The organism is Micromonospora sp. CPM1, from assembly GCF_023896895.1.
GTDB classification, from domain to species: domain Bacteria; phylum Actinomycetota; class Actinomycetes; order Mycobacteriales; family Micromonosporaceae; genus Micromonospora; species Micromonospora tulbaghiae.
Map to the genome: position 1 here is coordinate 55,363 of NZ_JAMHIU010000019.1, position 57,671 is coordinate 113,033.

Annotated in this window: 47 protein-coding genes and 1 pseudogene (2 of these 48 only partly in view); 20 read left to right on the top strand and 28 right to left on the bottom strand. The window is 74.2% G+C overall.

All coding sequences use genetic code 11. The features are described 5' to 3' along the window. The 13 genes from M8C11_RS22370 to M8C11_RS22430 form a co-directional block, all read right to left on the bottom strand. On the bottom strand, positions 1-467 hold the 5' end (the start) of the coding sequence (locus M8C11_RS22370) for an ABC transporter ATP-binding protein (RefSeq protein WP_252452763.1). The gene continues 541 nt to the left of window position 1, outside the view; 467 of the gene's 1,008 nt are visible here — the first part of the coding sequence; it begins with the start codon at positions 465-467; its stop codon lies off the left edge, out of view. Beyond that, a complete protein-coding gene (locus tag M8C11_RS22375; protein ID WP_199733127.1) occupies positions 464-1,510 on the bottom strand; it encodes an ABC transporter permease in 1,047 nt (348 codons plus the stop codon). Before M8C11_RS22375 ends, M8C11_RS22370 begins: the two co-directional genes overlap by 4 nt. Before the next feature lie 3 nt (positions 1,511-1,513). Next, positions 1,514-2,491, bottom strand: coding sequence for an ABC transporter permease (locus M8C11_RS22380; RefSeq protein ID WP_013476848.1), 978 nt, complete (start codon positions 2,489-2,491; stop codon positions 1,514-1,516). Then, the gene (locus tag M8C11_RS22385; protein ID WP_252452765.1) at positions 2,488-3,621 is read right to left on the bottom strand and encodes an ABC transporter ATP-binding protein; all 1,134 of its coding nucleotides are present in this window, start codon (positions 3,619-3,621) and stop codon (positions 2,488-2,490) included. The genes M8C11_RS22380 and M8C11_RS22385 overlap by 4 nt, the downstream gene beginning before the upstream one ends. Before the next feature lie 87 nt (positions 3,622-3,708). Next, positions 3,709-5,385 (bottom strand): ABC transporter substrate-binding protein, encoded by a 1,677-nt coding sequence (locus M8C11_RS22390; protein WP_120569959.1) that lies wholly within the window; start codon positions 5,383-5,385, stop codon positions 3,709-3,711. A gap of 117 nt (positions 5,386-5,502) precedes the next feature. Beyond that, positions 5,503-6,579, bottom strand: a complete 1,077-nt coding sequence (locus M8C11_RS22395) for a LacI family DNA-binding transcriptional regulator (protein ID WP_252452768.1) — start codon at positions 6,577-6,579, stop codon at positions 5,503-5,505. Positions 6,580-6,807: 228 nt separating this feature from the next. Beyond that, the gene (locus tag M8C11_RS22400; RefSeq protein ID WP_252452874.1) at positions 6,808-7,530 is read right to left on the bottom strand and encodes an FkbM family methyltransferase; all 723 of its coding nucleotides are present in this window, start codon (positions 7,528-7,530) and stop codon (positions 6,808-6,810) included. Positions 7,531-8,107: 577 nt separating this feature from the next. After that, the gene (locus M8C11_RS22405; RefSeq protein WP_175438877.1) at positions 8,108-8,488 is read right to left on the bottom strand and encodes a YccF domain-containing protein; all 381 of its coding nucleotides are present in this window, start codon (positions 8,486-8,488) and stop codon (positions 8,108-8,110) included. Positions 8,489-8,684: 196 nt separating this feature from the next. After that, positions 8,685-11,489: a DUF5682 family protein gene (locus tag M8C11_RS22410; protein ID WP_252452771.1), complete on the bottom strand. Its 2,805-nt coding sequence runs from the start codon at positions 11,487-11,489 to the stop codon at positions 8,685-8,687. Next, complete coding sequence (locus M8C11_RS22415; protein ID WP_120569954.1) at positions 11,486-12,598, bottom strand: AAA family ATPase; 1,113 nt, start codon at positions 12,596-12,598, stop codon at positions 11,486-11,488. Before M8C11_RS22415 ends, M8C11_RS22410 begins: the two co-directional genes overlap by 4 nt. Positions 12,599-12,611: 13 nt before the next feature. Further along, entirely contained in the window at positions 12,612-13,934 is a 1,323-nt protein-coding gene (locus M8C11_RS22420) for a VWA domain-containing protein (protein ID WP_121684169.1), read from the bottom strand. Next, positions 13,931-15,328, bottom strand: coding sequence for a hypothetical protein (locus M8C11_RS22425; protein WP_252452774.1), 1,398 nt, complete (start codon positions 15,326-15,328; stop codon positions 13,931-13,933). Before M8C11_RS22425 ends, M8C11_RS22420 begins: the two co-directional genes overlap by 4 nt. After that, the gene (locus M8C11_RS22430; protein WP_252452877.1) at positions 15,328-15,798 is read right to left on the bottom strand and encodes a hypothetical protein; all 471 of its coding nucleotides are present in this window, start codon (positions 15,796-15,798) and stop codon (positions 15,328-15,330) included. Before M8C11_RS22430 ends, M8C11_RS22425 begins: the two co-directional genes overlap by 1 nt. A 258-nt stretch (positions 15,799-16,056) precedes the next feature. Here M8C11_RS22430 and M8C11_RS22435 point away from each other — a divergent pair, with 258 nt between their 5' ends. The 5 genes from M8C11_RS22435 to M8C11_RS22455 are packed head-to-tail and all read left to right on the top strand — an operon-like array spanning position 16,057 to position 20,230. Next, complete coding sequence (locus M8C11_RS22435; RefSeq protein WP_252452777.1) at positions 16,057-17,184, top strand: aromatic acid exporter family protein; 1,128 nt, start codon at positions 16,057-16,059, stop codon at positions 17,182-17,184. A 9-nt stretch (positions 17,185-17,193) separates the two neighbouring features. Next, positions 17,194-18,303: a Xaa-Pro peptidase family protein gene (locus tag M8C11_RS22440; protein WP_252452779.1), complete on the top strand. Its 1,110-nt coding sequence runs from the start codon at positions 17,194-17,196 to the stop codon at positions 18,301-18,303. Next, positions 18,300-19,442: an acyl-CoA dehydrogenase family protein gene (locus M8C11_RS22445; RefSeq protein WP_252452781.1), complete on the top strand. Its 1,143-nt coding sequence runs from the start codon at positions 18,300-18,302 to the stop codon at positions 19,440-19,442. Before M8C11_RS22440 ends, M8C11_RS22445 begins: the two co-directional genes overlap by 4 nt. Positions 19,443-19,451: 9 nt before the next feature. Further along, positions 19,452-19,667 (top strand): DUF433 domain-containing protein, encoded by a 216-nt coding sequence (locus M8C11_RS22450; protein WP_091426971.1) that lies wholly within the window; start codon positions 19,452-19,454, stop codon positions 19,665-19,667. A 59-nt stretch (positions 19,668-19,726) separates the two neighbouring features. Further along, entirely contained in the window at positions 19,727-20,230 is a 504-nt protein-coding gene (locus tag M8C11_RS22455; protein ID WP_120569948.1) for an Lrp/AsnC family transcriptional regulator, read from the top strand. Here the strand turns inward: M8C11_RS22455 and M8C11_RS22460 are convergent. Further along, entirely contained in the window at positions 20,163-20,774 is a 612-nt protein-coding gene (locus tag M8C11_RS22460) for a histidine phosphatase family protein (RefSeq protein ID WP_252452783.1), read from the bottom strand. The genes M8C11_RS22455 and M8C11_RS22460 overlap by 68 nt on opposite strands. A gap of 160 nt (positions 20,775-20,934) precedes the next feature. On the opposite strand from M8C11_RS22460, the gene M8C11_RS22465 reads away from it, so the two are divergent. Next, a complete protein-coding gene (locus M8C11_RS22465) occupies positions 20,935-21,129 on the top strand; it encodes a CsbD family protein (RefSeq protein ID WP_043324133.1) in 195 nt (64 codons plus the stop codon). Positions 21,130-21,186: 57 nt separating this feature from the next. On the opposite strand, the gene M8C11_RS22470 is transcribed toward M8C11_RS22465, so the two are convergent. Continuing rightward, on the bottom strand, positions 21,187-22,593 hold the full coding sequence (locus M8C11_RS22470; RefSeq protein ID WP_252452785.1) for a KamA family radical SAM protein: 1,407 nt from the start codon (positions 22,591-22,593) through the stop codon (positions 21,187-21,189). Positions 22,594-22,736: 143 nt separating this feature from the next. Between M8C11_RS22470 and M8C11_RS22475 the strand changes: the two genes are divergently transcribed. From M8C11_RS22475 to M8C11_RS22500, 6 genes are read left to right on the top strand one after another with little or no spacing between them, the layout of a single operon-like run. After that, the gene (locus M8C11_RS22475) at positions 22,737-23,798 is read left to right on the top strand and encodes a zinc-binding alcohol dehydrogenase (protein ID WP_252452787.1); all 1,062 of its coding nucleotides are present in this window, start codon (positions 22,737-22,739) and stop codon (positions 23,796-23,798) included. 4 nt (positions 23,799-23,802) lie between these two features. Further along, positions 23,803-25,374 (top strand): amidohydrolase, encoded by a 1,572-nt coding sequence (locus tag M8C11_RS22480; protein ID WP_252452789.1) that lies wholly within the window; start codon positions 23,803-23,805, stop codon positions 25,372-25,374. Beyond that, positions 25,371-26,930 carry a lysine 5,6-aminomutase subunit alpha gene (locus M8C11_RS22485; RefSeq protein WP_252452791.1) on the top strand — a complete coding sequence of 520 codons (1,560 nt, stop codon included), beginning with the start codon at positions 25,371-25,373 and terminating at the stop codon, positions 26,928-26,930. Before M8C11_RS22480 ends, M8C11_RS22485 begins: the two co-directional genes overlap by 4 nt. Beyond that, the gene (locus tag M8C11_RS22490; RefSeq protein ID WP_252452793.1) at positions 26,927-27,682 is read left to right on the top strand and encodes an OAM dimerization domain-containing protein; all 756 of its coding nucleotides are present in this window, start codon (positions 26,927-26,929) and stop codon (positions 27,680-27,682) included. Before M8C11_RS22485 ends, M8C11_RS22490 begins: the two co-directional genes overlap by 4 nt. Continuing rightward, positions 27,679-28,071 carry a hotdog domain-containing protein gene (locus M8C11_RS22495; protein ID WP_120569941.1) on the top strand — a complete coding sequence of 131 codons (393 nt, stop codon included), beginning with the start codon at positions 27,679-27,681 and terminating at the stop codon, positions 28,069-28,071. The genes M8C11_RS22490 and M8C11_RS22495 overlap by 4 nt, the downstream gene beginning before the upstream one ends. Positions 28,072-28,082: 11 nt before the next feature. Continuing rightward, complete coding sequence (locus M8C11_RS22500; RefSeq protein ID WP_252452880.1) at positions 28,083-29,417, top strand: glutamate mutase L; 1,335 nt, start codon at positions 28,083-28,085, stop codon at positions 29,415-29,417. A gap of 435 nt (positions 29,418-29,852) precedes the next feature. On the opposite strand, the gene M8C11_RS22505 is transcribed toward M8C11_RS22500, so the two are convergent. From M8C11_RS22505 to M8C11_RS22520, 4 genes and pseudogenes are all read right to left on the bottom strand, one after another. Then, on the bottom strand, positions 29,853-30,635 hold the full coding sequence (locus M8C11_RS22505; protein ID WP_252452796.1) for an ABC transporter permease: 783 nt from the start codon (positions 30,633-30,635) through the stop codon (positions 29,853-29,855). Then, entirely contained in the window at positions 30,632-31,606 is a 975-nt protein-coding gene (locus M8C11_RS22510; RefSeq protein ID WP_252452799.1) for an ATP-binding cassette domain-containing protein, read from the bottom strand. Before M8C11_RS22510 ends, M8C11_RS22505 begins: the two co-directional genes overlap by 4 nt. A 68-nt stretch (positions 31,607-31,674) precedes the next feature. After that, positions 31,675-34,785: a BTAD domain-containing putative transcriptional regulator gene (locus M8C11_RS22515; RefSeq protein ID WP_252452802.1), complete on the bottom strand. Its 3,111-nt coding sequence runs from the start codon at positions 34,783-34,785 to the stop codon at positions 31,675-31,677. 51 nt (positions 34,786-34,836) lie between these two features. Then, positions 34,837-36,153: pseudogene (locus tag M8C11_RS22520) on the bottom strand (low temperature requirement protein A). A 121-nt stretch (positions 36,154-36,274) separates the two neighbouring features. Between M8C11_RS22520 and lnt the strand changes: the two are divergent. The 3 genes from lnt to M8C11_RS22535 are packed head-to-tail and all read left to right on the top strand — an operon-like array spanning position 36,275 to position 39,281. After that, complete coding sequence (lnt, locus tag M8C11_RS22525; RefSeq protein ID WP_256487326.1) at positions 36,275-37,870, top strand: apolipoprotein N-acyltransferase; 1,596 nt, start codon at positions 36,275-36,277, stop codon at positions 37,868-37,870. A gap of 26 nt (positions 37,871-37,896) precedes the next feature. Further along, positions 37,897-38,688 carry a polyprenol monophosphomannose synthase gene (locus M8C11_RS22530; protein WP_252452808.1) on the top strand — a complete coding sequence of 264 codons (792 nt, stop codon included), beginning with the start codon at positions 37,897-37,899 and terminating at the stop codon, positions 38,686-38,688. Between the two features lie 53 nt (positions 38,689-38,741). Then, positions 38,742-39,281 carry an FxsA family protein gene (locus M8C11_RS22535; protein ID WP_252452811.1) on the top strand — a complete coding sequence of 180 codons (540 nt, stop codon included), beginning with the start codon at positions 38,742-38,744 and terminating at the stop codon, positions 39,279-39,281. Between the two features lie 420 nt (positions 39,282-39,701). Here M8C11_RS22535 and M8C11_RS22540 read toward each other — a convergent pair whose 3' ends face one another. Then, a complete protein-coding gene (locus M8C11_RS22540) occupies positions 39,702-40,043 on the bottom strand; it encodes an RNA polymerase-binding protein RbpA (protein WP_007070998.1) in 342 nt (113 codons plus the stop codon). 225 nt (positions 40,044-40,268) lie between these two features. On the opposite strand from M8C11_RS22540, the gene M8C11_RS22545 reads away from it, so the two are divergent. Beyond that, entirely contained in the window at positions 40,269-41,750 is a 1,482-nt protein-coding gene (locus M8C11_RS22545) for a peptide MFS transporter (protein WP_252452813.1), read from the top strand. Between the two features lie 6 nt (positions 41,751-41,756). Here the strand turns inward: M8C11_RS22545 and M8C11_RS22550 are convergent, their stop codons facing one another. Genes M8C11_RS22550 through M8C11_RS22560 form a run of 3 tightly spaced genes read right to left on the bottom strand, consistent with a single transcriptional unit; the run spans position 41,757 to position 44,966 of the window. Continuing rightward, complete coding sequence (locus tag M8C11_RS22550; protein ID WP_252452816.1) at positions 41,757-42,347, bottom strand: pyridoxamine 5'-phosphate oxidase family protein; 591 nt, start codon at positions 42,345-42,347, stop codon at positions 41,757-41,759. Between the two features lie 60 nt (positions 42,348-42,407). Next, the gene (locus tag M8C11_RS22555; protein ID WP_252452819.1) at positions 42,408-43,601 is read right to left on the bottom strand and encodes a hypothetical protein; all 1,194 of its coding nucleotides are present in this window, start codon (positions 43,599-43,601) and stop codon (positions 42,408-42,410) included. Positions 43,602-43,613: 12 nt separating this feature from the next. Continuing rightward, positions 43,614-44,966, bottom strand: a complete 1,353-nt coding sequence (locus M8C11_RS22560; RefSeq protein WP_252452822.1) for an MFS transporter — start codon at positions 44,964-44,966, stop codon at positions 43,614-43,616. Between the two features lie 73 nt (positions 44,967-45,039). On the opposite strand from M8C11_RS22560, the gene M8C11_RS22565 reads away from it, so the two are divergent. Genes M8C11_RS22565 through M8C11_RS22580 form a run of 4 tightly spaced genes read left to right on the top strand, consistent with a single transcriptional unit; the run spans position 45,040 to position 48,423 of the window. Beyond that, positions 45,040-45,702 carry a TetR/AcrR family transcriptional regulator gene (locus M8C11_RS22565; protein ID WP_252452825.1) on the top strand — a complete coding sequence of 221 codons (663 nt, stop codon included), beginning with the start codon at positions 45,040-45,042 and terminating at the stop codon, positions 45,700-45,702. A gap of 54 nt (positions 45,703-45,756) precedes the next feature. Next, positions 45,757-47,064, top strand: a complete 1,308-nt coding sequence (locus tag M8C11_RS22570) for an NAD(P)/FAD-dependent oxidoreductase (RefSeq protein ID WP_252452828.1) — start codon at positions 45,757-45,759, stop codon at positions 47,062-47,064. Beyond that, positions 47,061-47,903 carry an SDR family oxidoreductase gene (locus M8C11_RS22575; protein WP_252452831.1) on the top strand — a complete coding sequence of 281 codons (843 nt, stop codon included), beginning with the start codon at positions 47,061-47,063 and terminating at the stop codon, positions 47,901-47,903. The genes M8C11_RS22570 and M8C11_RS22575 overlap by 4 nt, the downstream gene beginning before the upstream one ends. Positions 47,904-47,913: 10 nt before the next feature. Continuing rightward, on the top strand, positions 47,914-48,423 hold the full coding sequence (locus tag M8C11_RS22580) for an NUDIX domain-containing protein (protein ID WP_252452833.1): 510 nt from the start codon (positions 47,914-47,916) through the stop codon (positions 48,421-48,423). Here M8C11_RS22580 and M8C11_RS22585 read toward each other — a convergent pair. The 5 genes from M8C11_RS22585 to M8C11_RS22605 all read right to left on the bottom strand — a co-directional run. Continuing rightward, a complete protein-coding gene (locus tag M8C11_RS22585; protein ID WP_252452835.1) occupies positions 48,420-50,597 on the bottom strand; it encodes a glycoside hydrolase N-terminal domain-containing protein in 2,178 nt (725 codons plus the stop codon). The two genes, M8C11_RS22580 and M8C11_RS22585, sit on opposite strands and share 4 nt — an antisense overlap. After that, positions 50,594-51,619, bottom strand: coding sequence for a LacI family DNA-binding transcriptional regulator (locus tag M8C11_RS22590; protein WP_252452837.1), 1,026 nt, complete (start codon positions 51,617-51,619; stop codon positions 50,594-50,596). Before M8C11_RS22590 ends, M8C11_RS22585 begins: the two co-directional genes overlap by 4 nt. Continuing rightward, positions 51,616-54,024 carry a beta-glucosidase gene (locus tag M8C11_RS22595; protein WP_252452838.1) on the bottom strand — a complete coding sequence of 803 codons (2,409 nt, stop codon included), beginning with the start codon at positions 54,022-54,024 and terminating at the stop codon, positions 51,616-51,618. The genes M8C11_RS22590 and M8C11_RS22595 overlap by 4 nt, the downstream gene beginning before the upstream one ends. A 237-nt stretch (positions 54,025-54,261) precedes the next feature. Continuing rightward, on the bottom strand, positions 54,262-55,458 hold the full coding sequence (locus M8C11_RS22600; protein WP_252452839.1) for an ROK family transcriptional regulator: 1,197 nt from the start codon (positions 55,456-55,458) through the stop codon (positions 54,262-54,264). Positions 55,459-55,505: 47 nt separating this feature from the next. After that, a protein-coding gene (locus M8C11_RS22605) for a TIM-barrel domain-containing protein (protein ID WP_252452841.1) crosses the window boundary here: on the bottom strand, positions 55,506-57,671 show its 3' portion. 198 nt of this gene lie beyond the right edge of the window; only the last 2,166 of its 2,364 coding nucleotides appear in the window; the start codon falls outside the window, past its right edge — the gene reads right to left on this strand; the stop codon is at positions 55,506-55,508.

Here is a 57,671-nt window from a genome sequence, read left to right on the forward strand (position 1 = left end):
TAGCTGTCCAGCCGGTCGGCGGAGATGCCGACCAGGCGCAGCAGCTCCTTCGCCCGGGCCAGCCGGCTCGCCGCCGTGCTCTTCGGCTCGTGCGCCCGGATCACGTCGAGCAGCTGGGTGGAGACCTTGTGCACCGGGTTGAGGGAGTTCATCGCGCCCTGGAACACGATCGACGTCTCCGCCCACCGGAACTCGCGCAGCTTCGCCGGGCTGAGCGTGAGCACGTCGACCGGCGGGCCGTCGGCCGGGTGGTAGATCACCTGGCCGCCGCTGACCACGCCGGGCGGGGGCAGCAGCCGGGTCAGCCCGTACGCCAGGGTGGACTTGCCGCTGCCGCTCTCCCCGGCCAGGCCGAGCACCTCGCCGCGGTGCAGCGTCAGGTCGACGTCGCGGACCGCGCGGACCGCGTCCGCGCCGACGCCGTAGTCGACGCACAGCCCGCGGATGTCCAGCACCTGGTCGCTCATGAGGTCGCGTCCTCTCGGATGGGGTCCGCCGGCCGCTGCATGGGGACCGGCGCCGGGTTCGGCGCGAGCACCGGGGTGAACCCGACGCGCATCGCGACGGTGCGACCGTCGGCGGTACGGATCCGGGTCCGGCCGCCGGTGCGCAGCCGGGGACTGACGAACTCGTCGATGCCGAAGTTGATCAGTGCCAGCGCGGTGCCGAGCAGCGCGATGGCCAGCCCGGCCGGGACGAACCACCACCAGGCGCCCTGCGCCAGCGCCTGCTGCCCCTGCGCCCAGAACAGGATCGTGCCCCAGTTCCACGACGACACCGACGAGACGCCGATGAACGCCAGGGTGATCTCCGACATCACCGCGAAGATGACGGTGCCGACGAAGCCGGAGGCGATGATCGCGGTCAGGTTGGGCAGGATCTCGAACCCGATGATCCGCCAGGTCCGCTCGCCGGTGGCCCGTGCCGCCTCGACGTAGTCGCGGCGGCGCAGCGACAGCGTCTGGGCGCGCAGCACCCGGGCGCCCCACGCCCACGAGGTGAGGCCGATGATGAGCGCCACGAGCATGTCGCTGGCCTGGTCGACCAGGGACGTGACGATGATGATCAGCGGCAGCGCCGGGATCACCAGGAACACGTTCGACACCGCCGACAGGCCCTCGTCGGCCGCGCCGCCCAGGTAGCCGGCGGTCACGCCGATCAGGATGGACAGGATCGTGGCGAGCACGCCGGCGATCAGGCCCACCACCATCACGCTGCGCGCGCCGACCAGGATCTGGCTGAAGATGTCCTGCCCGAGGTGGGTGGTGCCGAACCAGTGCCGGGCCGAGGGCGCCTGGAGCACGTCGGCGCTGCGCGCGTCCGGGTCGTACGGCGCGATCCACGGCCCGATCACCGCCAGGAGCACGTACACCCCGAGGACGGCGAGGCCGGTCGCGGCCTTGGCGTTGGCGACGAAGCGGAACCGGCGGCGGCGGGCCCGGGCCGACGGCTGCGCCATCGCCCCCTGGCCGGGGATGACCTGCTCGATGCTGGACGGGGAGAGTGTCATCGCTCAGCTCTTTCGGGTCCGCGGGTCGAGGAGCAGGTACGCCACGTCGGCGAGCAGGTTCGCCACCAGCACCGAGATCGTGATGATCAGGAAGATGCCCTGCATCAGCGGGTAGTCCTTCGCGCCGACGGCCTGGAAGAGCTGGAACCCCAGGCCGGGGTACGAGAAGACGATCTCCACGAGCAGCGTGCCGCCGACGATGAAGCCCAGCGACAGTGCGAACCCGGACACGTTGGGCAGCAGCGCGTTGCGGGCGGCGTAGCTGAGGGCCACCCGGCGCTCGGACAACCCCTTGGCGTGCGCCACGGTGATGTAGTCCTCGCTGGCGACGGTGACCATCATGTTGCGCATGCTGAGGATCCAGCCGCTCATCGACGACACCAGGATGGTGGCGGCGGGCAGGATGCTGTGCTGGAGCGCGCTCGGGATGAAGTACGCGTCGAACGCCGGCACCAGGCCCGGCTCGTAGCCGCCGGAGGACGGGAAGAAGCTGCCCGGCCCGGCGAACAGCGCGATCGCGACCAGGCCCAGCCAGAAGTACGGGATCGAGGAGAGGAACGTGGTGGCCGGCAGCAGCCCGTCGATCCACGAGCCGCGCCGCCAGCCGGCGCCCACGCCGAGCGCGGTGCCGAGCAGGAAGCTGACGATCGTGGTGACGCCGACCAGGCCGACCGTCCACGGCAGACTGCTCCCGATCACCTCGGACACCGGCGCGGGGAAGAACGTGAACGACAGTCCCAGGTCGCCGCGCAGGAGCTGCCCCCAGTAGGCGACGTACTGCTCCCACAGCGAGCGGTCGGAGTCCAGCCCGAACAGCACCCGCAGCGACGCGACCGCGTCGGCGCTGATCCGGCCCTGGTTGCGGGAGATCAGCGACTGCACCGGGTCGCCCGGCACCATCCGCGGGATGAAGAAGTTGAGCGTGATCGCCGCCCAGGCGGTGAACAGGTAGAAGGCCACCCGTTGCAGCAGGAACCTCATCGGGCCGCCTCCGTCCCGGCCGGCTCTGTCTTCTGCGCCTGCTGCACCTGCTCTGCCTGCTCCGCCTTCTGCTCGGCGACGGTGTCCGCGTCGTACAGCCAGCACGCCGCCCAGTGCCCGGGCGCGTCGTCGACCGGGATCGGCGGCGGCAGGTCGGTGGCGCAGCGCGGCATCGCCGCCGGGCAGCGCGGGTGGAACCGGCAGCCGCCCGGCGGGCGGATCAGGCTGGGCGGCTCGCCGTGTCCCCGCTCGCCCGCCGCCGCGCCGTCGCCGCCCGCGCCGGTGATCCGCTCCGGGTCCGGCGCCGATTCGATCAACAACCGGGTGTACGGGTGAGCCGGGCGCTGGGTGACGGTCTCGCTGTCGCCGCCCTCGACCATCCGCCCGGCGTACATGACGATCGTCTCGTCGGCGAAGTAGCGGGCCGAGGCGATGTCGTGGGTGATGTAGAGGATCGCCAGGTCGAGCCGGTCCTTGAGGTCCTGGAGCAGGTTGAGCACGCCGAGGCGGATCGACACGTCGAGCATGGACACCGGCTCGTCGGCGAGCAGCACCTCGGGGTCGGCGCCGAGCGCCCGCGCGATCGCCACCCGCTGGCGCTGCCCGCCGGACAACTCGTGCGGGAACGCGTCGAGGTAGCGCTCCGGCGGGGTGAGCGCGACCCGGGTCAGCAGGTCGGCCAGCGCCTTGTCCAGCCCGTCCGGCCCGGTCCCGGCGTTGCCGTGGATGCGCAGCGACCGGGTCAGGTGGTAGCGGACCGTGTGCACCGGGTTCAGCGAGGCGAACGGGTCCTGGAGGATCAGCTGCACCCGGCGCACGTACGCCCGGAACCGGCGCCCGCCTCGTACCCGGGTCGATCGGCCGTGCAGCCGGATGTCGCCGGCGGTGCGCGGGTAGAGCTGGGCCAGCAGCCGGGCCACAGTGGACTTGCCCGAGCCGGACTCGCCGACCAGCGCTGTCACCCGGCCGCGGCGCAACGCGATCGATACGTCGTCGACGGCGTGCACCACCGCCGGGGTGCGGGAGAGGAGGTCACGCAGCCGCCGGCGGACGGGGAAGTGCTTGGTCAGGCCGACGGCCTCCAGCACCACCTCGTCGGCCGGCGCCGGTGCGCTCTCGGTCAACGTCATGCCGAATTCCTGTCTGGGGTTGCCGGTAGCGAGGGGCGGGCGCCGCCGGCCCGGCCGGGCGATCGTGGCCGGGCCGGCGGCGCCGGGTCAGCCGTTGGCCGGCTTGAGGTGCAGCACCACGTCCACCGCGTTGGGCTGGGTGGGCTGGAGCGCGCCGTACGGGTTCGAGTCGTCCGGCCAGCCGGTCCAGTTCTTCGTGCTGTACGCGCCGCCGATGTTGTCCGCGCCCACCGGGATCATCGGCATCTGCTCGACGAAGATCTTCTGCAGGGTGCCCAGGGCGGTGGTGCGGGTGGCGTCGTCGGTGGCGTTGGCGTACGACACCAGCGCGTCGGTCGCCTCCTTGCTCTGGAACCGGCCGAAGTTACCGGCGGGCGAGGCGGTGCCGACCGGCTTGAGCACCCGGCCGTCCATGATGGTCCGGTAGATGTCGTACGGCGTGGCGCCGCTCTCGGTCCACCGGAACGTGGCCTCGAAGTTGCCCTGCTCGACGTTGCGGAACCAGGCGTCCTGGTTGGCCTTGTCGACGGTGGCCGCGATGCCGATCTTCGCCAGGTTGCCCTTCACGATCTCCAGGCTGGTCTGGTAGTCGGACCAGCCGGCCGGGTCGGTGAGCCGGATCGTGACCGGCTTGCCGCTGCGGTCCTTCAGCGTGTTGCCGTCGAGCTTGTAGCCGGCGCCGGTGAGCAGCGCCTTGGCGCCCTCGACGTCGACCTTGTGCTCCTGGCCCTTGTACTCGGGCGCGATGAACGAGTCACCGGCCGGGCTGGGCAGGCCGGTCACGCTCTTGACCTCGGGGTGGAAGTAGCCGGCCTCGGCGGTGGTGAAGATGTCCGCCCGGTCGATGACCATGTTCATCGCCTTGCGCAGCGTCGGGTCGTCGAACGGCTTCTTCGTGGTGTTCAGGTAGAGGCCGTGGATGCCCAGCACCGGCGGTGCCCACATCTTGTGGTTCTTCTGGTCCTTGGCCACGAACACGGTCTGGTAGTTCGGGATGAAGACGAAGCTCCACTCCGACTCGCCGTTGGCCAGCGCGGTGGTCTGCGCGCTGTTGTCGGTGTACGAGGTGTACCGCAGCTCCTTGACCTTCGGCGCGTCCTGCCAGTAGCCGCTGTCGCGTACCGCGAGCGTCATGCTCGCCGGGGTGAACGACTTCAGCGTGTACGGGCCGCTGCCGACCGGCTGCTTCACCGGGTCGCTCGCCGGGTCGGCGATCTTCTCCCACAGGTGCTTGGGCACGATCGGCACCCGCCACAGCACCTTCTGCTGGTTGACGAACTGCGGGCTCGCCATCGAGATGGTGACCTCGTTGCCGCTGGCGGTCGCGTCCGTGTACGGCACGCCCTGGTCGTTGAGGGCCGGGAACTTCTTCACCAGGTTGTAGGTGAACGCGACGTCCTCGGCGGTCACCTTCTGCCCGTCGGACCAGGTGGCGTTCTCCCGGATCGTCACCTTGACCGTCTTGTAGTCCGACGACCACTCGGCCTTGGTGGCCAGCCACGGCTTGAACGGCTCGGCCGGCTTGACCGGGTTCCACATCATCAGCGGCTCGTAGATCTGCCACCGGTAGCCGAGCGACGCGGCGGCCGAGGTGGTGAGGAACGGGTTGTTGTTCTCCGCCTGCGGGCCGTTGGGCATGCCGACGTTCAGCACTGTCGCGGCCTGGCCGCTCTTCTTGTTCGCGTTCGGGCTGTCGCCGCAGGCGGCGGCGCCGGTGACCATCGCGCCGGCCAGCGCGAGGGCGAGGACTTGCCGTCTTCTCATGGAGGTCTCCCTCGGTGGTCCCGCATTCCTCGGGCGGGATGTGGTGGATGGAGGGTGTGCGGTGGTGCCACCGGCGGGCGGGCCCGCCGGCGTGGTCGCCGGGTGCGGCGGGGTGGGTCAGGTGACGCGGGCGCCCGTCGGCTCCCGCGCGACTGTCGAGTCCGGTGCGGTCGGGCCGTCCGCGTTCGTCGGGTCGCCCGCGCCCGTCGAGTCGCGGGCGGTGAAGCCGGTCGGGATGACGGTCGGGGTGTCCGGCAGCGGGGTGCCGGTGAGGTGGCCGATGAGCAGGCGGGCCGCGGCCGTACCCATCTCCCGCAGGGGCTGGCGCACGGAGCTCAGCGGCGGGTGGGTGTGCCCGGCCAGCGGCAGGTCGTCGAAGCCGACCACCGCCACGTCCTGCGGGACGCGCCGCCCGGCGTCGCGCAGCGCCTGCAACGCCCCGGCGGCCGACAGGTCGTTGTGGGCGAAGACGGCGTCGAACGGTACGCCGTCGGCGAGCAGCCGCCGCACCGCCGCGCGCCCGCACTCGAAGGTGAAGTCGCCCTCCACCACCCGGTCCGGCTCGATCGGTACGCCCGCGTCGGCGTAGGCGCCGGCGAATCCGGCGAGCCGTTCCCGGGTGCAGCCGAACTGACGCAGGCCGGTGATGACGAGCGGCCGCCGCCGGCCGAGCGCCAGCAGGTGCGTGGCAGCGGCCCGCGCGCCCTCCTCGTTCGTGGTCCGCACCGACGGGAAGCCGGGCTGGTGGCCCCGGTCGTCGATGAGGATGACCGGCAGGCCGCGCCGGTGCAGCTCGGTGATGTAGTCCAGGGTCCCCTCGGGTTCGACCACGAGCAGGCCGTCGAACGACTTGGCCGAGACCTGGGAGGCGAACCGGCGCATCGACTCGTCGCCGTGGGTGCAGGTGAACAGCAGCATGCCGTAGCCGGCCGCCTCGACCACGTCGGCCGCGCCCTGCAGGACCTCGCCCATCCAGGGCCAGGTCAGCGCCGGGACCAGCATCCCGACCACCCGGGTACGCCCCCGGGCCAGCCCGACCGCGCGGGCGCTCGGCACGTACCCGAGGTCGCTGATCACGGCGCGGACCCGGTCGGCGGTGCGCACGTGCACCTCGCCCTTGCCGTTGAGCACCCGGGAGACCGTCGTCTTGCTCACCCCGGCTCGGGTGGCGACGTCGGCGATGGTGATCGGCACGTCACGCTCCCGGGTCGCAGGGATGAGCGGGGTGTTTCGGAACCGGTTGCGGAAGCGGTTCCGTGGCAGTCAACCCAAGTGGCGCGGCTCACGTCAATCACAGACGGATAACGATGCACTCCTAAGTTCGAGCTTTGAAAAAAGTGCCCGGGCTGCGACTCGGCCGATCACGGCGATGAGCAGGGTCGATGCCTTCCGGTCCGGTCCGCGTCTCTCCGAAGTGGAGGTTCAGGGGCGGGCGTACACGTCGCCGGAGTTGGTCTCGTCCGGCAGCGCGCCCAGGTACGCGGCCACCTCGGCGGCCGGGCGCCAGCCGGGCAGCGCGAACTCCATCTCGTCGCCGAGCGCCACCGTGAACCGGGTGAAACCGAGCGCGGTGAGCCGGTCCAGGCAGCGGGCCGCCGCCACCCGGGCGATGGTGGTGAACTCGAACGACAACGCCGGGACCGGCCGGCTCAGCCCGGCCAGCACGGCGTCCTCGAAGCCCTCCACGTCGATCTTCACGAACGCCGGCACGCCGTACGCGGCCACGAGCGCGTCGAGCGTGGTGCCCGGCACCTCGATCTGAGCGTCCCAGGTCTCGCCCGCCCAGCCGGGTGCGCCGTCGGCGGCGCGGACGAACCCGGGGGAGGCGGTGGAGACCGTCGGGTTGGCCGAGTTGACGTGCAGCCGCACCGGCCCGGCGGTACGCCCGCACGCCGCCTCCACCACAGTCACCGCGTCGTCGCCCGCGTACATCTCGCGCAGTACCCGGGCGCACAGCGGCTGCGGCTCGACCGCCACCACAGTCGCGCCGAGCCGGCGGAAGCTGCCCAGCCGGTCGCCCACGTGCGCGCCGACGTCGAAGACCAGGTCACCGGCGCGGACCAGCGGGGCGTAGAACGCGTCGAGGGCGGCGTCGCGCGCCGGGTCGCCGTGGTAGAAGTCCAGCGACCGGCGCAGGCCGGACATCGCCGGGTCCGCCTTGAGCGTCTCGATCACTCCGTCCCGCACGCCTCCGACGCTAGCCAGCGCCGCGTTGGTACGAGCCGCATTCGCATCCTTCCCTGCGAATTCGAGTAATCACCCCATCCTCCTAGGATGCTGTAGGGGTGGTGAGGCGGGCTGCTCACGCGGCGAGACCTCATTGCGGCTGCGCCGCTGACCTTCACGCTTCAGAGCTGCGCCTCCGGGCTCGCGCTCGGGATCCGGCGAGATCTTGGTACGAAACGGCCCTCATAGGGGCCACTTCCCTACCAAGGTCTGCATGCCGTCCCGCGTCGCGGGACACGGATCCCGGTTGCCGAGATCGTTCGGAGTCGTCCTCGGCCGTGGACGTCAAGTCGCCGCGCAACCGTGGTGGTAGTGGAACGCCATGGGTGTCAAACAGGGCCGGAGACACCCATGGCGTTCCAGTGGCCGGGTGGGATACCCGTGGCGGGGAGAGGTGGACGGGGGCAGGGGATCGGCGGGGCCGGCGGTCGGCCCGTCAGCCGTGCCGATGCTGGCGGTCAGCCGGGGCGGCGAGGCGGGTGGCCCGCCGGTGTGGTTACGGCGTTTCGACGACCTCCTGGCCGAGCGGCCACAGCGCCGCCGGGACCAGCTTGAAGTTGGCCACCCCGAACGGGATGCCGATGATCGTCACGCAGAGCGCGATCCCGGCGAGGATGTGCGACAGGGCCAGCCACCAGCCGGCCAGCACCAGCCAGAGCACGTTCGCCAGTCCGGAGGGGAGCCCGGCGCCCGGCTTCGACACGAGGGTGCGGCCGAACGGCCACAGCGAGTACGAGGCGAGCCGCAGCGAGGCGACGCCGAAGGGGATGGTGACGACGAGGACGAAGCAGATCAGGGCGGCGATGCCGTAGCCGAGGGCAAGGACGAAGCCGCCACCGAAGACGAGCCACAAGAGGTTCAGCAGAAAGCGGATCACCACCCCATGGTCGCTCGCGCGGGCAAACCCGCCAACGCCTCCCGTGCGCGAGCAGCGCCGCCACCGCCGAGACGACGCCGCCGGTCCGCCAGGACCGTCGCCACTGGGGAGACATGCACGTTCAGCAGTGCCCGCCACGTCGCGGACCGACGCCGCTCCGCTCCGGCAGCGCCGCCACCACGTAGACCGACGTCGCTCAGTCCGCCAGCAGCACCGCCACCGCGTGCGCCGTCGCCGGATGGGTGGCGACCAGCACCGACGCCGGCCCGCCCGGTGGAGTGCCGTCGTCACCGTCCGGCTGCCACTCGCCGGCGCAGCCCAGCAGCGCGGCCACCGCGTCGACCGTCTCCGGGTGGGCCACCAGCAGGCCGTGTACCGGACCCGCCGCCGCGGCCGGTGCGGGTGCGCTGGACGGGGCGGGCCCGGCGGCCCACGGTGGTGTCCAGGAGTCCAGTGCCGGCAGCGTGGCGGGGAACGTGCGTTCCGCCTCGCGGACCAGCAGCGGCACCAGCTCCGGGCCGTGCTCGCGCAGCGTGGTGATCAGCGTCGGCAGCCAGGGCAGCAGCACCGGGTCGGGCAGCCCGGCGAACGCGGCGGACATGGTCTCGACCACGAACGGCGCGAGCCCGGGCACCGGTTCGAGCGCGTGCACGAAGCCGGACAGGTACTGCGGGAACGCGGGCACCACGAGCGGGTTGGCGAGCAGCTCGGCGCACTGGTCGCGCAGTCGCGCCAGCGGCAGCAGGCCGAGCTGGTGGCGGGCGGCCCAGAGCAGCGCCAGCTTGGCGGGCGCCTCCGGGTGGGCCTGCGCGACCGCCAGTTCGAGCTGGGAACGGTCGCAGCCCAGCGACAGCGCGAGACTCTCCATGCTGAACAGGAAGCCGAGCATCGCGCCGACCTGCCGGACGCCGGTGGCCTCGTCGACGAACGCGGTGGGCAGCAGCGTGCAGTAGTGGGCGTACCCGGTGGTGACGAACGCCCGGCACCAGGCGGGCAGCGCCGGTGCGGTGGTGCGGTGGTGGGCGAGCAGCCGCCGGATGCGGCGCAGCACCTCCGGCGCGTCGTCCACAGTGCGTTCGGCGGCGAGCAGCTCCACCGCCCGCGCGCCGAGTTCGTCGACCAGTCGAGGGCTGTCCAGCAGCCGGATGGCGTCCTCCACGGCGGCGAGCGCGCGGGCGGCGGTGGCGTCGGGGCCGCGTACCGCCCGGCGCAGCCGTTGTTCCAGCACCTGCTCGACGGTGACGCCCTCGTATCCGAGCTCGATGAGCGCGCGCTGGTTGCGGCCGAGCGCGAGGTCCCAGCTCTCCTGCTCGGAGCGGTGACCGAGGCGGCGCTCACCCATGATCGGGCGGACCGCGTCGGCGGGCAGCAGGTGCCGCAGCATCCACAGCAGGTCGGAGCAGGGCGCCAGCGCCGGGTCGGCGCGCAGGTCGAGCAGCGCCCGCTGGACGGTGCGCCGTTCCAGGTCGAGGCCGAGGGGGTGGAGCCGGTCGAGGACGTCGCGGGCCAGCGGCGGCAGTGAGTCGTAGCCGACCTGGCCGACGCGGTCGCCGCCGAGCAGGATCTCGCAGAGCCGGCGGACGTCGCGCCGGCCGGGTACCACGTCCTTCTCTATGCAGGTGACGGCGGCGTCGGCGAAGTCGTACGGCGTGGGCCGGGCGCGGTTGCGCAGGTTCGCCAGCAGGATCGACGTCTCGAACACGGCGATGGCGTCGGCGGTGCTGGCGAGGTAGCCGTTGCGGCGGGCCAGCCGGACGATGTCGACGCACCAGCCGCGCAGCTCGGCCTCGTCCAGTTCGTCGAGGACGGGCGGGGCGGCGAGGAACCCGCTGAGCCGGTCGGTGGCCGGGCCCGCCGGGACCGGTGCGGCGGCGCGGGAGCGGCGGCCCTTCTTCTCGGTACGCTGCCCGGCCAGCCGGTACGGAGTGAGCCGGGTGCGGCTGACCGCCGCCGTCCAGTTGGCGGCGGCGATGGACACGGTGCCCGGGGCCAGGCCGAACTGCGCCTCGATGGCCGAGTGGCTGGACGGGATCAGGCCGTAGCGCCAGCGGGTGCCGGTGCGCGGGCTGATCGGGAAGTCCGGGGCGGTGGAGTCGAGGCCGAACTGTTCGACCCGGCTGGCGGCGTGGAAGGCGCCGCAGACGTAGAGGCAGTCGGCCGGGTCGGCGCCGCTTTCGGCGAGGTGCTGCCGCATCCGGGTCCACATGTACCGTTCGCGGTCCTCGTCGCGTTCGTCGCGGGCGGACCGGGACGGGCGCAGCCGCCGGAACAGGCTGCCGATCAGCACCATGACCTGCCGGTAGGTGTCGTGGTCGGCGTCGGCGAGCGGCCGTTCGACGTACTGGTCCCACCATTCCGACCAGTGGCGCACCTTGCCGTGGTGCAGCAGGTGGGCTTCCAGCTCGGCGAACCGGGGGCGCAGGTCGCCGATCTCCACGCCGACCGCGTCGCCGTGCAGTCCCGCGTCCTCGTCCGAGGACGGAACGTCGGAGCCCCGCTCCGGGCCGGTGTCGTCGCGGTGCGTCCACTGGAAGACGTGGTCGGTGGAGCGGTCCACGAGCACCAGCTCCACGCCGGGGGTGTCCAGGGCGTACGCGATGGCCTGGTATTCGGCGGACGCCTCGGTGACCGGCGCGACCACGCTCAGCGGGCTCCACTCGGCGGGGAAGCCGTCGAGTTCGGTGGCGAACGCCTGCACCGCGACCGGCAGGCGGCAGTTGCGCAGCTCGTCGAGCAGCGGTCGCAGGTCCTCGCACAGCTCCAGGTAGATCACCTTGGGCGGCCGGGCGCGCAGCCGCCGCGCCATGGCCAGCGCCGAGGCGGGGGAGTGGTGGCAGACCGGGAAGATCTCCAGCCGTTCGCGGAGCGCCCGGTCGACGTCGTCGACCATCCCGGCGAGGATGCCGGCGAGCGCGTCCGGGGAGCCGGCGAACGCGGCGGCGGCTTCGGTGAGCTGCTCGCGCAGCGGGCCGAACAGGCCGGCGGGTGCGGGCGCGGTCATGACAGCGACGCGATCGCCTGGCGGCCGCCGTCGAGGAAGCCCTCCCAGTCGCCACCGTCGGCCTTGGCGCGGGGTTCGACCACGCCGTGCAGGTACTTGTTGAGGATGGCCAGGTCCTCCGGGGCGCGGCGGGCCAGTGAGCCCATCAGCGAACCGGCGAGCGTCTGGGCGCGCAGGGTGCGGTCGCCGAAGAACTGGCTGTGCAGGATCGCGTCCTCCAGCACGCCGATCTGCTCGGCGGTGGACAGCGCCGACTCCAGCTTCTCGTCGTCGCTGGTGGCGGCGGACGCGGCGGCGCGCAGGTCGGCGAAGCTCTGGAGCAGGATGTCGAGCAGGGTGGGCGGCACGTCGAGTTCGATGCGGTGCCGGCGCAGGAGTTCCTCGGTGCGGAAGCGGACGATCTCGGCTTCGCTGCGCTTGTTGGTGACCACCGGGATGCGGACGAAGTTGAACCGCCGCTTCAGCGCGGAGGAGAGGTCGTTGACGCCCCGGTCGCGGCTGTTGGCGGTGGCGATGATCGAGAAGCCGGGCTTGGCGAAGACGATGTTGTCGTGGTCCAGCTCGGGGATGGAGACGTACTTCTCGGACAGGATCGAGATGAGCGCGTCCTGGACGTCGCTGGTGGAGCGGGTCAGCTCCTCGAACCGGCCGATCACGCCCTGCTCCATCGCGGTCATGATGGGGGAGGGGATCATCGAGTCGCGGGACTGGCCGCGGGCGATGACCATGGAGACGTTCCACGAGTACTTGATGTGGTCCTCGGTGGTGCCGGCGGTGCCCTGCACGACGAGCGTGGAGTTGCGGCAGATCGCCGCGGCGAGCAGCTCGGCGAGCCAGCTCTTGCCGGTGCCCGGGTCGCCGATGAGCAGCAGGCCGCGGTCGGAGGCGAGGGTGACGATGCTGCGTTCGACGAAGCTGCGGTCGCCGAACCACTTCTGCGGGATCTCCCGGTCGAGGCCGTCGGCGCGTTCGGAGCCGAGCACGAACAGGCGGACCATGCGGGGGCTCAGCCGCCAGGAGAACGGCTTCGGTCCGGTGTCGACCGATTCCAGGTAGGCCAGCTCGTCGGCGTACTTGACCTCGGCCGGGGCGCGGAGCATGTCGGACATCAGGGGTGCTCTCCTAGGTGAGGAAGTTCTTCAGCTCGACGACGAGCTTGCGGATGTGGCCGGAGATGACGGGGGTGCCGAGGTCGGAGAAGCGTTGCCGGAACCAGGGGTTGACGCTCTGGTTGCCGGAGCTGTTGACCGAGCCGACGGGTATGAACTTCACCCCGGAGCGGTGTACGGCCTCGATGCCGTCGAACAGCGGCTGGGATCTGTCGAACTCGTAGAAGTCGGAGATCCAGACCATGACCGTGTTGCGCGGCTCGACGATCTTGGGGCGGGCCAGGGCCATGGCGACCGGGCCGTCGTTGCCGCCGCCGAGGTTGGTGCGCAGCAGCACCTCGAACGGGTCGTGCACCCACGGGGTGAGGTCCAGCGCCCGGGTGTCGTACGCGATCAGGTGTACGTCCACCTTGGGCAGCCCGGCGAAGATCGAGGCGAGGATGGTGCAGTTGACCATCGAGTCGACCATCGAGCCGGACTGGTCGACCACCACGATCAGCCGCGACGGGGTGGTCCGCCGGGCGGTCTGCCGGTAGTAGAGCCGGTCGACGTAGAGGCGCTCGTCGTCCGGGCTCCAATTGGTGAGGTTCTGCCAGATGGTGCGGTCCAGGTCGAGGTTGCGGTAGACCCGCTTCGGCGGGATCGACCTGTCGACGGCGCCGACCGTGGCCTGCGCGACCTGGGTGCGCAGCACCTCGGCGACCTGGTCGACGTAGCGGCGAATCAGCGACTTGGCGTTCGCGAGCGCCACTCCGGACAGGTTGGACTTGTCCCGCAGGAGCTGCTCGATCAGCGACATGCTCGGGGTCAGCCGGGCGGCCAGCGCCGGGTCGGCGAGCACCTCGCGCAGCCGCATCCGGGCGACGAGGTCGCCTTCCAGCCCGGCGAGTGTGGCGCCCAGGCCGGTGCCCTCGCGGCGCAGCTCGCCGGCCTGCGCGCCGCACGCCTGCTCGAACCAGCCGGCGTCGGCCTGCCAGCGGGCGAGCTGCCCGGCGCTGACCTCGCCGCCGCCGGTGGCGAAGACGTTGAGCAGCAGCTTGGACGCCAGCGCCGCGCGGCGTACCTCGGTCTCGGCCGGCTGGAACGGCCCGGCGGCGGCGGTGTCGTCGCCGGGGGTGAGCAGGCCGCGCAGCTCGCCGGCCAGCGCCGGGAAGCGCTGGACGACGGTGTCGACGGAGACGGCCGGGTCGAGCAGCGCGGCGGGCAGGCCGAGGTCGTCGACGACGGCGACGCTCGCCGACTCCAGCCCGGGTTGCTCGTCGGGGCTGAACAGGCGGGCGAGCAGCCGCCAGTAGAGCACCTGGCGGCGGTTGGCGTGGGTGCGGTCGTCGGTCATCGGCGCAGCAACCGTCCCGCGCGTTCGCGCAGCACGGCCACGGCGTCGCCCGCCTTGGCCTCGGCCTTCGCCGTCTTCGGGTCGGTGACGCCGCACGCCCAGTCGCCGTTGTGCGCCTCGACGGTCTGCTTCCTGGCGGTGGCCCGGACCGCGAGGGGTTGCAGCAGCCAGCGGCCGTCGTCCCAGCGGAGCAGGCCCAGGCAGGCGGTGGAGGCGGCGACGAGCGCCGGGGTGAGCGGACCGGCGGCGGGCAGCCGGCCGGTGGCCAGCCGCAGGGGCCGGCCGTCGAGGTCGAGCGCCGGGGCGCCGTCGTCGTCGCGGACGGTGTAGCCCTCGACCAGGACCGGTTCGGCGATCGCGGCGGGGTGGCGCAGCAGCGGCGCTGTCGCCGCGGCGGTGGCGCCGGCGAGCAGCACCCGGGCGGTGGCGAACGGGTCGGCCGGCTCGCCGAGCGTGGCCCGCTCCTCGGCCCAGCGCAGGTCCGCGCCGTGGGCGGTCAGGTCGGTGACGGTGATCGCCCGCCGTTGGGCCAGGGCGGTGAGCAGGATCGGGTACGCCTCCAGCAGCCGCCAGCCGGCCGGGCCGACGATGGTGGCGACCTTCGCCGCGACCACTGTGACCCGGACCAGCCGGGCGGTGCCGCCGCCGGCCGGTTCGAGCAGCGCGTGCACCTGTGCCTGGAACGCGGTGTCGTGCTCGTGTACGTCGACGCCGAGAGGTAGCAGCCGTCCGGAGACCGGCTCGCCGGGCGCGGTCTCGCCGTGCGCGCCGTGGCTGAGCAGGACGGCGCGGGTCCACAGGTCGGCCCACCGGCGGGCGGGCACCTGCGGCAGGGCCGCCACCGGCAGCGCGGCGCGCAGCTCGGCGGCGAGGCCGTCGAGCAGCACCGCGAGGCGGCGCAGTGCCGGTTCGGTGAGCGCGGCTTCGACCGGCGCGGCGGCGCCGGAGAGCAGCTCGTGGTCGGCGCCGCGCCAGCCGGCGAGCGCCAGCTCGTGCAGCCAGGCTCGTGCGCCGGCCAGGGCGGGGAGGGACGCGGCCGGGGCTTCGGGCGCGGCGGTCCACGGGGCGCGGGACCGGCCGAGCGCCGTGTCGAGGCGGTCGAGCAGGGCGTCGTGTGCGGCGCCGAGCAGCGCGGAGCGGGCCCCGGCGAGGGCGGCCAGGTGGTCCTCGGTGAGCGCGCCGGTGCGTACCGCGCCGGCCGCCTCGGTGACGCGGGCCGCCAGCGGGGTGCCGCCGACCGTGCCGGCCAGTGCGGCCCAGGCGGCGGCGCCCGGCTCGTCGAGGCGGGCCAGGCCGGCGGTGAGCGTGTCGTCGGCGCCGTCGACGACGGCGAGCGTCTCGGCCAGCGCGGGGATCGCCCCGTCGTGGAGCTGCGTGAGCTGCGCGGCGAGCATCAGCGCACCCCCGCGGTGGCCGGGAACCAGTGCAGCTCGGGCACCGCTGCCGTGTCGGCCGGGACCTCGAGGTAGGCCAGGTGGCGCAGGAAGCGGCTGAACACCACGGCGGCCGGGCCCGGCTCGTGCCGCGCGTCGGTGCGAGCCAGCAGGGCGGTGCCGCTGGCGACGCCGTCGCCCACGTCGACGCGCAGGTAACGGGCGACCTGCTCGGCGCCGTACTGAAGGACCGCCTCGTCGGCCAGCACGTGCAGGTGCTTGCAGAGCATGCTGCCGCGCAGGCCGCCGCAGGGCCGGTTGTTGTTCGTGCTGCAGTTGACCGCGTGCGTGCCGGCGGTCACCGAGGAGACGTAGACCCGCTCCACGTCGGAGCCGCTGGACACCACCCCCTGCAACCGCCCGTCGGCCAGCTCCACGAAGGGCACCTTGGCCAGCTTGCGGGCCCGCGCGGGCGGCGCCACCCGCAGCACGCTGCGCCGTCGCCACGAGGCGTCCGTCGCCTCCGTCATCTTCCCGACCTCCCCGCCGGCCGGCCGCCGCCGGGCACGCCGGAACGCCGTCGCCGGCCGTCATCCGTGCCGCTGTGACGACAAGGATCATGGACCACGGGTACGACAGGACCGCCGTCGCGGGCGGCGCCGGGAATACCGCGCTGCCCGGCGGGTAGAGGAGGGCGTGGTCGAGCCCGAGCCGTCGTGCCTGAGGCGCCCGGGCGGGCGGGTGGTGCCGTGACCCCCGCGGCTCCGGCGGCGCGCCGCGAGGTCCGGGAGGCGTACGAGCGGCTGCGCCGGTACTTCATCGTGGCTCTCCAGGCCGGTCTGGCCGCCGGTCTGGCCTGGTACGTGGCCAGCACGCTGCTCGACAATCCGCAGCCACTGTTCGCGCCGGCGGCGGCGGTGGGCACCATCGCCGCGGCGATCGGCAACCGGATCCGGCGGACCGCCGAGCTGCTCGGCGGCGTGATCCTCGGCGTGCTGGTCGGCGATTTGCTCATCAAGCTGATCGGGGCGGGTCCGGTGCAGACCGGCCTGGTGGTCGCGCTGGCGATCTCGCTGGCGGTGGTGATCCGGGGCAGCGGCGCCGTGATGGTGCAGGCCGGCAGCACCGCGGTCCTGCTGGGCACGGTGGAGCCCAACGCGCCGGACCTGGCCGTGCCGCGTACGGCGAACGCGCTGGTGGGTGGCGGGGTGGCGGTGGTGGTGGCGTTGCTGCTGTTGCCGCTGAATCCGGTCCGGGTGGTGCACCGCGCGGCCGGGCCCACGCTGGACCTGTTCGCCAAGGAGCTGACGGCGACGGCGAACGCGCTCGCCGTCCGGGACGCCGGGGCGGCCGAGGCGGCGCTGGGCCGGCTGGAGGCGGCCGAGGCCGAGCGGAAGCAGACCACCGAGATCGTCGCGGCGGCCCGGGAGATGACGTCGCTGTCGCCGTGGCGGTGGCGGCGCCGGGCCCAGTTGCGCCGCTACGAGAACGCCGCCGCGCACCTGGAGCTGGCGTACACGAACAGCCGCAACATGGTCCGCCGGGTGGTCGCGTTGCTGGAGGCAGGGGAGCCGGTTCCGCCGGCCCTGCCGGCCGCGGTCGAGGCGTTCGGGCAGTCGCTGCGGCTGCTGCACCGTGACTTCCTGGCCGGGCGGCCGCCGGACATCGCCCGTACCCGGGCGCGGGACGCCGCGCGGGAGGCCGGCCGGGCGCGTGCCGCCGGTCTCGGTTTCTCCGGCACGATCGTGGCCTCGCAGCTGTTCATCGTGGTCGGCGAGTTGCTGCGGGCGTCCGGCATGACCAAGATCGAAGCGGACCGGATGGCCGGCGTCTGCGAGCATCGACCGGACTCCCGCCCGGACCCAAACGACCGTTAAGCTTCGGCTGTGGGAATCGAGGAACTGTACCCCGCCGGGCGACTGACCGCGGCCCAGCGCGCCACCGCCGCGGCGGGCCTGGACGCGCTGCTGCTCACCCCGGGTTCCGACCTGCGCTACCTGACCGGCTACGACGCCCGCGAGGGGGAGCGGCTGACCTGCCTGGTCCTGCCCGCCGAGGGCGAGCCGACGCTGATCGTGCCGGTGCTGGAACGGCCGGACGCCGAGGCCGCACCCGGCACCGGGTACCGGATCGTCGACCACGCCGACGGCACCGACCCGTGGCCGCTGGTGCGCGCGGCGCTCCCCGGCCCGGTCCGCGCCGTCGGGCTGGCCGACCGGATGTGGGCGCAGCAGGTCATCGCGCTGCGCGACACGCTGCCCGGCGCGGCCCAGCGGCTCGCCTCCGACGTGCTGCGGGAGATGCGGATCCGCAAGTCGCCGGCCGAGGTGGCGGCGCTGGCCGAGGCGGGCGCCGCGATCGACGCGGTGCACCTGCGGATGGGGGAGTGGCTGCGCCCCGGCCGCACCGAGCGGGAGGTCGCGGCCGACCTCGCCGCCGCGATCCGGGCCGCCGGGCACGCCGCTGTCGACTTCGTCATCGTCGCCGCCGGGCCGAACGGCGCGAGCCCGCACCACGGCACCTCGGACCGCCCGATCGGCGCAGGTGAGCCGGTGGTGGTCGACATCGGCGGCACCATGCCGTCGGGCTACCGGTCCGACTGCACCCGCACGTACGTCGCCGGCGGCCCCGCCCCGGCCGAGTTCGTGGACTACTACGCGGTGCTGTGGGAGGCGCAGCGCGCCGCCGTGGCCGCCGTCGCGCCGGGCGTGACCGCCGAGGCCCTCGACGCGGTCGCCCGCGACGTCATCGGCGCCGCCGGGTTCGGCGACGCCTTCCTGCACCGCACCGGTCACGGCATCGGCCTCGACGGCCACGAGGAGCCGTACGTGGTGACGGGCAACCCCCGGCCGCTTCAGGCCGGCATGGCTTTCTCGGTCGAACCCGGGATCTACCTCGCCGGGCGGCACGGAGCCCGGATCGAGGACATCGTCGTCTGCACGACGGACGGCGGGCAACGGCTCAACACCACCCCCACGGAGCTCATCGCGCTATGAACGTCGACCGGATCCTGCCCACCGACGAGGCCCACGACCTGCTGGACCTCGCCACCGAACTCGCCGACCGGGAGCTGGCCCCGGCCGCCGCCGGTTTCGAGGCCCGCGCCGAGTTCCCCCGGGAGGCGCTGCGCACCCTGGGCCGGGCCGGCCTGCTCGGCCTGCCGTACGCGGAGGAGCACGGCGGGGCCGCCCAGCCGTACGAGGTGTACCTCCAGGTGCTGGAGATCCTCGCCAGCCGGTGGCTCGCAGTGGCCGAGGCGGTCAGCGTGCACACGCTGTCCTGCTACCCGGTGGCCCAGTTCGGCACCGACGAACAGCGCAAACTCCTGCCCGACATGATCGGCGGGGAGCTGCTCGGGGCGTACTGCCTCTCCGAGCCGCAGGGTGGTTCGGACGCGGCGGCCCTGACCACGCGGGCGGTGCGCGACGGCGACGCGTACGTGGTCACCGGCACCAAGGCGTGGATCACGCACGCCCGGGTGGCCGACTTCTACAACATCTTCTGCCGCACCGGCGGCCCCGGCCCGAAGGGCATCTCCTGCCTGCTGGCCGACCGGTCCACGTCGGGCATCCACCCGCAGGCCGCCGAGCGCACCATGGGCCTGCACGCCTCGCCGATCGCGCAGATCGCCTTCGACGACGCCCGGGTGCCGGCGGAGCGGCTGATCGGCGGCGAGGGCGCCGGGTTCACCATCGCGATGTCCGCGCTGGACTCCGGCCGCCTGGGCATCGCCGCGTGCGCTGTGGGCCTGGCCCAGGGCGCGCTGGACTACGCGGTCGGCTACGCCCGGGAGCGCCGCCAGTTCGGCCGCGCGATCATCGACTTCCAGGGGCTCGGGTTCAACCTGGCCGACGCCGCCACGCAGATCTCGGCCGCACGGGCGCTCACGCTCGCCGCCGCGCGGCTGCGCGACGCCGGACGCCCGTACTCGATCGAGGCGGCCAAGGCGAAGCTGTTCGCCACGGACGTGGCGATGCGGGTGACCACCGACGCGGTGCAGGTGCTCGGCGGCGCCGGGTACGTCGCCGACCACCCGGTCGAGCGGTACATGCGTGAGGCCAAGGTGCTCCAGATCGTCGAGGGCACCAACCAGATCCAGCGGCTGGTCATCTCCCGCGCGTTGGCGAAGGGCTAGCCTGTCGCGGTGACCTTCCCCCGGATCACCGTGGACCCCGACGTCATGGGGGGTGCGCCCTGCGTACGGCAGTCGCGCATCCCCGTGGCCACCCTGCTGGCCATGATGGCCGAGGGCATGTCCGTCACGGACATCCTCACCGACCTGCCGTTCCTGGACGAGGAGGACATGGCGGAGGTGCTGAACTTCGCCGCGGACGCGGTGCGCGACCGGACGGCGCGCTGAGCGTCACCGCGGCGGGCCGGGTGCGGCGTGGGAGCGCTTTTCCGGCTAGGGTGCAGCGCGTGGAGGAGATCGACCGTGCCATCGTCGCCGCGCTGACCGGGGACGGTCGGCTGTCGTACACGGATCTGGCCGAGCGGGTGGGCCTGTCGGTGTCGGCCGTGCACCAGCGGGTCCGCCGGCTGGAGCAGCGCGGGGTGATCAAGGGGTACGCCGCGCGGGTGTCGTTCGAGGCGCTGGACCTGCCGCTGACCGCGTTCGTGGCGATCCGGCCGTTCGACCCGTCGCAGCCGGACGACGCGCCGGAGCGGCTGGCGCACCTGTCCGAGATCGACTCGTGCTACTCGGTGGCGGGGGAGGACTTCTATCTCCTGCTGGTGCGGGTGGCCGGTCCGGCCGACCTGGAACGGGTGCTCCAGGAGATCCGTACCGCCGCGAACGTCACCACGCGCACGACTGTGGTGCTGTCCACGCCGTACGAGAACCGGCCGCCGAAGATCAATGGCGAGCTGACCGGTCGGGGGCGTCCCCGTCCGTCGGCGGAGCCGGCAGGTTCCACCGCCTGACCACCCGCCGGCCGTGCTCGTGACCGAGCACGCTGAGCGTGGCGGTGTCCAGCCGCAGCAGCGCGCCGGCCGAGGGCGGCAGCCCGATCCAGCGCGCCCCGAGCACCCGCAGGCTGTGTCCGTGCCCGACGAGCGCGACGTCGCCCTCCTGAAGCAGCGGCGCGACCCGGTCCAGGACGCGGTCGAGGCGGGCGCCGACCTGCTCCGGTGACTCCCCGCCGGGCCCGCCGTCGGTCCAGATCGTCCAGCCGGGCCGTTCGGCCTGGATGTCCGCGGTGGTGCGGCCCTCGTACTCGCCGTAGTGCCACTCGGCCAGGTCGGGCTCGATCGCGTCCACGGTGAGCCCGGCCAGGGCGGCGGTGCGGGTGGCGCGCTGGCGGGGGCTGGACAGCACCCGCGCGAAACGCCGGCCGGCGAGCAGCGGGGCCAGCGCGCGGGCCTGCCGCTCGCCGTCGGGGGTCAGCTCCAGGTCGGTGTACGAGGTGTGCCGGTGGGCGGCGCTCCACGTGGTCTCGCCGTGCCGGATCAGCAGGATCTCGTTCACCGGCCCAGTCAACCACGGTCGGGCGGCGTCGGCCGGGCGTCGAACCTTCAACCTATTGTCCTAGGACGCACTACGCGATGTACGCCGGTCAACGGCGTTTCACACGACAGTCACCGGGGACGCGACAAGGGCAAGGCGTAGCCGGACGAGGGAGGGCGACATGAGCTTCACCGACAAGGCGAAGAACAAGGCCCAGGAGATGAGCGGCATGGCCAAGGAGCGCATCGGAGACGTGACCGACAACGAGCGGTTGCGGGCCGAGGGCGCCTCCGAGCAGAGCGCGGCGCGCGCCCGGCAGGCCGGGGAGCACGCCAAGCAGGCGGGCCGCGACGTCAAGGACGCCTTCAACAAGTGAGTACGCGAACGGCGGGCCACCTCATCGCAGAGGTGGCCCGCCGTCGGGTGTCCGGGGTCAGTCGTCGCGGTGGGCGAGCCACCATGCCTGGCCGGCCTCGGGCAGCATGTCGATCGGGTCGTAGTAGGCGTAGCGCTTGTTCAGCGCCTCCAGGTCGGCCGACTCGATCGAGGTGCGGTAGTTCTTCGTCCAGTAGGAGATGCCGCGCTCACGGTCGTAGTCGGTGAGCATGTGCACCCAGCGCTTGCCGACGAACGGCACGTCGCAGACGATCCGCGGGGTGGCGTAGCCGGGCAGGTAGCCCATGATGTCGTGCTGGAGCTGCTGGGCGTGCCAGACCGGGACGCGCCAGTGCTCGGCGTTGGGGATCATGTCGCACATGTAGAAGTAGTACGGCAGGATGCCCGCTTCGCCCTGGAGCGCGAAGCAGAGGTCGAGCAGGTCGGCGCTGGTGGCGTTGACGCCGCGCATGAGCACGCCCTGGTTGCGCACGTCGCGTACGCCGACGTCGAGCGCGGTCTGGGCGGCCTTGGCGACCAGCGGGGTCAGCGACTGTGCGTGGTTGACGTGGGTGTGGATGGCCAGGTTGACGCCGCGGCGGGCGGCGGTGCGGGCGACCCGTTCGAGACCCTCGACCACGTCGGGCTGGAGCCAGTGCTGGGGCAGGCCCATGAGCGCCTTGGTGGCGAGCCGGATGTCGCGGATCGTCTCGATCTCCAGCAGGCGCATCAGGTACGACTCGAGGTTGCGCCACGGCACGTTGGCGACGTCGCCGCCGGATACGACCACGTCGCGTACGCCGGGGTGGGCCTTGAGGTACGTGATGTGGGCGTCGTAGCGGTCGACGGGCTTGAGGGTGAGCTTGAGCTTGTCGACGGCGGGGGTGGAGTTGCCGACGAGGTCCATGCGGGTGCAGTGGCCGCAGTACTGCGGGCAGGTGGAGAGCAGCTCGGCGAGGACCTTGGTGGGGTAGCGGTGGGTGAGGCCCTCGGCGACCCACATGTCGTGCTCGTGGAGGCTGTCGCGGCTGGCGTACGGGTGGGACGGCCAGTCGGTGCGCCGGTCGGAGGCGACCGGGATCATGTAGCGGCGGATCGGGTCGGCGAGCAGCGCCTCGGTGCTCATCGGCTGATCCGGCACCATGGTGTTGAGCATCTGCGGCGGCACCAGCATGGACATGGTGGCCAGGGCCTTCTGGTCGGCCTCCAGGTCGGCGTAGAAGGTCTCGTCGACGGTGTCGCCGAGGACGGCACGCAGCTGCTTGATGTTCTTGACGCAGTTGACCCGCTGCCACTGGGCGCTCTCCCACTGGTCGCGGGTGATGTGGCGCCAGCCGGGGAAGCGGGTCCAGTCGGGTTCGACGAGGGGCGCGCGGCGGTATTCGTAGGGCTGTCCGGCGGCCGGGACGGTGGCCGGCGCGTGGCGGGGCGTCGGGATGGTCTCCACCGGTTGGGTCTGGGTCACGGCCCCTCCTCGTCAGTGTGCGGGTTGATCAACGGTTGCGAAGGCTACTGGAAAATCTGCGGTGAAGAAATTAGTCTGCCGTAAGTTTTCCCGCGACGCGACCCCTGGCCGGGGGTTCGGGCGGCTGGACATAGGGGGTCGGCGTGACGTCACCGGTGGGTCTGCACCGAGTCGTGGAACCGGCGGGGGTGCTCCCGCAGGCGGCCTGGCGGTTGGACCCGGACCCGCGGATCGCGGCGAACGAGGTGCGGATCCGGGTCGAGCGGCTGAACCTGGACGCGGCGAGTTTCCGGCAGCTGGCGGAGAAGCACGGCGGCGACGGGGAGAAGGTCCGCGCCGAGGTGCTGGAGATCGTGTCGACCCGGGGGAAGATGCAGAACCCGGTGACCGGTTCGGGCGGCATGCTGATCGGCACCATTGAGGAGGCGGGCCGCCGGTCGCCGCTGGGGCTGAAGGCGGGTGACCGGGTGGCGACGCTCGTGTCGCTGACGCTGACGCCGCTGACGATCCTCGACGGGCTGGCCCGCTGGGACGGGCGCAGCGAGCAGGTGCCGTGCGACGGGTACGCGATCCTGTTCGCCCGGTCGATCGCGGCGGTGCTGCCGCCGGACCTGCACCCAGAGCTGTCCCTGGCGGTGCTGGACGTGTGCGGTGCGCCGGCGTTGACGGCGCGGGTGGTGGCCGAGCAGGTGGCGCGGCGCTCGCGTGAGGGTGATCCGCGTCCGGTGTCGGTGGCGGTGATCGGCGGGGCCGGCAAGAGCGGGTCGTTGTCGCTCGCGGCGGCGCGGCGGGCGGGCGCCGCCCGTACCGTCGGGGTGGTTCCGGTGGCGTCGGAGCGGGACGCGCTGACGGCGGCCGGGCTGGCCGACGTGGTGGCGCTGGCCGACGCGCGGGATCCGGTGGGGCTGTCGACGGCGGTGACGACGGCGCTGGGTGTGCCGGCGGACGTGACAGTGGTGTGCGTGGACGTGCCGGGGTGTGAGCACGGCGCGGTGCTGGCCACGGCGGACGGCGGTACGGTGATCTTCTTCTCGATGGCGACGAGCTTCGCGGCGGCGGCGCTGGGCGCGGAGGGCCTGGCGGCGGACGTGACGATGCTGGTGGGCAACGGGTACGTGCCGGGGCACGCGGCGCTGGCGTTGGATCTGTTGCGGGCCGAGCCGGGGGTGCGCGGTCTGTTCGAGGCGCGTCTGGCGGCAGACTGAGGCCATGACGAACCCCTCGACGCTGTATCGCGGTGGAGTGCTGCACTGTCCGGCCGACCCGAGCGCGACCGCGCTGCTGGTGCGGGACGGGCGGATCGCCTGGTTGGGTACGGACGCGGACGCGCCGCGGGCGGACCGGGTGGTGGAGCTGGGCGGTGCGCTGGTGACGCCGGCGTTCGTGGACGCGCACGTGCACGCGACGGATACCGGGTTGGCGTTGTCGGGGCTGGATCTGTCGGCGGTGCGGTCGGCGGGTGGGCTGCTGGAGGCGGTGTCGGCGTTCGCGGCGGGCCTGCCGGGTGACGCGGTGGTGCTGGGGCACGGCTGGGACGAGTCGGGCTGGGCGGATCGGGCGTTGCCGGACGCGGCGGCGCTGGACCGGGCGGCCGGTGGGCGGCGGGTGTATCTGTCGCAGGCGTCGATCCATTCGGCGCTGGTGTCGGCGGCGTTGCTGGCGGCGTGCCCGGAGGTGGTGTCGGCGGCCGGGTACGAGGCGTCGGGGTGGTTGCGGCGCGACGCGCATCATGCGGTGCGGGCGGCGGCGTTCGCGTCGGTGACGCGGGCGCAGCGGGTGGCGGCGCAGCGGCGGGCGCTGGAACACGCGGCGTCGCTGGGTGTCGCGGCGGTGCACGAGTGCGGTGGTCCGGACATCTCCGACGAGGAGGACTTCACCGGGCTGCTGGCGATCTCGGGGGCCGGGGTGCCGGAGGTGTACGGGTACTGGGGTGAGCTGCTGGGTGCGGCGAAGGCCCGGGAGCTGGGTGCGGTGGGCGCGGGTGGTGACCTGTTCGCGGACGGGGCGCTGGGGTCGCGGACGGCGCACGTGTCGGCGGCGTACCTGGACGGTGAGGCGGGGGCGTGCGGGCACGGGTACGTGTCGGCGGAGCAGGTGCGTGATCATCTGCTGGACTGCGCGGCGCACGGGTTGCAGGGCGGGTTCCACGCGATCGGGGACGCGGCGATCGGGACGGTGCTGGAGGGCTTTGGTCTGGCGGCGCGGTCGCTGGGTGTGGACCGGTTGCGGGCGGCCCGGCACCGGGTGGAGCACGCGGAGATCATGAGCAAGGCGCTGATCGCCGGGTTCGTGGAGTACGGGATCGTGGCGTCGATGCAGCCGGCGTTCGACCGGTTGTGGGGTGGCGCGGGCCGGATGTACGAGTCGCGGCTGGGGTTGGCCCGGTCGTTGGAGTCGAATCCGATGGGTGCGATGCACGGGGTCGGTGTGGCGTTGGCGTTCGGGTCGGATTCGCCGGTGACGCCGCTGGATCCGTGGGGGTCGGTGCGGGCGGCGGCGGCGCATCACAACCCGGCGCAGCGGATGAGTGTGCGGGCGGCGTTCGCGGCGCACACGCGTGGCGGGTGGCGGGCGGTGCACCTGGACAACGAGGGTGTGCTGGCGTTGGGGGCGCCGGCGACGTTCGCGGTGTGGGACACCCCGGCGGGTGTGGAGCGGGGGCTGCCGGTGGTGCTGGCCGAGGATCCGGAGTTGCGGGGCGCGGACGATCCGACGCCGCTGCCGGTGTGCCGGGCCACCGTGTTGCGCGGTGACGTGATCTATGAGGAAGGGTCTTCGTGACAGGGAAGCTTGGGCTGGATCCGGCGCTGGTGGCGCGGGCGCGGGAGTTGGCGCGCCGGGCCGGGCAGCCGGTGGTGGATCTGGCGCGCAGCCACACCACGGTGTCGGTGGAGCGGGCGGTGCTGCGGCTGGCCGGGGTGACCGGCGCGGACCCGGACGGTATTCCGTGGGTGAACCGGCTCGTGGACGCGGTGGTCGCGGATGTGGGTCTGGGGCACGGGGTGGCGGCGCCGGTGTTCGACGCGCTGGCGCGTGAGGGCATCGCGGATGTGACGTTGCTGGCGCAGAAGGCGGCGGCCGGGTCGGTGCGGTTCGCGCAGCCGTCGGGGAAGGCGGCGACGGCGGCGCGGCGGGCGTCGCGTAAGGCGGTGGCGGCGGGGATCCGCAGCATCGACCGGCGGCGCGCGGAGCGGGATCGGCTGGTGAAGCGGTTCGGGGATCCGGAGCGGCGGCCGTGGATCTACCTGATCGTGGCGACGGGTGACATCTACGAGGACATCCCGCAGGCGCAGGCGGCGGCGCGGGCCGGCGCGGACGTGATCGCGGTGATCCGGTCGACGGGGCAGTCGCTGCTGGACTACGTGCCGGAGGGGGCGACCCGGGAGGGGTTCGCGGGCACGTACGCGACGCAGGAGAACTTCCGGTTGATGCGGGCGGCGCTGGACGAGACGTCGCGGGAGCTGGGCCGGTACGTGCGGCTGACGAACTACGCGTCGGGTCTGTGCATGCCGGAGATGGCGACGCTGGCCGGCCTGGAGCGGCTGGACATGATGCTCAACGACTCGATGTACGGGATCCTGTTCCGCGACATCAACCCGATCCGCACGTTCGTGGACCAGCGGTTCTCGCGGCAGGTGCACGCGCGGGCGGGGATCATCATCAACACCGGTGAGGACAACTATCTGACCACCGCTGACGCGGTGGACGAGGCGCACACGGTGACGGTGTCGCAGCTGCTCAACGAGTTCTTCGCGCACGAGGCGGGGCTGGCGGACTGGCAGCTGGGGCTGGGGCACGCGTTCGAGATCAACCCGGATGTGCCGGAGTCGTTCCGGTTGGAGCTGGCGCACGCGTTGCTGGCGCGGGAGTTGTTCCCGGACGCGCCGTTGAAGTGGATGCCGCCGACGAAGCACATGACCGGTGACGTGTTCCGGGGCAACCTGCTGGACGGGTTCTTCAACCTGGTGGGCACGATGACCGGGCAGGGGATCCTGCTGGTGGGGATGATGACCGAGGCGGTGGTGACGCCGTGGCTGTCGGACCGGGACATCGCCCTGCAGAACGTGCGGTACGTGCTGGGCGCGGCGGGCGGGTTGCACGAGGACTTCGTGCCGGCGCCGGGCGGGTTCATCCAGCAGCGGGCGCACCGGGTGCTCGGTGAGGCGGTGGACCTGCTGGAGCGCATCGGTGACCAGTCGTTGCTGACGGCGATCGCCGAGGGCACGTTCGGGATCATGAAGCGGCCGGCGGACCGGGGCAAGGGTCTGTCCGGGGTGGCGCGGCACGAGGCGGACTACTACAACCCGGCCACGGAGATCCTGGAGCAACCCTCATGAGTGAGAAGACGGTCGTGCGGCCGTACGGGGACACCACCGGTGACGGCATGGTGCAGGTGTCGTTCACGTTGCCGGTGCCGCACGACAAGCGGGCCGAGGGCGCGGCGGTGCAGCTGGCAAACAAGATGGGCATGGACCCGGCGATGCTGGTGCACGCCAAGCCGATCGGTGACGGGTTCACGTTCTTCGTGGTGTACGGGCGGGTGAACCACCTGGTGGACCTGGCGAAGGTGCAGGTGGTGGAGCGTGACTATCCGCTGCTGTCGGCCAAGGAGGTCAACGCGGTGGTGAAGCGGCAGCTGCGCCGCAAGCTGTCGGTGGTGGGCGCGTGCATCGGCACGGACGCGCACACCGTCGGCATCGACGCGATCCTCAACGTCAAGGGCATCGCCGGCGAGAAGGGCCTGGAGTACTACCGGGAGCTGAAGGTCACGAACCTGGGCGCGCAGGTCAGTGTGCCGGAGCTGGTCGAGGCGGCCCGGCGGGAACGCGCCGACGCGGTGCTGGTGTCGCAGGTGGTGACGCAGCGCGACGCGCACCTGCACAACACGCGGGAGATGTCCGCGGCGTTCCGGGAGGCGATGCCGGCCGGGCGCCGGCCGCTGCTGATCGTCGGCGGGCCGCGGTTCGACGAGACGATGACCGGCGAGCTGGGCGTGGACCGGATCTTCGGCCGTGGCACCACTCCGGGTGAGGTCGCCAGTTACCTCGTCCACGCTTTGATCACCTCCAGGAAGGCGAACACCCCATGAGCGATCCGCGTGTCGGTCTCACAGTCGTCCACCGCCGGTACGTGCCGTACTCCCACGCCCACTATGCGGGCAACCTGGTCGACGGGGCGTACGCGCTGGGGTTGTTCGGTGACGTGGCCACCGAGGTGTGCATCCGCACCGACGGCGACGAGGGGTTGTTCGCCTCGTACGCCGATGTGCAGTTCCGGGCGCCGATGAAGGCCGGTGACGTGCTGGAGGTGACCGCGACGGTGACCCGGGTGGGCACGCGCAGCCGCACCATCGACTTCGCCGCCACTGTGGTGTGCCGGGGCCGTCCGGACAAGGGCGAGTCGGCCGCCGAGGTGCTCGACGAGCCGATCGTGGCGGTCACCGCGACCGGCACTGTGGTCGTGCCGCCGTCCCCGTGAGCGAGTCGATGTTGCGCGCCGTCGTCTGCGCCGACGTCGGGTCGACGTACACGAAGGCGGCGGTGGTGGACCTCGACGGCGGCCGGCTGGTCGCCGCGGCGTCCGCGCCCACCACGGTGGGCACTGATGTCCTGCACGGCCTGGACGCCGCGGTCGGTGCGGCCACCGCGTCGGCCGGGGTCGCTGAGGTGCCCTGGTACGTGTGTTCGTCGGCCGGTGGTGGGCTGCGCCTGGCGGTGGTGGGTTACGAGCCCCTCGTCACCGCTCAGGCGGGCCGGCGGGTCGGTCTGTCGGCGGGCGCGAACGTGGTGCACGTGGCGGCGGGGCGGCTGTCCGGGGCGGACGTGGCGGCGTTGCGGGCGGCCCGCCCGGACGTGGTGCTGCTGGTGGGCGGCACCGACGGCGGCGACGCGGACACGGTGACGCACAACGCGACGCGGTTGGCGAAGGCCCGGTTCCGGGTGCCGGTGGTCCTCGCCGGCAACGCCGACGTGCGCGACGACCTGCACGCGCTGCTGGCGGGCGCGGGGGTGCCGGTGACGGCGGCGGACAACGTGCTGCCCCGCATCGGGGTGCTGGAGCCGGCGTCGGCGCGGGCGGCGATCCGGGAGGTGTTCCTGCGGCACGTCATCGGCGGCAAGAAGCTGTCCCGGGGTACCCGGTTCGCGCGGCTGGTCCGCGCCGCCACCCCGGACGCGGTGCTCACCGGCGTGGAGGTTCTCGCCGGCACGCTCGGCGGTGACCTGGCCGTGGTGGACGTGGGTGGGGCCACCACCGACGTGTACTCGGTGCTCACGCCCGACGAGCGGGACAGCGGGCCGAGTCAGGAGGTCGCCGGGACGCTGTGGCGGGCGCGCACCGTCGAGGGTGACCTGGGCATGCGGTGGAGCGCGCCGGGTGTGGTGCGCGCCGCGGTCGAGGAACGGCTGCTCGACCCGGCAGAGGAGGCGGAGCTGGCGGCTGCGGCGGCGGTCCGGGCGGCCGATCCGGGGTTCCTGCCCGTCGGTGACGGCGAGCGGGCCGTGGACCGGCGCATCGCGGCGCTGGCGGCGACCGTGGCGTTGCGGCGGCACGCGCGGGGCGCGGCGACGGGGGAGCGGGCCGGGCGGGACCTGCGGGAGGTGAAGCTGCTCGTCGGTTCCGGTGGGGTGCTGCGGCACGCCGAGCCGGGCGACGCGGCGGCGGTGCTCGACGCGGTGCTGACCGATCACGCGGGCGGGTGGGCGTTGCCGCGGGCGGCCCGCCCGGTCGTCGACGTGGACTACGTGCTGGCCGCCGCGGGGCTGCTCGCCGGCGACCATCCGGGTGCGGCGGCGGCGATGCTGCGGCACCACCTCGGTGCCTGAAGCAGCCTCAGGAATCGAGACGCGCCGACGCGACACGCCGTGTTGCAACACACGACAGGCCCGGGTGGGTTGACAGCGGCGGGGGTCTACGCCGTACCGTCTTTGAGTCCTACCACGGGAAGCGGCTGTTGTTCGCTTCGTCCCTTCGTCCGCTGGCCGAGCGACCGGAAGGTTGCGGCGGCCAGGTCCAGCGGGCGGGGGTCGGCGGGGCGGCGCGAACCGGTCGCGGTTACCGGTGTACGGGCAGGGTGAGAGGCACGGCCAGTAGACAACGGCCAGGCGGGGGCAGCCAGTCCACGTCGGGTCGGTCCGAAGGTCGGCGCCGATCGTCTTCGCCCCACCGGCCGGGAAGGGCCTGGGAGCATCGGGGCGCGGCTTCGGCCGCGCCCCGATTTCATCCCCCCCGATGTTCCCCGTGTCAGCGGCCGAGCCCGCTCAGCGGCCCAGCCGCCGGTAGCTGCGCACCGCCGCCGGGGCGGCCACCGCGATCAGCGCCAGCGGCCAGGCGATCGCCAGTTCCAGCGCGTGCCGGGCCGGCCACGAGTCCCCGCCCAGGCCCGGGTTGCCGAACAGGTCCCGGGCCGCCGCCACGGTGGCCGACAGCGGGTTCCACGCGGCGATCGCGCCCAGCCAGTCCGGCATCAGCTCCGGCGCGACGAACACGTTCGACAGGGCGGTCAGCGGGAACGCCAGCGGGAACACCACCACCGCGACCGTGTCCGGGTTCGGCACGAGCAGCCCGAACAGGATGCCCACCCAGGTCATCGCGACGCGCAGCAGCAGGATCAGCGCCACCGCCGCCAGTGCCGGGCCGATGCCCTCGCGCCACTGCCAGCCCACCAGCAGCCCGCACACCACCAGCGTGGTCATCTCCAGGCACGCCCGTACCAGGTCGGCGCCGGCGCGGCCGGACAGCAGCGCCGAGCGGGCCATCGGCAGTGACCGGAACCGGTCCACCACGCCCCGGCCGGCGTCCGCCGCGATCGCCGACGCGGTCGCGCCGAGGCCGTAGAGCATCGTCATGACGAACACGCCCGGCAGCAGGAACTCCCGGTAGCTGCCCTGGCCCGGCACGGACATGCCGCTGCCGAACACGTAGCCGAACACCAGCACGAACATGATCGGCAGGCTGAAGTAGAGGATGATCTCCTCCGGGGCGCGGACCACGTGCCGCATGTTCCGTCCGGCCATCAGCCATCCGTCGGTCAGCGCCCTCACGACGCCACCCCCACCCGCTGCGTGTCGGCGTGGGCGCCGGTGAGCCGCAGGAACGCCTCGTCGAGCGTGGGCCGGCGGACCAGGACGTCCTCCACGGCGATCCCGGCGTCGTCGAGGGCCCGCAGCACGGCGGTGAGCACCGCGATCCGGTCGGCCACCGGCGCGTCCACACGGCGCAGGTCGGTGTCCACCGTCGCGGTCGCGCCGGTGGCGCGTTCCACGACGGCTGCCGCCGCGGGCAGGTCCGCCGCGTCGTGGACCACCAGTTCCAGCCGGTCGGCGCCGATGCGGGCCTTCAGCCGCTCCGGGGTGCCCTCGGCCACGACCCGGCCGGTGTCGATGACGCAGACCCGGTCGGCGAGGTGGTCGGCCTCCTGCAGGTACTGGGTGGTCAGCAGCACGGTGGTGCCGTCGTCGACCAGTTCCCGCACCGCCGTCCACAGGCCGTTGCGGCTGCGCGGGTCCAGGCCGGTGGTCGGCTCGTCGAGGAACAGCACCCGCGGCGGCACCACCAGGCTGGCCGCCAGGTCCAGGCGGCGGCGCATCCCACCGGAGTAGGTGCCGGCCGACCGGTCGGCGGCCTCGGTCAGGCCGAACCGGTCCAGCAGTTCCTCGGCGCGGCGGCGGGCCCGGCGCGCGGACAGGCGGCGCAGCCGGCCGAACAGCACCAGGTTCTGCCGTCCGCTGAGTACCTCGTCGACGGCCGCGTACTGGCCGGTCAGGCTGATCGCGGCGCGGACCCGGTCCGGGTCGGAGGCGACGTCGTACCCGGCCACCCTGGCCCGGCCGGCGTCGAAACGCAGCAGCGTGGTGAGGATCCGCACCGCGGTGGTCTTGCCCGCCCCGTTGGGGCCGAGCACCCCGTACACGGTGCCGGCCGGCACGGCCAGGTCGAAGCCGTCCAGGGCGGTGGTGCGTCCGTACGTTTTTCGGATCCCGTCGGCCAGCACGGCCGTCGTGTCGTCGGTCATGGGTGTCAGCGTCACCGGTGGCGCTGACCGGGCGCGTACCGCGCGCGCACCGGGCGGCGACGGGCCGGTCAGCGGCCGTCGAGCAGCGCCAGCGCCCGCTGCCGGGGCAGGTTCGCGCCGCCGGCGTACGCGGTGGCGAACGCCGCCTCGCCCAGGCGTTCCCGCAGCGTGGCGGCGGTCGGTGTGCCGGCCGGGGCGTCGGCCGCGCCGGTGCCGGCCAGCAGCGCCGCCGCCGCACCCAGCAGGCGGGCCGCCGCCTCGTGGTCGCCGTCGCGCAGCAGCGGCCCGGCCAGCCCGTCGGCCGCCGCGGCCACCACCGGCGCGTCCCACACCCCGGCGTCGGCGGTGAGGACCTGCCGGTAGTGGGCGCGGGCGGTCGCCGGGTCGCCGGCGGCGTCGGCGAGCTGCCCGAGCGTCACCAGCGCCGCCAGTCGCACCACCTCGGCGCCGAACCAGCCCGACGGGCACTGCGCGACCGCCCGTTCGCACAGCGCCCGCGCCCGCTGCGGGTCGCCGTCGCGGCGGGCGATCTCGCCGAGCCCCAGATCCGCGGCGGCGACCAGCTCCGGCGCGCCGGCCGGCCCGGCGATGCGCCGCACCCGCCGGTAGTCCTCGGCCGCGCCGGCCAGGTCACCGGCGACCAGCCGCCCGTCGGCGCGGGTACGTAGCAGCTCCGCCAGGTCCAGGGTGGAGCCGAGCTGTTCGGCCAGGTCCAGCGCCTCCGCCATCGGCGCGGCCGCCGACGCGACGTCACGGGTGCGGTAGGCGGCCTCGGCGCGGGTGGACAGCGTCACGATCATGCCCCAGCGGTCTTCGAGGGCCCGGAAGCCGGCCAGCGCGGCGTCCAGCTCGGCGCGGGCCTGCTCGTGACGGGCGTGCAGCAGGCTGACCATCGCCGTGCCCAGCAGGCCCAGCGCCCGGCTCCACGGGTCGGTGCCGAGCAGCCGGTCCTGGACGGCCTGCTCGTGCAGCGCCGCCGCGTCCTGCGGTGACGGGGGGCCGCTGGCCATGCCGGACAGGTACAGCAGGAACGGATGCCGGGGCGGCCGGGCCAGGGTCCACAGGATCCGCGACGCGGTGTCCACCTCGCTGCGCTCACCGCCGCCGGCGAGCGTGGCGACCAGCAGGCCCAGCGCGTACTCCTCGGCCAGGTCGCCGGGCGGGCCGTCGAGCCGGTCGACCAGCCGCCGGGCCAGCGCCGCGCCCTCCCCGCGCAGGCCCCGCAGCCACCAGTAGAACGCCAGCGCCGCGACCAGCCGCAACCCGGTGGCGGTGTCCGCGTGCCGCAGCGCCGCGTGCAGGTCGTCGCGCGCGGCGTCCAGGCGGCGCAGCCACCGGTCCTGGCCGCCGCCGCGCAGGCCCGCGTCGCCGGCCAGCGCCAGATCCAGGAAGTACGCGGCGTGCGCGTCCCGCACCCGCCCGGTCTCGCCGTGCTCGGCGAGCCGGGCCGCCGCGAACTCGCGGATCGTCTCCAGCATCCGGTAGCGCCCGCCGGTGGCCTCCACCAGCGACTTGTCCACCAGGCCGGTGAGCACGTCCACGACGTCCTCGGCGTCCGGCGCGCACACCGCCTGCACCGCGGCCAGGTCGGCGGCGCCGGCGAACACGCTCATCCGGGCGGCCAGGCGCCGCTCCGGGGCGTCGAGCAGGTCCCAGCTCCACCCCACGACCGCCCCCAGCGTGCGGTGCCGGGGCGCCGCGGTGCGGTCTCCGCGGCGCAGCAGCCGGAACCGGTCGTCCAGACGCGCCGCGACCTGCGTCACCGGCAGGGCCCGCAGCCGCGCCGCGGCCAGCTCCAGGGCCAGCGGCAGCCCGTCGAGGGTACGGCAGATCCGCAGCACCGCCGGGGTGGTGGCGGCGTCGAGGGCGAACCCGGGCGACACGTCGGCGGCCCGGTCGGTGAACAGCCGCACCGCCGGGTACGCGGCTGCCGTCTCCGGCGTGGCCGGCCCGTCCGGGGCGGGCAGCCCACCGACCGGGCACAGCGCCTCGCCGGTGAGGCCCAGCGGTTCCCGGCTGGTGGTGAGCACCCGCAACCCGGGCGCGGCGGCGAGCAGCCGGCCGGTCAGCCGGGCCGCGTCGTCGACGACGTGCTCGCAGTTGTCCAGCACCAGCAGCAGCCGCCGGTCGGCCAGCGCGGCGACCAGCCGGTCGGTGAGGTCGGCCGGGCCGCCGGGTGTGCGCAGGCCGGCGTCGCGCAGGTCCAGCGCGGCCAGCACGGCCGGCGCGACCGGCGCACCGGCTGCCACGGCGGCCAGCTCCACCAGGCACACCGGTCCGTCGTGGCCGGACGCGACGGTGGTGGCCAGCCGGGTCTTGCCGGCGCCGCCCGGGCCGTGCAGGGTGACCAGCCGCGCCACGCCGAGCAGGTCGTGGACCCGCCGTAGTTCCGGTTCCCGGCCGACGAAGCTGGTGAGCGGGCTGGGCAGCCGGGCGGGCGGCGCGGCGTCGTCACGCAGCAGCGCCGTGTGCAGCGCGACCAGCTCCGCCGACGGGTTGGTGCCCAGTTCCTCGGCCAGCACCCGGCGGGCGTCGGCGTAGACGGCGAGCGCCTCGGCGCGTCGGCCGGCGCCGTGCAGGGCCCGCATCAGCAGCCCGTGCAGCCGTTCCCGCAGCGGATGCGCCGCCACCAGGTCCCGCAGCTCGGCGATCAGCGGCGCACCGGCCGGCGCCAGCGCCAGCTCCGCCTCGACGCGGTCCTCGACCGCGGCCAGCCGCGCGTCCCGCAGCCGGGCCGCCTCGGCGTCGGCGAACGGCGCGCCGGTCACGTCCGCGAGGGGTTCGCCGCGCCACAGGCCGAGCGCGTCGCGCAGCAGCGCCGCCGCGCCGGCCGGATCACCGGCGGCGAGCGCCGCCCGCCCGGCCGCCGCAAGGCCGGTGAAGCGGTGCACGTCGACGCGCTGCGGGTCCACGGCCAGCCGGTAGCCGGCCGGACCGAACTCGATGTGCGCGTCCGGCAGGAGCCGCCGCAGCCGCGACACCTGCGACTGCAGCGCGTTCGCGGCCTGCTCGGGTGGCCGGTCGCCGTACACGCCGTCGACGAGGCGCTGCGGCGCCACGGTGCGGTCGGCGTCGAGCAGCAGCAGCACCAGCAGCGCGCGCAGCCGCCCGCCGGCGACGGGCAGCACGCTGCCGTCGGCCGCGTACGCCTGGGTCGCGCCGAGCACACCGAACCGCATGCGCCCGATTGTCGCCTGTCGCCGGTGACGCCCACACTCCCCACCCGCCGGTCACAGGTGGTGCCGGCGCCATTCGGACTGCTCCTGTTCAGCGGCGACCTGCTCGTCCAACGCGGTCCGGCGCACCTGACTGCGCCACGGGTCGGTCGACCGCAGGCCCAGCAGGACCACCGAGACGCCGGCCACCGCCACAATCGCCAGCGCGGCCACCGCCGGCAGCCGGCCGGCCCACGGCAGTCCCACAGCCATCGCGACCACCACGGCGGTGGGTACCGCCGAAACCCGGTGCGTCGCGCGTACCCCCAGCGCCAGCAGCCCCGACAGGTAGATGACCAGCCCGGCGAACAGCACCCGGTTGTCCAGAGCGGCGGCGTGTGCCCGCCAGGGATCACCGTGCGGGTCGGAGATGACAGCGAGGTAACGCTTGAGGCCGAGGGCGAACAGGATGATCCCGGTGATCAGCGGCAGGTGCAGGTAGGCGTAGGCGTCGCGGGCGAACGCTGCCCGTGCGCGCACGTCGCGGGTGCGATGCAGGCGCTGCTCCAGCGCGGGCGCCAGGCTGTCGAAGTACAGCCACCACAGCGCCGCGATGATGGTGACGCCGAGCACCGACGCCACGATCACCGGCCACGTGGCCGGCAAACCGGCGCTCAGCTTCGGCCCCAGCCCGAGCGAAATGATCGACTCGCCGAGCGCGATGAGCAGGATCAGGGCGTACCGCTCCGCCCAGTGGGCGGCGGACACGACTGTCAGCCCGGTGCTGGGGGCGAGGCCCCCGGAGGTGTACTCGATGCAGAACGCGGCCAGCCACAGCGCCAGCGGCAGCCACGCCTGCCAGGTCTGCTGGGGCGACTCGGGCAGGGCCGCGGTGGCGAGGATCAACGCCACGCTGATCAGCGGCGGCAGGCCGAGGCGCACGGCGGTTCATCCGCGGTGGCTGCTGCGGCTGAGGAACACCAGCACCTGGGCCGCCCGGATGACCAGATAGCAGCAGGCGAACAGGACCGGGGCGGGTGGCCCGGAATGCCGCTGCGCCGGCTCGTCGGCGAACGCCGCCGGCATGGCCAGGGTCAGGACGAACAGGGCTGCCACAGTCACCGCGCCGACAAGCGGCATCACCCCCTGGTCGGTGCGGACGACATTGCCCAGGGCGGCGAAGGACACCCAGCACCACCACAGCAGCAACAGCAGCAACAGCCCGGCCAGCAACGACCTGCCGCTCAGGGTTTCGGAGAGCACGTTGGTGACGTTCAGGAACGCGAACACGAACACGAGGTCGTAGAACAACTCGACCCGGGTGACGCGGGAGCCGGGCGCGGTCGGCAGGATGCGGCCCCGTCCCCGCTCAGCGCTCATGCTGCCGAGCATGACAGCGGGGCTCCGCCCGCCGGGCGCAGTTGTCCGATCGGTGGCGCAGGGGCGCGGGCCGACGACCGGTACGGGCGGGTAGCCTTCGGCCCGTGATCGTGGGGAGAAGCCGGTGACGACGCTGGACCGGGAACAGCCGCGTGCCACCGACGGGGCACCCGGCGACGGCGCCGCGCGTCCCCTGCCGCTGACGCTGGCCGTGCCGGCCGCCGTGCTCGCCGGGGTGGCGCTGCTGCTGGCGTTCCCGCCGTACGGGTGGTGGCCGCTGGCGCCGGTCGGCGTGGCGTTGCTGGCCGCCGCCGTGCACCGGCGGCGGCTGCGCGCCGGCGCCGGGCTCGGCTTCCTGACCGGGCTGGCGTTGTTCGCGCCGCTGCTGGAGTGGACGAACCTGCACACCGGCTACCTGCCGTGGGCGCTGCTGTCGCTGCTTCAGGCCGCCTACCTGGCGCTGCTGGGCGCCGCCACCGCCTGGGTGTCGCCGCTCGCCGACCGGCACCGGGCGGCGTGGCCGCTGCTCACCGGCGTGCTGTGGGTGGGGCAGGAGGCGCTGCGTGACCGCACCCCGTTCGGCGGGTTCCCGTGGGGGCGGCTGGCGTTCAGCCAGGACACGTCGCCGCTGCTGAAGCTGGCCGCGCTCGGCGGCGCCCCGCTGGTCACGTTCGCCGTCGCGGTCGCCGGTGGGCTGCTGGTCACCGCCGCGTGGCGGGACTGGCGGCGCGCGCCGGGGCAGTGGCGGCCGGTCGCCGGGCTGACCGCCGCGCTGGTGGCGCTGCTCGCCGCGGGCACGGCCGTGCCGACCGGGGTACGCGGCGCCGGCGACACCGTCACCGTCGCGATCGTGCAGGGCAACGTGCCACGCCTCGGGCTGGACTTCAACGCCCAGCGGCAGGCGGTGCTGAACAACCACGTCGACGCGACGCTGGACCTGGCGCGGCGGGTCGCCGAGGGCGGCCAGGAGCGGCCCGACGTGGTGGTGTGGCCGGAGAACTCCAGCGACATCGACCCGCTACGCAACCCGGGCGCGGGGGAGCGCATCTCCCAGGCCGCCGACGCGATCGGCGCGCCGATCCTGGTCGGCGCGGTGCTGGTCGGGCCCGGGCCGGGGCAGGTGCGCAACGCGGGGCTGCTGTGGCGGCCGGGCAGCGGCGCCGACCTGGACCAGGTGTACACGAAACGGCATCCCGTGCCGTTCGCCGAGTACGTGCCGCTGCGCTCCGTCGCCCGCAAGATCAGCTCTCAGGTCGACCGGGTCCGGTCCGATTTCGTACCCGGTGACCGTCCCGGCGTGCTGGACGCCGGCCCGGCGGTCCTCGGCGACGTGATCTGCTTCGAGGTCGCCTACGACGGCATCGTCCGGGACACCGTCACCGGCGGCGCGCAGCTGCTGGTGGTGCAGACGAACAACGCCACGTTCGACGTGGCCGAGGCCCGCCAGCAGCTGGCCATGGTGCGGCTGCGGGCGGTGGAGCACGGCCGGGCCGCGTTGATGGCCTCCACGGTCGGGGTGTCCGGGTTCGTTTCCCCGGACGGGCGGGTAGACGGTGCGACCGGGTTCAACACCGCCGCGGTGGTGGTGCGGCAGATGGAACTCGGCGACGGGCGTACCCCGGCGACCACGGCCGGGGTGTGGCCGGAGGTGGCGCTGACGGCGCTGGCGGTCGCGGCCCTGGCCGGCGCGGCCGTGCTGCGCCGCCGCCGGGAGGTCGCTCCCGGCTGAGCCGACGAGCGGGAGGCGGTGCGACGGTGGGCGTGGCAGCCGGCAGGCGGACGGTCGGCCATCCCGGGGTGGGGCGGGTCCTGGTGGTCATCCCCACCTACAACGAGGCCGACAACGTCGGGCGCATCGTCGCCCGGGTACGCGCGGCGGCGCCGGCGGTGGACGTCCTCGTCGCCGACGACAACAGCCCCGACGGCACCGGCGCGATCGCCGACACGCTCGCCCGGAACGACCCGCGGGTGCACGTGCTGCACCGGGAGGGCAAGGAAGGGCTCGGCGCGGCCTACCTGGCCGGTTTCGCCTGGGCCCGCGCCCACGGCTACGACGCGGTGGTGGAGATGGACGCCGACGGCTCGCACGCCCCGGAGGACCTGCCGGCGCTGCTGCACGCCGCCCGCGACGCCGACGTGGTGATCGGCTCCCGGTGGACCCGCGGCGCGCGGGTGCTGAACTGGCCGTGGCGGCGACTGCTGCTGTCCCGGGTGGGCAACCTGTACGCGCGGCTGGCGCTGGGCATGCCGGTCAGCGACGCCACCGGCGGGTACCGGGTGTACCGGTCGAGCGCGCTGGACGCGATCGACCTGGACTCGGTGCGTTCCCAGGGGTACGCGTTCCAGGTGGAGCTGTCCCGGCTGGCGCACCGCGCCGGGGTGCGGATCGTGGAGGTGCCGATCACGTTCGCCGAGCGGGAACACGGCGACAGCAAGATGAGCCCCCTGATCGTGGCCGAGGCGCTGTGGCGGGTCACCCGCTGGGGGGTGCGGGACCGCCTGGCGACCGTGTCCGCCCGCCCGGATGCGCTCGCGCGCTGGCCTTGAGCGAGGGCGTGTCATGCTTGAGGGGCGTGATGACCCCGGGCTGATGAGGTGAGATGCGCCGAGGACTGAAGTACGTACCACCGGCCCTGCTGCTGCTCGCGCTGCTGGAGCTGACCGTTTTCGTGCTGGTCGGCCGGGCCGTCGGGTTCGGCGCGGCGGTGCTGCTGGTGTTCGGGGCGTCCCTGCTGGGTCTGGTGCTGCTGCGCCGCGAGGGCATGCGGGCGTGGCGGAGTTTCCGGGCCGCCGCCCAGGCGGGCCGCCCGCCGGGGCCGGAGGTGACCGACGGGCTGGTCGGTCTGCTGGGTGCGCTGCTGCTGGCGATGCCGGGCCTGGTCAGCGGCTTGGTGGGCCTGCTGTTGCTGGTGCCGCCGCTGCGCCGGCTGGCCGGTGGCGGGGTGCGCCGGGCGACCGAGCGTCGGGTGTCGTCGATGGTCGCCGGTGACCTGTTCGGGCCGCGCCGGGTACGCGTGTACCGGGGTGCGCCGCAGCCGGCCCCGGAGCCCGCACCGTCACCGTCGCCTGGTCCTGCGCCCTCGCCGCAGCCGGTCACCGACCCGGGCAAGGCCATCGAGGGCGAGATCGTCGACCGCTGACGCGCGCCCGCCACGCCATCGGCTTGATCAACTCCACTTCGCCGAGGTGGCGGCATCAAACCGCGCCCGACCCCACCACCTCCCCGAACTGGCGGCCCGACCCTCGATTCGGCACGGCGGGCCGGCGGTTACCGGGTCGTCGCCGACGAGCCCGTACCGGGTGGCATGCTCGCGTGATCGACGCCAGCTCGGCGAGGTGGTGGCATCACCGCGGCCCGGATACACCCACCTCCCCGAACTGGTGGCCGAGCGCGAGTCGACGCCCTGACCACCCCATGATCGACACCGTTTCGGGGAGGTGGCGGCATCAGGGCATAGGCGTTACCGCTACTTCCCCGAAGTGGCGGCCGCCTCTGCCCGGTCCGGGCAACGGAAACGCCCCCGGGTGATCCCGGGGGCGTTTCGGTGCGTTACGGACGGTCAGGCACGACCGCGGCGGGTCCGGACCTCCTGGAGCCGCTCGGCGAGGATGTCCTCCAGCTCGGCGATCGAACGCCGCTCCAGCAGCATGTCCCAGTGGGTACGCGGCGGCTTGGCCTTCTTCTGCTCCGGCTCGGTGCCGTCGACCAGGCGGGCGACGCTGCCGTCGAACTTGCACTCCCAGGTCGTCGGGACCTCGGCGTCGACGGCGAACGGCACCTCGAACTGGTGGCCCTTGGCGCAGAGGTACTCGCGGGTCTGGCGCGGCGCGAGCTCCGTGTTGCGGTCGGATTCGTAGCTGACCGCGCCAAGCCGGCTACCGCGCAGCATGCGCTCGCCCATGATCGACTTCCCCTCGTTCGTGGTGCTGGTCTTCAGGTGTAACGACCGGTCACCGCTCGCCCATTCCCCGGCCCACGGCGGCAGGGCCGTACGCGGGTCGGGAGTATCAAGGGTAACCGGCCATGACAGCTGCCCGGCGGGGTCGTCCCCGGCCGGGCCGAATCGGTGGAGTGTTTCGCCTGTCAACGGGGATGTTACCCACCTGTTTGCGTGCCGGAGGTGACGATGAGCAGTGACGCGCCGGTCGGGGCCCGACCGCCAGCCGGGAAGACCTTCTTCGGTCACCCGCGCGCGCTGTCCACGCTCTTCCTCACCGAGATGTGGGAGCGGTTCAGCTTCTACGGCATGCGGGCGATCCTCGTGCTATACCTGACCGCGGCGGTCGCCGACGGCGGGCTGGACCTCGGCGAGTCCAGCGCGAACGCGGTGTACGGCACGTACAACGCCATGGTCTACCTGATGGCGCTGCCCGGCGGCTGGGTCGCCGACCGGCTGATCGGCGCGCGGCGCAGCGTGCTGTGGGGCGGCGTGGTGATCGCCGCCGGCCACTACGTGATGGCGATCCCCACCGGGTGGAGCGTGTTCGCCGGCATGGCGTTGATCGTGCTCGGCACCGGCCTGCTCAAACCGAACATCTCCACCATGGTCGGTGACCTGTACGAGCGCGACTCACCCCGGCGCGACGCCGGGTTCTCGATCTTCTACATGGGCATCAACCTGGGCGCGTTCATCGCGCCGCTGATCACCGGATTCCTCGGTGAGAGGATCAACTGGCATCTGGGGTTCGGCGCCGCCGCGGTCGGCATGACCTTCGGCGTGCTCCAGTACGTGCTGGGCCGGCGCAACCTCGGCGACGCGGGCGCCCGCCCGGCGGACCCGCTGCTCGGCGCCGACCGGCGGCGGGCACTGACCCGCATCGGCGTGGCGACCGTCGTGCTGCTCGCCGTCCTGCTGGTGCTGCTGGTGGCCGGCTGGTTCACCGTCGACACGGTGGTCAACCTGCTGACCGTGGTGACGGTGCTGGTGACTGTCGGCTACTTCGCGCGGATCCTCACCGACCGGGAGATCAGCGGCACCGAACGCAGCCGGATGAAGGCGTACGTGTGGCTGTTCCTGTTCGCCGCCTCGTTCTGGCTCATCTACGACCAGGCCGGGTCGGTGCTGAACATCTTCGCCGCCGACCGGACCGACCGCTCGGTGGGCGGGTTCACGTTCCCGGCGTCCTGGCTGCAGTCGGTGAACCCGATCCTCATCATCATCGGCGCACCGCTGGCCGCCGCGCTGTGGCTCAAACTCGGGCACCGGGTGTCCACGCCCACGAAGTTCGCCGTCGGCCTGGTGCTCAACGGCCTGTCGTTCGTGCTGATGGCCGCCGCCGCGCAGGCCGCCGTCGGCGGCGACCTGGTCTCACCGCTGTGGCTCGTCGCGGTGTACGCGATCCAGGTCGCCGGTGAGCTGTCGCTGAGCCCGGTCGGCCTGTCGGCCACCACGAAACTCGCCCCGGTCAAGTACGCCAGCCAGATGCTGGGCCTGTGGTTCCTCGCCACCGCCGTCGGCGACGCCATCGGCGGCCAGGTGGCACGGCTGGCCGACACCTGGTCCCAGCCGGTGTACTTCCTGACCTTCGGGCTGGCCTCGGTGGTGCTGGGCCTGGCCGCGGTGATGTTCACCCGCCAGATCCGGCACCTGATGGCCGGCATCCACTGACCGCGCTCACACCGCCGGCGTGGGCGGCAGCGGCAACGGCAGGCCGGGCAGCCCGTCGATGCTCGTGGCCACGTGGTCCTTGCCCGCGAAGTACGCGCTCAGCGACGCGTCGTCCTCCCGGGCGAACCGCCGCTCGTGCAGGTCCCGGTCGGCGTCGTAGGTCATGAACGGCACCGCGTAGCCGCAGGTGTCGCGGATCAGCTCGGCGTGCACCACGATGACCGCCCGCAGCCCGTGCGGACCCGGGTCGATGTCGGGGAAGTGGGTCAGCAGGCCGGGCCAGCGCGGATCGTCGCGGAACACCGGCTCGCCGCGCCCGTGCACCCGCACGATGTTGGGCGGGCCCGCGAACGCGCACCACATCAGCGTGACCCGGCCGTTCTCCCGCAGGTGGGCGATGGTCTCGGCGTTGCTGCCGGCGAAGTCGAGGTATGCCACCGTGTGCTCGTCGAGCACCGCCAGGCAGCCGCGCAGCCCTTTCGGGGAGAGGTTGACGGTGCCGTCAGCGGACAGCGGGGCGGTGGCGACGAAGAACATCGGCTGCGCCTCGATGAAGTCCCGCAGCCGGCCGTCGATGCGCTCGTATGTCTTTCCCATGCCCCGATCCTCGCCGCCGGCCCGGGTGTGGCGCTGCCCCGTTCCCAGCCCGTGGCCGCCTCAGCCGGTCCGCGTGCCCAGCCGCGCCAGTGCCGTGGCCAGATCGCTGACCTGGTCGGCGAGCTGCCCGGCGCGCCGCTGCGCGGCGTCCCGGTCCGCCTCGATCACGGCCGTGCGTGCGGCCAGTTCGGCCGCCCGGGCCTCCGCGGCGCTCACTGCCCGCCGCGCCTCGGCCAGCTCCGCGGCCAGCGCGTCCCGCTCGGCGGTACGGGCGGCAGCCTGCTCCACCGCGGCGGCCACTTCCGCACGGGCCCGCTCGGCCGAAGCGGCAGCTTCGGCGCGCACGCGCTCCAGTGCCGCCTCGGTGTCGACACGTGCCGCGTCGGCGCGGTCCCGCTCGGCCCGAGCCTGCCGGGCGGCAGCCGCCTGCGCGTCGGCCTGCTCGGTCGCGACCCGGGCCGCACGTTCCGCCTCGGCGGCCCGGCCCTGGGCGTCCTGCGCCTCGGCGCGCGCCCGGTCGGCCTCGGCGCGGGACTGTTCGGCCCGGTCCAGGGCCTCGGTGGCGGAGCGGGTGGCCCGCCCGGCGTCGGCCCGGGCGGTGTCCCGTTCGGCGGTCAGCTCGGCCGCCCGGCGGCGTTCGGCGTCGCGTTCGGTGCGTACCGTGCGCAGTTCGTGCCGCGCGGCGTCGCGGTCACGTTCGGCCTGCACCCGCAGCGCCTGCGCGGCGCCCGCCTCGGCGCGTGCGGCGTCGCGGGCGTCCTCGGCGGCGGTGGCCCGCTCGGCGGCGGCGGACGCGGTGGCCTGTGCCCGCTCGGCGCGGTCGGCGGCGTCGTCGCGTTCGGCGTACGCGGCGCGGGCCTGCTGCCGCTCGCGAGCAGCCGCCGCGGTGGCGTCCTCGGCCTCGCGGCGGGCCTCGTCGCGTTCGGCGTGCGCCGCCGCGACCTGCGCGGACGTCTCCGCGCGCAGCTCGGCGAGCTGGCGTTCCACACCGGCCGGTGACAGTTCGGCGTGCAGCGCCTCGGTGAGCGTCTCCACGATCTGGTCGAGCCGGTCCACCGCCTCCCAGGTGCGGGCCACCTGCCCGGGCAGGCCGGGGGAGTTGCGGTGGCGCATCCGCGAGTTGCGGGCGGCCCGCTGGCAGGCGCCGTCGTTGTCCCGGCAGTAGCGGAACGGGCGGCCCGCGCCGACGCGTTGCGGCACGTCGCGTCCGCAGTGGGCGCAGGGGCGGATGTCGGTGGCGGGCTCGGCGTCCATCGGGGGCGAAGTCTATCCGGCGGCGTCGGCCCGGGCCGCGCCGTCGAGGGTGTAGCGGCGTTGCAGCAGCACCGCGACCACCATCACGGCGGCGGGCAGCAGCCCGAAGCCGTAGCGCAGCGCGTCGAGCGCGGCCGGGGACTGGGTCACGCTCTGCCCGGCGGTCGAGGCCACGAACCCGCCGGCTGCGAGGCACAGCGCGTACGCGTAGGGGCCCAGCGCCGCGCCGGTGGCCTCGGTGGCGGTCCACACCCCGGTGTACGTGCCGGCCCGCTCGGTGCCGTCGGCCGCGCGGATCACGTCGGGCAGCATCGAGAACGGCAGCAGTTGCATGCCGGCGAACGCCACCCCGAGCACCGCCACGGCGGCGACCAGCACCGGCAGCCCGGCGGGCCGGCCGACCGCCAGCACCAGCGACCCGGCGGCGAACGCGACCTGCCCGGCGAGCAGGGCTCGTTGCTTGCCGATTCGCCGTGCCACCGCCAGCCAGCCGGGGGTGACCAGCAGCGCGGGCGCGACGAACGCGGCCACCAGCACCGTGGTGAGCCCGGGGCGGCCCAGCTCGTACTCGGCGTAGTAGGGCACACCGGCCAGCACCAGGTGGGTGGTGGTGGACATGGCCAGGTACGCGCCGACCAGCCAGCGGAACTGCCGGTCGCGCAGGCTCGCCGCCAGGGCCCGCCACCCGCCCGGGCCGTGCGGCGGGGCCGTGTCGGCGGCGGTGCGGCGCAACCGGCCGATCCCGGCGACGCCGACGAGCATCGCGGCGAGCATGCCGGCCGCCAGCACCACGCCCATCCGCAGGTAACCGTCGCGGGTGGCGTCGTCGCCACCGGCCAGCAGCGGCGCGAGCAGCCCGGAGACCAGGATGCCGAGCGTCAGCACCACCATCCGGAACGCCATCAGCCGGGTCCGCTCGTGGTAGCCGATCCGCAGGTCCGCCGGGGTCGCCAGGTAGGGCACCTGGTACGCGGCGAACAGCAGGTTGCCGACGACGAAGAACACCGCCACCCAGCCCGCGGCGGCGGCGCCGGTGAGGTCGCCGGGCACCGCGAACAGCGCGGCGAACGCCAGCGGCAGCACGCACCCGGCCAGCAGCAGTCGGCGGCGGTGGCCCCGGCGGGCCTGCTCGACGTCGCAGCGGTGCCCGATCCACGGGTGCAGCAGCACGTCGGCGATCTTCGGCAGCAGCAGGGTGAGCCCGGCCAGCCACGGCGCGACCGCCAGCACGTCGGTCAGGAAGTAGAGCAGCAGCAGCCCGGGCACGGTGACCCAGACGCCCATGCCGAGCGAGCCGGTGGCGAACCCGACGAGCGGGCCGCGCGGCAGGGTGACCGCGTCGGAGCGCTGATCCAGCCCGGTCATGGCGGTCTCCTGTCCTCGGGGCACGCCGCCCCCAATCCAACGGTTGCTGGATTGTAGGGGGAACAATGGCCGGATGACCATGCCTCGCCGCCGGCCGGGCCGGCCCCGCCGCGACGACCAGCGGCCGACCCGTGACCTGGTGCTCGCCGCCGCGACCGCGTTGTTCGCCGAACGGGGCTTCGACGCGGTGAGCGTCCGCGACGTCGCCGCCGCCGCGGGCGTGGACGCGGCCACCGTCGTGCACCACACCGGCACCAAGGCGCAGCTCTACGACGCCTGCTTCGCCCGGGTGTTCAGCGCCGAGCGGGAGGTCATCGAGGCGGCCGGGGAACGCGCCCGGGCGGCCCTGTCGGCCGGGCCGCCCGACGCGCTGCGGGCGCTGCACGACCTGGTCGACGTGTTCGTCGACTTCCTGGAGGACCGGCCGGAGACGACGGCGCTGTGGCTGCGCCGCTGGCTGGAGCCGCAGCGGCACGGTGAGCTGGACCGCCGTTACGCCGCGCCGCTGTACGGGCTGGTCGAGGAGCTGCTGGTGGCCGCGGCCGGGGCCGGCGCGCTGACCGAGCCGACCCCGCACGTGACGGTGCGTTCCCTGGTCTGGGCGGTGCACGGGCACGTGGTGGCGCTGGCCGCCGGGACCGGCTCGGGCGCGCGGGAGCGGCGCGAGTTCAGGGCGTTCGTGCACCGGTTCCTCGACGCGCTGTACGTCGGCGGCCCGGGAGACACCCGCCCTTGACGCCGGCCTCCGCTCCGGGGATTATCCATCGGTCGTTGGATTAAGGAGGCGGGCATGGCCGTACCGAGGGTCGCCGTCGTCGGCGCCGGAGCCGCCGGGCTGGCCACACTCAAGGCGCTCGCCGACGCCGGTGTCCCGGCGATCGCGTTCGAGGCGGCCGACACGCTTGGCGGCCTCTGGGTGTACGGCGCACCCGGCTCGCCCGCGTACCGGACGCTGCACCTGAACACCAGCAAGGGGCGCACCGAGTTCGCCGACCACCCGATGCCGGCGGACTGGCCCGACTACCCCGACCACACCCGCATCGCCGGCTACCTCGGCGGCTACGCCGACCGGTTCGGGCTGCGCGAGGCGGTACGGCTGCGGCACACCGTCGAGCGGGTCACCCGCGCCGGCGACGGCTGGCGGGTGCGCGCCACCGGCCCGGACGGCCCGGTCGAGGTCGACGTCGAGGCGGTGGTGGTCGCCAACGGGCACAACCGGGTGCCGAAGCGACCCGAGCCGTACCCGGGTGAGTGCACGGCCGAGCAGATGCACAGCCACGACTACCGCGGCCCGGAGCAGCTCGCCGGGCGCCGGGTGCTCGTGGTCGGCGGCGGCAACTCCGCCATGGACATCGCGGTCGACGCCTCGTACGCCGCCGCGCGCACGCTGCTGTCGCTGCGCCGGGGCGTGTGGGTGGTGCCCAAGTACCTGCTGGGCCGCCCGTCGGACACGCTCAACGGCGCGCTCGCCCGCCGGCTGCCCTGGCGGCTGCGGCAGCGGATCAGCCAGACCATGATCACCACCGCCGTCGGGCCGCCCACCCGGTACGGGCTGCCCGCACCGGCGCACGGCTTCCTCCAGGACCACCCGACGCTGTCCGACGCGCTGCTGTCCCGGCTCACCCACGGCGACATCCAGGCCCGGCCCGGCATCGCCCGCTTCGACGGCGACCGGGTCGAGTTCACCGACGGCCGCCACGACGAGGTCGACCTGGTCGTCTGGTGCACCGGCTACCGGGTGGAGATGCCGTTCCTCGACCCGGCGCTGCTCGGCGACGGCGCGGACCGGCTGCCCCTGTACCGGCACGTGTTCCACCTGGACGCGCCCGGGCTGGCGTTCGTCGGGCTCATGCAGTCCACCGGCGCGGCGTTCCCCCTGGTCGAGGCGCAGGCCCGGCTGGTGGCCGCACGCCTGGCCGGCACCTGGGCGCCACCGGACGCGGCCCGCCAGGCCGCCGCCTGCCGCGACGAACTGCGCGCCGCCACCGCCCGGTGGGGGCAGCGCCGCCCGCACATGCGCGTCGACTTCGACGTCTACCTGGCCGAGCTCGGCCGCGAACTGGCCGTCGGCCGTCGCCGCGCCGGAGCGGCACGATGAGCGCGCCGGGCCGGACCAGCGGGCTGGCCGGGCGGCGGGTGCTGGTCACCGGCGCCCGGGGCACGTTCGGACAGCACCTGGGCGCGGCGCTCACCGCCGCCGGCGCGCACGTGGTCGGGCTGGACCTGCACGCCGACGCCGACGCCACACCGCCGGTGCTCGGCGTCGACCTGACCGACCCGGCCGCGACGCCACCGGCGGTGGCCGCCGCCGTCGACCGGCTCGGCGGGCTGGACCTGCTGATCAACAACGCCGGTGTGGGCGGCCCCGCGCCCGCCGAGCTGCCGCCGGACGAGGTGGTCCGCCGCCAGATCGAGGTGAACCTGCTCGCCGCCTGGCGGACCACCGCCGCCGCCATGCCGGCCCTGGAGGCCGCCCACGGCCGGGTGGTCTTCGTGGCCAGCCGGATGGCCGTGCTGCCGCTGCCGCTGGCCGCCGCGTACGGGGTCAGCAAGCGGGCGCTCGTCGCGTACGCCGACGCACTGCGCCACGAGGTCGGCACGCACGTCGGCGTCAGCGTCGTCTACCCCAGCATGGTCGCCTCCCCGATCCACGACAGCACGGTGGCGGCCGGGCTGTCGCTGAGCGGGGTGTCGCGGCCGGAGCCGGTCGAGGGCGTGGTCGCGGCGATCCTGCGCGCCGCCACCGCCCGGCGCGCGCCACGGGACGTGGCCACCACCCGGCGGGGCCGGATCGAGATGGCGCTGGCCCGGCACGCTCCGGCGCTCGCCGACCGGATGGTGCGCCGTACCGTCGCCGGGCGGCTGGCCGCCGGTGACCTGGACGGCGCGGCGCTGGCCGAGGGCATGGTCCGGCGGCACGGGCAGGCCCGCCGGTAGCCTGCTCGCCATGGCCGTCTCGCCCTACATCGCCCGGCTGCGCCGCCACGTCGGCCACGACCTGCTGATGCTGTACGGCGTCAGCGGCGTGGTGACCGACGACGCGGGGCGGGTGCTGCTGGCCCGCCGGGGCGACAACGGCCGATGGTCCGTTCCGGCGGGCACCGTGGACCCGGGCGAGCAGCCCGCCGACGCGCTGGTGCGGGAGGTCCACGAGGAGACGGGCGTGGCGGTGACGATCGACCGGCTGGCAGGTGTCGCCACCCACCCGGTGGTCTACCCCAACGGCGACGCCTGCGAATACCTCAACGTCTGGTTCCGCTGCCGGGCGATCGGTGGAGCGCCGACGGCCGACGGCGACGAGTCGCTGGCGGCCGCCTGGTTCGCGCCGGACGCGCTGCCGGACCTGGACGACTGGGCGCGGCTGCGGATCGGCACCGCACTGACCGACGACGCCCCGCCCTGGTACGCGGCGCCGGGGGAGAGGCACCCGGCGCTGACCCGCCCGGACAACCTCTAGCCGAACGCCACCTCGTACGGCCGGTCCGGGGTCAGCGCCACCGCACGGTGACCGCCCGGCGCGTGCACGACCACGCGCTGCGCCACCGGGGACACCAGCCGCGCCCGCACCCGGCCCGGCGCCCAGGTCAGCTCCTCGACGGTGACCCGGCCCCGGCAGGTGATGCCGCGCAGCGTGCCGGCGGGCAGGCCGGGCGGCGGCGCGGGCAGCAGCCGCAGCGTCCCCGGGCGCGACTGGACCAGCGACTCGATCAGCACCGCCGGCAGCGCGTGCGCGGCGTCGGCGTTGTACGTGGTCCGGCCCGGGTTGTGGGCGCTCATCAGCGACCGGAAGAACATGTCCGCGCCGAGGATCTTGCGCAGGTTCGCCGCGACCAGCTCGCCGTCGCGCAGCCGGGCCGCCGCCAGCGCCCGGTGCAGGCTGCCGTGCGCCGACCGGTTCTCGTCGCCGCGCAGCGTCAACGCCCGGTGCGCGGCGACGGCCAGTTCCGGGGTGTCGTCCGGGTTGATCTCGTCGAGCGGCCACACCGGATACAGGTGGCTGACGTGCCTGTGGTCCTCGTCGCCGGTGCTGCCGGGCCACGCCCACTCGGCCAGCGCACCGCGCCCGTCGACCAGGTAGTCCGGCGCCCGCACCCCGGCCCACCGGTCGCCGCCGATCACCTCGGCGGCCAGCCGCAGCGCGTGCCGGGCCGCGGCGACGTCCATGGTGGCGTTGACCGCGACGGGCGCGGTCCGGCCGGTGTCGTCGTACGGGCCGGTCTCCGGCGAGTACGACGGCACCAGCGCGGGACGGCCGTCCACGACGGTCAGCACGTCGGCGAAGAAGTCCGCCACCTCGGCCAGCCAGCCGGCCACCTCGCCCAGCGGCTCACCGGTGACCAGGTGGTGTTCGTACAGCGGGTGCAGCAGCCAGTCCGCGCCGGCCAGCCACGCGGTGAACGGCCACTCCGGGTGGACGTGGAACAGGTGCCCGTGCTCGCCGTCGGTGCGGCTGGGCGCCAGCAGCCCGCGTGCCCCGTGCACCGCGCGGGCGTTGGCGCGCCAGTGGTCCACCTGCGCGGCGACCAGCCGGGCGTGCGCCGCTGTGACTTCCGGCAGCGCGCCCACGTTCGCGCCCGCGAGCTGGAGGTTCAGGTTCGCGTCGGTGGTGAAGTCGCCGGCCCACGCGGCGTCCCAGGAGCCCAGCCACAGCCCGGTCAGCCGGGGCGGCAGCACCCCGCTGGCGCTGAACAGCAGGTACCGGCCGGAGTGGAAGAGCCGTTCCAGCAGCGCCGGGTCCAGCCGGTCCGGCGCGGCGGCCTGCCGGGCCAGCAGCTCACCGACTGGCAGCGCCCGGTCGGCGGCGGGCACGCCGAGGTCCAGGCCGACCCGGGTGTACGGGCCGTGATGGCGGGGCACGTGCCGGGCCAGCAGCTCCTCGTAGTTCCCGGCGAGCGCGGCGAGCCGCCGCTCCGAGGCCCGGGTACGCCAGGGCGGCGCGCCGGGCCGGTCGACGAGCGTGGTGAGCAGCGCCGGTCCGCGTACCCGCACCCGGTCGCCGTCGACGCTCGCGTCGCCGCGCAGCAGCGTCAGCCCCTCGAACCCGTACGCGCCACCGGCGTCCGGGTAGCGGGCGCGTACCCGCAGGAACACCAGCCCGTCGCGGCGGTACGCGGCCTGCTCGTACACCACGTCGGCCGGTCTGCCGGGCAGCTCACCCGTCACCTCGACCACGCAGTCGCCCTGGTCGAGGTGGAGTACCGCGACGCCGTCGGCGCGGGACGCGAAGCAGCGCCGCCGCCCGTTCCGCCACTCGACAGTCACCTCCCCGGTGGTGAAGTCGGTGTCACGCCGGTAGCCGCCTACCGGTCCGGGCGGCGCGTCGACGGTGAGCGCGAACCCGGGGTGGAACGACTGGGTCCACTCCAGCTCCCGGCCGCCGGTGAGCAGCCGGGCCGCCTCGGCCCGTCGCCCGGCGAGCACCAGTGCGCGGATGTGCGGCATCCGGCCGGCCAGCTCGGGCGCGCGGGCGTGCCGGGTGCCGTTGGGCAGGACGAGCCGGTGGTGGTTCACCACGATCCGCTCCGCGTGCGGCCGTCCGGGGACCATCAGGCCCAGCTCGCCGTTGCCGGTGAGGAACGCGTCGGTCCAGTCGTCGGCCGGCGCGGTGTCGTGGATGCGGTGCGCCGTCACCGTCCGGTCCCGGCGCTGGTGTCCCGCACGGTGAGGTGCGGTTCCAGCAACGTCACCTCCGGCACCGGCTCGCCGCTCAACCGCCGCATCAGCAACGCCACCGCCTGCCGGCCGACCTCCTCGGCGGGCACCGGCACGCAGGTGAGCCCTGACTGTTCGGCCAGCTCGTCCGGGCAGATCGCCACGACGGACACGTCGCGGGGCACCCGGCGGCCCAGCAGCGGCAGCGTGGCGAGCACCGGACCGACCGCCGACTCGTTCTGCACCACCAGCCCGGTGACGTCCGGGTGGTCGGCGAGCAGCGTCTCCAGGTCGCGGCGTACCGCCGCCGGTCCCTCCTCGCAGGGCCGGGTCACCGCGTCGACGCCGAGTCGCTGCGCGGCGGCGCGTACCCCGGCGCGGGTGCGGTGGGCGAATCCGGTGCCCCGGTCGTAGACCGCGGCGGGCGCGCCGAGCAGCGCGACGCGCCGGTGCCCGGCGGCGGCCAGGTGTTCCACGCACAGCTCACCGGCGCGCCGGAAGTCCAGGTCCACGCAGGCCAGTCCGGTGCTGTCGGCGGGGTGCCCGATCAGGACGCCGGGTAGGGCCAGCTCGCGCAGCAGCGGCACCCGGGAGTCCTCCAGCTCCACGTCCATCAGCAGCACGCCGTCGACGAGCGCGCTGCCGGCGATGCGGTGCAGCCCGGCCGGTCCCTCGTCGGCGGTGACCAGCAGCACGTCGTGGTCGTGGCGGCGGGCGGTGGTGACCACGGCGGTGGCGAAGCGCATCACCACTGGCACCTGCATGCCGGTACGCAGCGGCAGCACCAGCGCGATCACGTTGGCCCTGCGGCTGGCGAGCGCGCGGGCCCCGGCGTGCGGGTGGTAGCCGAGCGCGCGGACGCTGGCCAGCACCCGGCTGCGGGTGGTGGCCGAGATGGTGCGTTTGCCGCTGAGCACGTACGACACGGTGCTGGCCGCCACCCCGGCATGGCGGGCCACGTCGGCGATGGTGACCTGCTCGCCAGGGGCCCGGCCGGTCACCGGGCCGTCCCGAAGCTGGTGCCCGCCGGCTCGGCTGTGGCGTCGCCGCCGGTGACGGTGAGCGCGCCGGCGAGCCGGATGTCCCGCGCGGACCGGCCCACCAGCACCGAGTGGACGGCGTCCTCCACCACCATCGCGGCGCGGGTCTCGTCCCACCAGGCCAGGTCGGCGGTACGAAGACGCATCGTCACCCGGGCGGCGCAGCCCGGGTCGAGCGTGACGCGGGCGAAGTCGCGCAACTGCCGCAGCGGCTGCTTGACCCGGGAGCGCCGCTGCCGGGTGTAGAGCTGCACGACCTCGGTGCCCGGGCGGCGGCCCGTGTTGGTGACCTCGACGCTCACCTCCACCTCCTCGCCGGCGCGCGCCGTGGCGGTGCTCAGCCGGAGGTCAGCGTAGTCGAACTCGGCGTAGCTGAGCCCGTGCCCGAACGGGTACAGCGGCTCGCCCCGGTGGTAGAGGTAGGTGGCGTCGGCGCCGATGACGTCGTAGTCGAGCAGGTCGGGCAGTTCGGCGGCGTCGGCGTACCAGGTCTGGGTGAGCCTTCCGCCCGGGTCGGCGGCGCCGAGCAGCACGTCGGCCAGCCCGTTGCCGTGTTCCTGTCCGCCGTGGGCGCTCCACAGCACCGCCGGCAGGTGCTCCTGGGCCCAGCCGGCCGCGTACGGGTAGCTGCTGGTCAGCGCCAGCACGGTACGCGGGTTCGCGGCGTGCACGGCCCGCAGCAGCTCCGCCGGGCCGGTCGGCAGCGCCAGGTCGGCCCGGTCCTCGGTCTCCCGGCCGTTGACCATCGGGTGGTTGCCGAGCACCACCACGGCCACGTCGGCGGCGGCCGCCAGCGCGGCGGCCTCGGCGGCCCCGTCCACGAGCAGCGTCACTGTGAACACGGCCGGGTCGCCGGTGGCGACGCTCAGCCGCCCGTCCGGTGCGACGCCGACGTGCCGGCCGGTGGCCAGGTGGTGCAGCAGCGCGGTGCCGTCGGGCCGGTGGTGCAGGCGGAACGTCTCGCGTACCACCCAGCCGCCCGGTCCGTCGCGGTCGGCCACGAGCGCCCCGGTGTCGTCGGCGCCGACGTACCGGCCGGTGCCGACGGCACGCAGCGCCACCACGTCGCGCCCCCAGTCGACGACGTCGAACTCGGCCGGGCCGTCGCCGAGCGCCAGCGGGCCGTCGCCGTCGTCGCGTACCGCCCGGTCACCGACGTGCAGCGTGATCCGGTCCGCGCCGGGATGGGTGGTCACCTCGGGCAGGCGTCCGAGCAGGCCGGCGTACGCGCTGGCGGTGTACGGCGGGGTGCCGCTGTACCAGTCGGTGAGCACGGTGTCGGCGAGCGGGCCGAGCACGGCGACGCGCGTGCCGGGCCGCAGCGGCAGCAGGCCGTCGTTGCGCAGCAGCACCACCGACTGGCGGGCGGCCTCGCGGGCGAGTTCCCGGTGGGCGAGGCTGTCGAGCGTGTGGGGCGGCACGTCGTCGTGGGGATCGGGGTCGAGGTCGCCCAGCCGCGACCGGACGGACAGGATCCGCCGCACCGCCCGGTCCACGTGGGAGACGTTGACGAGCCCGCGCGCCAGCGCCTCGGTGAGACGTTCCACTGTGGGGGTGCTGTCCTCGTCGTCCTCGGTGAAGCTGTCGATGCCGGCGCGCAGCGCGGCGGCGAACCCGGCCACGTGGTCGGGCAGGTACTCCTGCACGCCGGCGATGTTGCCGACCGCACCGGCGTCGCCGACCACCATGATCTCGTCGTCGGCGTAGCCGCGCAGCTCGCCCTCGATGAGCGGGCTGAGGTGCGACGGCACGCCGTCGACCAGGTTGTACGACGCCATCACCGCCACCGCCGCGCCGGCCGCCAGCGGCGCGCGGAACGCCGGCAGCTCGTACTCGTGCAGCACCCGCGGCGGCAGGTCGCTGGAGGTGGTGGCCCGGTCGGTCTCGTTGTTGTAGCCGAGGAAGTGCTTGAGCGTCGGCGCGGTCCGCAGCCGGATCGGGTGGTCGCCGCGCAACCCGAGCGCGTACGCGGTGGCCAGCCGGCCGGTCAGCCACGGGTCCTCGGACCAGCCTTCCTCGTTGCGTCCCCACCGGGGGTCGCGCAGCGGGTTGACCACCGGCGCCCACACGTTGAGGCCGACGCGGTCGGGGTCGGCCCGGTGCTTGACACGTACCTCGTCGCCGACGGCGGCCCCGACCGCCCGGATCAGGTCCGGGTTCCAGGTCGCGGCCAGGCCGATCGCCTGCGGGAAGACGGTGGCCGTGCCGAGCCACGCGACGCCGTGCAGCGCCTCGGTGCCGGTGCGGAACGCGCGCAGGCCGAGCCGGGGCACCGGCGCCTGCCACTGGTGCAGCAGGCCGAGCTTCTCCGGCAGCGTGAGCCGGGCCAGCAGGTCGTCGAGACGGTGGGGGACGGGGTCGGTCATGGTGGGCGCCTCCGGTCGGCGTACGTGTTGCCGCTCGTCCGTCGAAGCGCTTCGACGGACGAGCCGGTGATGCGGCGTCGCGCACGCGAAAAGGGGTGGTGGGGGTGCGGCGGTGTCGGCCCGGAGCGGTGGTGAAGCGCTTCGACAACCGCCGAAAAACACGCCGCTTCGCAGGTTGCCCGGTCCCGGACGCGGCGCTACCGAGGTTGGCACCTTCCGGCCGGTGCGGTCAAGGGGTCATCCGGCGGGCAGGCGCCCGGCCTCCACTGTGGCCAGTGCGGCGGTGGCTCCGCCCAGGGCCCCGGCCGCCGAGCCGAGCGTGCTGGCCTCCAGCCGCACGCCGGGCGGGACGGGTGTGCGGGCCGCGAGTTCGGCGTGGGCGGCCGGCAGCAGCCACGGCGCGAGCGCCGCCAGGTGCCCGCCGACCACCACCACCTCCGGGTCGAGCAGCCCGGACAGCACCGACGCCGCCTGCCCGAGCAACCGGCCGATCTCGGTGAGCCCGGTCCGTACCGGCTCGTCCCCGGCGCGGGCCAGGGCCTGGATCCGTTCGACCTCCGGCAGGTGGTCGGTGACCGGTCCGGCGCCTGGCAGCAGGCGGCGGATCACCGCGTCCACGCCGAGCAGCGCGGTGAGGCAGCCGCGCCGCCCGCAGTCGCAGGCCGGTCCGTCCGCGGCCAGGGGCAGGTGCCCGACGTCGCCGGCGAAGCCCCGCCCGCCGCGCAGCAGCCGGCCGCCGCTGATCAGGCCCGCGCCGATCGCCGGGCCGCCGGTGAGGTGCACCAGGTCGGTCGTGGCGGCGTACGGGCCGTGCCGCCGCTCGGCCAGCACCGCCAGGTTGGCCTCGGTGTCGACGGCGACGGGGAAACCCCTGTCGCGTAGCGCGCGACGCACCGAAGCGGCCAGCGGCACGCCGCGCCAGCCCAGCGCGGGTGCGGCCGGCACGTCGCCGTCGGGGTCCACCAGCCCGGGCACGGCCACGGTGAGGCCGAGCACGGTGCGGTCGGTGCCGATCCGGGTGACGGCACGGCGGATCAGCGCGACGAGCGCCTTCACCGTCTCCTCGGGACCGGCGGTCGCGGCGGGGAACGCGCGCCGCCAGGTCAGCACCGGGTCGCCGCCCAGCCCGGCGGCGACCGCGACCAGTTCGTCAGCGCCGATGCGCAGGCCGAGCCCGGCGTAGCGGGAGCCGTCGAGGACGAGCATGGTGGCCGGGCGGCCCACCCGGTTCTCGGTCAGCCCGGTCTCCCGCAGCAGGCCGTGCTCGATCAGCTCGGCGACCAGGCTGGAGACGGTGGCCTTGTTCAGCCCGGTGTGGGCGGCGACGTCGGCCCGGGAGCAGGGGGCGTGGCGGCGGACGTGCCGGAGCACCGCGGCCCGGTTGGTCACCCGCACGTCGCCGAGGTCGGCCGTCGGCCGGTCGATGCTGATCACGTACTGCCCGCCTCCTGCGCCCGGCCCGAGTTCGGCTACAGCTTAAACTAAATGGGCGAGATTCCGGCCGGGCGGTCCCGGCCGCCGAACCACGGCGCGAACGGCGTCACCGGCATCGGCTCGCCGTCGAGCACCACCCGGCGCGGCGGGTCCGTCCCGACCACGCTGACCCGCCGCACGTCCAGCGGCCCGTCCACGCGTACGCGCAGCGTGTCGCCGTCGCGTACCGCGGTGACGGTGGTGTCGCCGTCGGGATCCCGCACCACGCTCACGCCGTCGACGCCACCCCAGGCCACGAGCGTGACATCCCGGAACGGGCCGGTCCCGACCGTCGCCGCGGGTGCCACGGTGGGGATCAGCGCGCCGTGGCGCACGTACAGCGGCAGCCGGTCCAGCGGCACGCGTACCCGCAGGTGCCGGCCGCCGGGGTGCCGCTGCCCGGTGTACGCGTCGAGCCAGTCGTCGCCCGCCGGCAGGTAGACGGCGCGTTCGCCGGACGGGTCGAGCACCGGCGCCACCAGCAGATCCGTGCCGAGGCGGTACTGGAGGTCGGCGGTCCAGGCGGCCGGGTCGTCCGCGGTGTCGACGAGCAGCGCCCGCAGCATCGGGCCGCCGGTACGGGCGCTCGCCACCGCCGCCGACCAGAGGTACGGCAGCAGCCGGTAGCGCAGCCGCAGCGCGTCCACCGCGTGCCGTTCCGCCTCGGGCGGGAACTCCCACGGCAGCCGGCTCGTGGTGCCGTGCAGCCGCACCAGCGGGGAGAGCGCGCCGAACTGGGTCCAGCGCACGTACAGGTCCGGCTCGGGGGTGCCGTGGAAGCCGCCGGTGTCGTGACTCCAGAACGGCACCCCGGACAGCCCGTGGGACAGGCCGCCGCGCAGCGTGCTGGCCATGCCCGGCCAGGTGGCGTTGACGTCGCCGCTCCACTGGGCGCTGTGCCGCTGCCCGCCCAGGTACGACGAGCGCGCCCACACGGTGCGGTGCCCGGCCACCTCCTCGGTGGCATCGGCTACCGCGTCGTTGAACAGCAGCGCGTACACGTTGTGCAGTTCGACGCCGGTCATGCCGTTATGTGCGACCGCGTCGGCGGGTACGCCCTCGGCGAAGTCGGTCTTGAACACGGCGACGCCCTGCGCCAGCAGTGGCCGCAGCAGGCCCTGGAACCAGCGCACCGCGGCCGGGGCGGTCAGGTCCACGATGGCGCATTCGGGGTAGCTGCCGTGCCAGGTGTCGGCGACGTACGTGCTCCCGTCCGGCCGGCGCAGCAGGTACCCGGCGGCCTCGGCCTCGGCATAGAGCGGGCTGCCGGTCATCAGGTACGGGTTCATCCACAGGCACACCCGGAAGCCCTGCTCGGTGAGGTCCTTGAGCATGCCGTCCGGGTCGGGGAAGGCGTCGGCGTCCCAGCGCAGGTCCGACCAGTGCCCGGCGACCTGCCAGTAGCAGTCCAGGTGCAGCACGTCGCAGGGGATGTCCCGCTCGCGGATGCGCCGGGCCCGTTCCAGCACGCGCTGCTGGCTGTCCGGGAAGAAGCCGGACGAGATCCACGCGCCGAACGCCCACCTCGGCGGCAGGTACGGCCGTCCGGTCAGCGCGTCGAGCCGGTCGAGCACCTGCGCCGGGGCGGGTCCGGCCAGCACGTAGTAGTCGAGCAGGTCGTCCGGGACGAGGATCTGCACGCTGCTGTGCGTGCTCGCGCACACGTCGAACTGCACCGGCAGCCCGCTGTCGACCAGGACGCCGTAACCCCTGTCGGACAGGTAGAACGGCACGTTCTTGTGCGAGCGGTCGGACTCGCCGCCGAAGGCGTCGAAGTTCCACATCAGCGGGCGCTGGCCACGCTTGTCCAGCGGGGTGAACTTCTCGCCGAAGCCGACGAACCGTTCGTCGCCGGGCGCGACGAAGCTCTCGTGCCAGGCGACCGGCTCGCCGTCGAACGTGGAGCGGCCGAGCGGCAGCGTGCGGCGGCGGCCGCTGATGTCCCGGGTACCGCCGTCGGAGGCCAGCAGCAGCCGCCCGTCGGGAGTGAGGAACCGCAGCCCCCACGGGTCCAGGCGCAGCTCGGCGACCACACCACCGGCGCCGACCCGGACGTGTCCGTCGGTGACGGTCACGGCTGCGGGGTGCGGCTGCGGGTGGACCAGTGTCAGCGCGGCCGCGGACCGGCTGCGGACCGAGAGGTCGTCGGCGAGGCGTACCCGGATGATCCCGTC

What these genes read in the sequence shown, in the direction of transcription:
- M8C11_RS22565 (WP_252452825.1), top strand. Translation starts at nt 45,040, where the DNA reads ATGACCATGCCTCGCCGCCGGCCGGGCCGGCCCCGCCGCGACGACCAG.
- M8C11_RS22465 (WP_043324133.1), top strand. Translation starts at nt 20,935, where the DNA reads ATGAGCTTCACCGACAAGGCGAAGAACAAGGCCCAGGAGATGAGCGGC.
- M8C11_RS22480 (WP_252452789.1), top strand. Translation starts at nt 23,803, where the DNA reads ATGACGAACCCCTCGACGCTGTATCGCGGTGGAGTGCTGCACTGTCCG.
- M8C11_RS22425 (WP_252452774.1), bottom strand. Translation starts at nt 15,328, where the DNA reads ATGCTCGCCGCGCAGCTCACGCAGCTCCACGACGGGGCGATCCCCGCG.
- M8C11_RS22560 (WP_252452822.1), bottom strand. Translation starts at nt 44,966, where the DNA reads ATGACCGGGCTGGATCAGCGCTCCGACGCGGTCACCCTGCCGCGCGGC.
- M8C11_RS22540 (WP_007070998.1), bottom strand. Translation starts at nt 40,043, where the DNA reads ATGGGCGAGCGCATGCTGCGCGGTAGCCGGCTTGGCGCGGTCAGCTAC.
- M8C11_RS22490 (WP_252452793.1), top strand. Translation starts at nt 26,927, where the DNA reads ATGAGTGAGAAGACGGTCGTGCGGCCGTACGGGGACACCACCGGTGAC.
- M8C11_RS22410 (WP_252452771.1), bottom strand. Translation starts at nt 11,489, where the DNA reads ATGACCGCGCCCGCACCCGCCGGCCTGTTCGGCCCGCTGCGCGAGCAG.
- M8C11_RS22445 (WP_252452781.1), top strand. Translation starts at nt 18,300, where the DNA reads ATGAACGTCGACCGGATCCTGCCCACCGACGAGGCCCACGACCTGCTG.
- M8C11_RS22570 (WP_252452828.1), top strand. Translation starts at nt 45,757, where the DNA reads ATGGCCGTACCGAGGGTCGCCGTCGTCGGCGCCGGAGCCGCCGGGCTG.
- M8C11_RS22510 (WP_252452799.1), bottom strand. Translation starts at nt 31,606, where the DNA reads ATGACCGACGACACGACGGCCGTGCTGGCCGACGGGATCCGAAAAACG.
- M8C11_RS22545 (WP_252452813.1), top strand. Translation starts at nt 40,269, where the DNA reads ATGAGCAGTGACGCGCCGGTCGGGGCCCGACCGCCAGCCGGGAAGACC.
- M8C11_RS22515 (WP_252452802.1), bottom strand. Translation starts at nt 34,785, where the DNA reads ATGCGGTTCGGTGTGCTCGGCGCGACCCAGGCGTACGCGGCCGACGGC.
- M8C11_RS22575 (WP_252452831.1), top strand. Translation starts at nt 47,061, where the DNA reads ATGAGCGCGCCGGGCCGGACCAGCGGGCTGGCCGGGCGGCGGGTGCTG.
- M8C11_RS22415 (WP_120569954.1), bottom strand. Translation starts at nt 12,598, where the DNA reads ATGTCCGACATGCTCCGCGCCCCGGCCGAGGTCAAGTACGCCGACGAG.
- M8C11_RS22550 (WP_252452816.1), bottom strand. Translation starts at nt 42,347, where the DNA reads ATGGGAAAGACATACGAGCGCATCGACGGCCGGCTGCGGGACTTCATC.
- M8C11_RS22495 (WP_120569941.1), top strand. Translation starts at nt 27,679, where the DNA reads ATGAGCGATCCGCGTGTCGGTCTCACAGTCGTCCACCGCCGGTACGTG.
- M8C11_RS22580 (WP_252452833.1), top strand. Translation starts at nt 47,914, where the DNA reads ATGGCCGTCTCGCCCTACATCGCCCGGCTGCGCCGCCACGTCGGCCAC.
- M8C11_RS22420 (WP_121684169.1), bottom strand. Translation starts at nt 13,934, where the DNA reads ATGACCGACGACCGCACCCACGCCAACCGCCGCCAGGTGCTCTACTGG.
- M8C11_RS22595 (WP_252452838.1), bottom strand. Translation starts at nt 54,024, where the DNA reads ATGACCGACCCCGTCCCCCACCGTCTCGACGACCTGCTGGCCCGGCTC.
- M8C11_RS22390 (WP_120569959.1), bottom strand. Translation starts at nt 5,385, where the DNA reads ATGAGAAGACGGCAAGTCCTCGCCCTCGCGCTGGCCGGCGCGATGGTC.
- M8C11_RS22555 (WP_252452819.1), bottom strand. Translation starts at nt 43,601, where the DNA reads ATGGACGCCGAGCCCGCCACCGACATCCGCCCCTGCGCCCACTGCGGA.
- M8C11_RS22400 (WP_252452874.1), bottom strand. Translation starts at nt 7,530, where the DNA reads ATGTCCGGCCTGCGCCGGTCGCTGGACTTCTACCACGGCGACCCGGCG.
- M8C11_RS22385 (WP_252452765.1), bottom strand. Translation starts at nt 3,621, where the DNA reads ATGACGTTGACCGAGAGCGCACCGGCGCCGGCCGACGAGGTGGTGCTG.
- M8C11_RS22380 (WP_013476848.1), bottom strand. Translation starts at nt 2,491, where the DNA reads ATGAGGTTCCTGCTGCAACGGGTGGCCTTCTACCTGTTCACCGCCTGG.
- M8C11_RS22375 (WP_199733127.1), bottom strand. Translation starts at nt 1,510, where the DNA reads ATGACACTCTCCCCGTCCAGCATCGAGCAGGTCATCCCCGGCCAGGGG.
- M8C11_RS22535 (WP_252452811.1), top strand. Translation starts at nt 38,742, where the DNA reads ATGCGCCGAGGACTGAAGTACGTACCACCGGCCCTGCTGCTGCTCGCG.